Raw genomic sequence first — 57,671 nt, forward strand, 5'->3', positions numbered from 1 at the left:
CAGGCTGCACACGTTCTTGCCAAGATCAATTCCAAGTACAAAAATCGACATCGGTCCGTTCCTCTCTACCTCAAATACAGAGCAATCCTATCGGATCGCTCCGGAGAGGGGCGGGCCATCCCATAATTACAACAAAAACATGCAACTTGCTTCGTCCGGCATTAATGCGCCGATCCCGCCGGCCAGCTGGCGGTCGGGCTTTTCCTTTGACATTCCCCTGCAATTCAACGGCTCGACCGCAATTTACCTGGCGCCGGCCGGCCAGACGACAAAGGTTGCAATCACTTCCGACTGGCCCCACCCGGGCTTTACCGGAGCCTTTCTGCCGGAGACTCGAGACATAACCGACGGCGGCTTTACCGCCGAATGGGTCATTCCGTATCTGGCGCGCGGCCTGCCGAAGTTTCTGGAGACCACCATCCTGCCCCTGCAATCGACAATGATGGGCGTGAAGTTCGTGGAGCCGGTCGATTTCTACCAGACCATCTCAAGGTCGTTGAAATATGCCATCGGTTTCTTCAGCCTGACCTTCATGGCGGTGTTCATGCTGGAAATGGGCTCAAGCTGGCAGTTCCACTGGATCCAGTACGGTCTGGTCGGTCTGGCGCTGGTCGTCTTCTATGTGATGCTGCTCGCCCTGGCAGAGCATATCGGATACACGCGGGCCTATCTGGCCGCCGCCTGTGCCGCGACCGCCCTGAACGCCGCCTATGTCGGATCGTCGCTGAAAAGCTGGATGGCCGGTGCCGTCATGCTGACGGTTCTGGCCAGCATCTACGCGGTTCTCTACGCGCTGATGCGCGAGCAGGACTACGCCCTGCTCATCGGATCGATCATCGCCTTTGTCGCCCTGGCGATCACCATGTTCGCGACCCAGAGGATCGATTGGTCGGGGCAACGGCAAAAGGCCGCGGACCCTCGTTCTGCAGCCGCCTGACCGCTTTCATCGCATCATGAAAGATTGCGCGCGGGCGATTGCAGCTCGCGCGCAAACCGGATTTGATCTTGCGGATTCCTACAAAGTGTTCTTTATTTGTTCCTGGTATTTTTTAGCAAGGAACTGGACCCATGGGCATTCTCGATCACGTTGGTTTCGCGGTTTCCGATTTTGAAAAATCGAAGGCTTTCTACGGACAGGCGCTGGCGCCGCTCGGCATCAAGGTCCTCATGGAGGTCACGCCCGAAATGACCGGCAGCGGAGCTCATTGCGGCTTTGGCATCGACAAGCCTGAATTCTGGATCGGCACCGGCAAGGCGCTCACCGGCGGCCTGCACGTGGCCTTTACCGCACCGAGCCGGGCGGTTGTCGATGCATTTTACGAAGCGGCATTGGCCGCCGGCGGCCGGGACAACGGCGCGCCCGGACTGCGCCCGCACTATCATGAACATTATTACGGGGCCTTCGTGCTCGATCCGGACGGCCACAACATCGAGGCGGTCTGCCATCGCCCGGAATGAGGGGCCCGGAATAAGGGGCCGGAACAGGAGGAAACCAGCATGCACAAGAGCAGACTGGCAGTGGCGGTCATCGACTGTCAGGGGGGCGATCTCGGCGAGCACGCAACCTTCTGGGCAAGCGCTCTCGGGCGGGTCGCGGAAGACCGGCCCAAGGATCCGAAATATCGCGACTTGATCGGTCCGGACAGCGAGATGCGCCTGCTGGTGCAATCCGTCGACCACGGCCCGCGGGTTCACCTGGATATTGAAACGGACGATATCTCCGCCGAGGTCGCACGTCTGACAAGACTTGGCGCCAGGGAAGTCGGCAAATGCAAGACCTGGGTCGTGATGGAGGCCCCGAGCGGGCACCGCTTCTGTGTCGTGGGGCCGCAGCGACCGGACTTTGAGAAAAACGCCAACGTCTGGGAGGACTGAGGCCGGTTCTTCTTTCCGAGACGTTCACACGCCATCAAACCAACGCGATCAGACGCCGCAAGAGGGTGACGGTGACGTTCGATTGTCTTAGGTCTGGGGCCATAATATCCCGGGAGGTCCCAGACCATGCGTGCCCTTGTTCTTGCCGCCGTTGTCGCCGTCACCAGTGCAACAGCCGTTCTGCCTGTCAAAGCCGAGACCGCGGTTGTCGCGGGCGGCTGTTTCTGGTGCGTGGAATCCGATCTGGAAAGCCTGCCGGCCGTACGCGAGGTCGTGTCGGGCTATGCGGGCGGAACGACGCTAAACCCGACCTACCGGAATTATGACGACGGCGGCCATCGCGAGGTGGCCAAGGTCGATTTCGACGAGAGCAGGCTGAGTTATCGCGATCTGATCGGCATCTTCCTGCGCACCATCGACGTCACCGATGCCGGCGGCCAGTTCTGCGACCGCGGCCACGCCTATTCCACGGCGATCTATCCGCTGGACGACGAGCAGGCGAAGGAAGCGAAGGCCGCCATCGCCGATGCGGAGAAGGATCTCGGCAAAAAGATCGTCACGCCGGTGGAAAAGCCTGCCGTCTTCTGGCCGGCGGAGGACTATCACCAGGACTATTACAAGAGCAGTGTCCGCACGCTCACCCGCTTCGGCTACGTCAAACGGTCCGATGCCTACAAGGGCTACCGCAAGGGCTGCGGCCGCGATGCGCGGGTGAAGGCGGTCTGGGGCGCGGAAGCCTTCAAGGGACTGCCGGTCGCCACCCACTAACAGAGCATTGGGCTCAATATCGCGCGTTTGATGACGGCGGTGCCATGCTGCCGTAGTGCATAACAAGTCGTGATGTGGATTGGATCACCCGCACTTCGCAGTGTGATGACGCCTCATATGGGGAAAGGTCCTGCCATTTACCCGGTGTCATTGCCCGGCGAATATGTAAAGACCGGGCAATCCAATGGCCTTAACCTTAGGCGCTAAACCCCCGCCTCGAAGGCTTCCACCAGATCGATGAAGGCCTCGCCGTAGCGGTCCAGTTTCGTCTGGCCGACACCGGAAACGGCAAGCAGCGCGTCAGCGGAAACCGGCCGGGCCTTGGCGATGCCTGCAAGGGTCGCATCCGGGAAAACCACATAGGGCGGCACTTCGGCGTCCCGCGCGATCTGGGTGCGCAGCCGGCGCAGGCGTTCAAACAGCAGCCGGTCTTCCGCATCGAGGTCGTCGGCAAGGGATGCGGAGTGTTTGTCGCGGGTCTTCTTCAGGCTCGCCGTTCCCCGGTCCTTGCGCAGGAGAACGTCCCGCTCGCCGCGGAAAACGCCACGGGCGTCCTCGGTCAGGATCAGGGCGCCGAAATTGGCGTGGTCGACGTCGAGCAACCCGCCGGCGACGAGCTGGCGGGCCACCGACTGCCAGGTCTTGGCCGAATGTTCCTGGCCGATGCCATAGACCGACAGGCGGTCGTGGCCGAAGCGGGTGACCTTTTCCGTTTCCTTGCCGAGCAGCACGTCGATCACGTGCCCGGCGCCGAACCGCTGGCCGGTGCGGTAGACCGTGGACATGAATTTCTGCGCGGCTTCCAGCCCGTCCCAGGTCTCCACCGGCGACAGGCAGGTGTCGCAATTGCCGCAAGGCTCCGGATAGGTCTCGCCGAAATGGGCGAGCAGCGCCTGTCGCCGGCAGCCGGCGGTCTCGCAAATGCCAAGCAGCGCGTTCAGCTTGGCGTTTTCCGCCCGCTTGATTTCGTCCGGCGCATCGCCTTCGGCAATCATCCGCCGCCGCTGGACCACATCGGCCATGCCGTAGGCCATGAAGGCTTCCGACGGCGCGCCGTCACGGCCCGCTCGGCCGGTTTCCTGGTAATAGGCCTCGACCGAGGACGGCAGGTCGAGATGAGCGACGAAGCGCACGTCCGGCTTGTCGATCCCCATACCAAAAGCAACAGTGGCGACAAGGCACAGGCCTTCTTCCAGCAGAAAGGCGTCCTGGTTGGCGGCGCGGATATCGGGTGCAAGACCGGCGTGATAGGGCAGTGCGCGGATGTCCTTGGAGGTCAGCCACTCTGCGATGTCTTCCACCTTGGCGCGCGACAGGCAGTAGACGATACCGCTTTCGCCCTTGTGGCGGGTCAGGAAATCCAGAAGCTGCTGGCGCTGGTTGGTGCGCTCGACGATTTCATAGCGGATGTTCGGCCGGTCGAAGCTGGTGGAAAAGACATCCGCGTCCTCCAGCTTGAGGCGCTTGAGAATGTCTTCCTGGGTGTGCGGATCGGCGGTCGCCGTCAGCGCCACGCGCGGCACGCCCGGATACCGGTCCGCCAGAGAGGACAGGGTCAGATATTCGGGGCGGAAATCGTGGCCCCACTGGCTGACGCAATGGGCCTCGTCGATGGCGAACAATGCAATCTGCAGCGTGTCCAGAAACCGGCGGAAGCTCTCCGTCGCAAGCCGTTCCGGGGTGACATAGAGCAGGTCGAGGTCACCCGAAAGCGCGCGGGCGCGAACGGCATCCTGTTCGTCCGGGCTGAGAGCGGAATTGAGCGCGGCTGCACGGACACCGGCGGCAAGGAGCGCGCCCACCTGATCCTTCATCAGGGCGATCAGCGGAGAGATGACGATGCCGATGCCGGGCCGGCACAGCGCCGGGATCTGGTAGCACAGCGATTTGCCCGCCCCTGTGGGAAACAGGACCACCGCATCGCGCCCGGCAACGAGCGCGTCGACGACTTCCCGCTGGCGGCCGCGAAAGGCGTCATAGCCGAAGACCCGGCGCAGAACGTCCGCGGGTTCGGAACCGGGTTCGGATAGCGCAGTAATTTCCGGAGCTTCGGTGCGAAGCGGCTGAATGGAGGACAAGCCGATGATTCCTTAGATCTTGCCGAACCATCTCTTATTCGCCGGTTTTGGGCAATCAGGGGCTGTGGATGACTTTCAGAAAATGAAAGGTCTTGCTCAAAATTCCGCGTCCGGTTCGCTCGCAAGCGTCTCGGCGCAGTGGACGCGCAAGCGTTCGGTCAGTTCGGCGAGGTCGCCTTCCAGCGCCTCGGGGCTGATCGGCTTGCCGAAATGGACCCGGAATTCCGCATCCTTCTTGTTGAGGAGCTCGTTGAAGACGGTCATGTCGCGCAGTTCCGTCGACACCCGGGCCAGGAAGTAGAACAGGCCCGAATTCCGCCCGCCCATATGGACGGGAATGATCGGCGCCTTGTTCTTGCGCGCCAGCGCCAGCGCCGAACTCATCCACGGCCGTTCGGTAAGCTTGCCTTCGTGCCAGTAGGCGAGTCGACCCGAGGGAAACAGCACCACCACCCGCTGGCTGGAAAAGGCGTTGGCGGCGATCCGAAGCGTTTCCTTGGTCTTCTCGCGGGTCTTGAAGCCGTCGCGCCATTCGACCGGCACGATCATCTCCGCAAGCCGCGGATTGATGCGGATCGCGTCCCGGTTGGCGAAGATGGCAAGATCCGTGCGCTGCGGCTTGATGGCGTCATAGAGCGCAATCCCGTCGGCGATGCCGGTGGGATGGTTCGAGACCAGCACCACGGGACCGCTGGCCGGCACCCGCTCAAGGCCGACCGTCGTCATCTTCAAGGTGAGAAGATCGCTCAGGTGATCGAAGACCGACTTGGCCTCCATCGGTCCAATGGTATCGGCCATGTCGACTGCCGACCGGTAGCGCAGGATCTTGTGGGCGATCGGCCGGATCAGGGGCCACCAAGGGCTGGCCATGACCTGCTCGCCGCGTTCGGCAATCAGCGTGTCGACAATATGCATCTCGCCTTGCAGCCGCTGACTATGGCCGGTCGGCAATGCCGCAGTCGTCTGGTCGGATGTCGGCACGAAGTTACCCTGGGTCTTTCGTTGGTTGTTGTTCAAGCATGGTTACCGAATGCAGCGGCCCGGCGCAAATGCCAGTTGTCGCGAGCCGTTGCGGACAATCGGCCGTATCGGCGAAATCAGCTCCAAACCGGTGACGTGAAAATTCCCACGACGGACAGGAACCCGACGGCCCAGGAAAGCGATCGCTGGGTCGCCCGGTCGGTCCAGTAACAGAAGGTGTAGATAAGCCTCATGGCGACGAACAGGACCGCCAGCCGGTCGATCCAGGAGGGATCGCCGCCCTGGCCGAGTCCGACGATCACGGCGATGGCAAAAAACGGAAAGGCCTCGAACCCGTTCGCCTGGGCCGCATACGCCCGGGACCGGAATCCGTCGCGCCAGTAGTCCGGGTCGCGGGGATTGGCATTGTCGTAGTCCTTGCTGAGCTTGGCCGGAAATGCCGCGGCGATCGGCAGGATCGCGGCGATCAGAATGCACCAGACGGAAACGGGCACGGAACAGGTCCTCTTGCTTGTCCGATGGGGGAACCATCGGTTCTTGTCAGTCGATAATAGTCGGGTTGAAAGGTCGGCGGGACAAGGCCGCGGTGTCATTAACAGGATAACAGACCGAACAATCGGCGCGTCATTTGAGTGAAATCAACGAAGGTTGCGCAAATCGTGATTGGTATAGGCGCCATTGCCTCAGCCTGCCGGCAGGATTTCCGGCAGGCAACGCGCTCCAGGGGAAAAGACATGTCCGTATCCGATTGGCAATCCTTCATTTCACAGACCGACAAGCGCATGGCAGAGCTGCGCGGCGGCATTCCGGGCGTCACCAAGGGCTTTCACGAGGTCGCCCGCGCTGCGATCGCGCCCGGTGTGCTGGATTCAAAGACCAAGGAACTGATCGCGCTTGCCATCGGCATTACGGCGCGTTGCGACGGCTGCCTGGCCTATCATGCCAAGGCAGCCGCGAAATACGGCGCGACCCGGGAAGAGGTCATGGAGACGATCGGTGTCGCCGTATACATGGGCGGCGGGCCGTCCATGATCTACGGCGCCGAGGCGCTTGCCGCCTTCGATGCCTTTGGACCGAAGGCGGAAGCCTGAGGGGAATTCGGGTCGATCAGGGACGCGGCACGTGGGCGCCGGTCGACGGATCGGTGCCCAGGTAGCCGTTGCCGCCCTGTTTCCAGGCGTTGAAGCCGCCGGCCATGTGGGCGATCTTGGAAAACCCCGCGGCCAGGCATTTTTCCGCCATTCGCCGCGACCGCATGCCGGATCCGCAGTAAAGCACGATCGGCCGGTCTTCAGGCGAGCCCGGCAGGCGGGCCGGGTCGAATGCCGACATGGGCGCCAGAAGAGCGCCGCCCACATGCTCGAAGTCATATTCGGACGGGGTGCGCACGTCGATCAGCACGATCGCGTTCCGGTCGTACATTTCCTTGACTTCCGCAACTGAAAGCGTCTGCAGCGTGCCGCCGTTGATAATTTCCGTTTCCGCCATGAGTGCGGTCCTTTCCTGATTGGGAGGGCAGAGAATGGATGCCGGTTTCTTATATCCGAAATATTGAAGATAGAGGAACGCCCCTTCGCGTTGAAATGCGAATTGATCGGGCCGCGTCCTCATAAATGAGTTTCCGACCCGGATTGTCACATTGTTTTCCAAACGCGGGCGTAGAGGAGGTGCCGCGCGCTGGGGCGATTCGCATAACGGTAATTCGGAGGTTCGCCGTGTCCAAAACAACCGTGCTGTTCGTCTGTCCTGACAACGCCTTCCTTAGCCCGCTTGCAGAGGCCTATATGAACGCAAGGGGAGAGGGCATCGTCAGGGCCTTTTCGGCCGGCCTCGTGCCGGCTCCGGAACTGCATGCGGCGGCCCGGCGATTGTTGTCCGCCCACGGCCTGCAGGCGGACGGTTTGACCCCGAAAAGCCTGGATGTGTTCCTTCAGCCGCTTGCGCCTGCTCTGGATCGAATCATTTATCTGGCCGATCTGCCGAAAGGCGACCTGAGCGCCATCCGGGGCGATGCGCCGGCGATCGATGTCTGGAGGATCGCCGATGCACTGCCGCGTCCGGAATCCTTCGAAACTTGCGCCGCCATGTTCGACTGCATATGCGATGCGATCGACGATGTTCTGGATCCGCCGGTGCATCCCGAAGCGGTCTATAGAGTTCTCGCCGGTTAGGACTGTTGTCCGGAAGCGGCCGACGCCAGCCTGCGCGGCTGGAACAGCGTCCTCGCCACGTTGTTGCGGATCCAGTCTTTCATGCGGGCTTTCGGGGCCTTGATCAGGCCGATCATGTCGCCGGACTGATAGGTCAGTCTGGCGGCGAATTTGCGCGCCAGCGCCTGCATGGTGTGATTGGCCGCAAGGCAGCTGATGTAGATATGCTCGATCTGGAGATCGCGCGCCTCGTTCAGGAGGGCGTCCATCAACCGCGTGCCGACGCCATTCCGGCGCCAGCCCTTTTCCACGCAAAAAGCGGCTTCGGCCATGTGCGGCTCCGGCAGGGTGCGCAATTCCGCGGTTCCGCGCAGGACACCGTCCTCGAAATAGCCGAAAATGACCGGGCTTTGCGCGAAACTGGTTTCCGCATAGGACACCAGGAACGAATCGTCGACCGTCATGGCGAATCGGTTGCGCCGGCTTTCCGGGTCCAGGCGCAAAAGAAGATCGCGAAAGGCGGATTTTTCATCGCCGCGGAGGGGGCGGAACGTCCCGGAAAGCCCGGAAACCCCAGAAAACGGCTCGTTACAGCTCTTTTGCCGTTTGGTCCGGAACCAGGTTCGGGCAGGCTGCAGCATGGAAGGCTCCTGTCAAAAACAAACCTCCCAAGGCGTCCTCCCAGACGTCGACAGTCATATAAAGGCCGCATCCTGCCTTTTTCAATAGCGCAATTCTTAGACTTGAGTCGGGTTTTGGCGTTTTCACCATTGTGGGCTAAGACTTGGTAAACGATGTTCGCGGCGGAACGGGACGGATTGATATGATGCGGAATACGACGATTGTTGTCGGGCTGTGTATTTTGGCCGGCATAACCGGGTGCCAGAGATTGTCCGGAGGCAGTCGCTATGCAGCGCCGCTGCCGGCGACCCCGACGACACCGGTCGGGCAGGGTGATTTGCAGCCGCTCGACGGATCCGTGCCGGGCAGCCCTTACGACAATGCAGGAAACGGGACCGATGTCGCTGCCAACACTCTTGCAGAGCCGACGGGGGCTTTGGAGGTAAGCCGCAGCGACATGCTCGGCGGCTGGAAGCTGAGTTCCGGTACAGACAATTGCATGGCGTTCATGACCCTGACCACCTGGTCCGGCGGTTACCGCGCCAACACGCGCGGATGCACCAGTCCGCTCCTGAGCGGAATTTCCGCCTGGGATCTGAGCGGCAAGCAGGTGGTGCTGAAAGACGCGAGCGGGCAAACCGTTGCGCAGCTCTATGCGACGTCTGCACAGCAGTTCAACGGCCAGACCGCAAACGGCGCCCCGGCGTCTCTTTATCGATAACAACCTGAGGTAATTTTTACTGGACGACACGCGTTTAGGCTGTAAACTTGGTTCATCTAGGGAGACAGCTGAAACATGTCGAAATACGATCCGTTGCGTGAACACCTGGCGCGCCTTGAGGATGTGGTCTGGGCTGCCAAACTCGACGATGTCGAAAACATACTTGGATCTAATTTGCCCAAAAGCGCGCGCGAACACCGCACCTGGTGGGCGAATTCGGGCGGAAGTCTCGTGCATCAGAATGCGTGGCTCGATGCGGGCTGGCGGGTCGAGAGAACCGATCTGAACCGAGACGTGGTCGTTTTCCGCCGCTTGCGGATCGGCGGAACCGCGCTTGCCGGCAGCAACGGCACAGCGCGTCCGCGGGTGCGGGAAAAAGGCAGCGATGCGGAACGGCGGTTGGCCAAGGCCATGCCGGCCCTGCGCCAGCCCGTGACGGTGACGCTTCGCGCGGAGTGGACCACACTCGGCGATCTGCACAAGGTGCCCTGTTCGGCGACGAATATTCCGCAAGGCCCGGGCATCGTCCGGGCGGTGAGCCTCAGGGAAGGCGAGCCAAGCTCTCTGATCTTTCCGGCCGTTTCCGTCCAGACCTGCTACAGCCGTCTGCGAAAGGCGATGAAGGAGGACGGCCCTGAAAAGGACAGCAGCCTGCTGGTGTCGCTGGGGCTGAACCGGACGACCCCGGTCGAATGCGATGCGGTCAAGCTGGGCAATGCCTGGCTGTTGACCGATGGCCGCGGCCGCAAGGCGAATTTCGAGGACCAGACCGAACGCAACCTGGTCGCCCAGTTGCTTTACCTTCAGGAACTCCAGGCCGGACGGGCCGCGCAGCTTCTTGCCGAATAGGGCATTGTCGAAAGGTCCGGTCCGGCTACGCCTTTTGGCTAAGCGTTCCAGGCGTATGAAAACTATTTTCAGTCAATCAACCGATTAGGTCTGCGCCCGGCCTTGCATCCGGGCTCAATAGACCGTATTCGCCATGCGACAATTTGTACCCGCCGACCCGGCCGCCGGGACTGCGGATGTGGCATTCTCGCATGGAGCGCCAGTTTTGAAAGTCGAATTGCCGGTCAACCGAGCGCTGGAAGCGCGGTACAACGCGCTGGTCGCCGCTGGCGAAATCACCCGGGACGGGGCGCAGATTGAAGCGGTCCGCAAGCTCGATCTTCTCAACAGCCGCCTGGCAGAGGTGCGGCTCGCCTCCAAGAAAAGTTCGCTCGGCTGGCTCTTCGGCCGCAACAAGGATCTTTGGAAGGATGTGACCGGCCTCTACATGTGGGGCGGTGTCGGGCGCGGCAAGACGATGCTGATGGACCTCTTTTTCGAGGTGACCGTCATCCGCCGCAAGCGCCGGGCGCATTTCCACGAATTCATGGCCGATGTGCACGACCGCATCTATGCCCACCGCCAGGCGCTCAAGCGCGGAGAGGTCAAGGGCGACGATCCGATCGGTCCGGTTGCCGACCAGATTGCCGTCGAGACCCGGCTCTTGTGCTTCGACGAATTCTCCGTCACCGACATCGCCGATGCGATGATCCTCGGCCGCCTGTTCGCCCGGCTGTTCGAACTCGGCGTCGTCGTCGTGGCGACGTCCAACGTGGACCCGAAGGACCTCTACAAGGACGGGCTCAACCGCCAGCTGTTCCTGCCCTTCATAGATCTTCTGACCCGCCATGTGGAAGTCGCCAAGCTGGACAGCCCGACCGACTACCGTCTGGACAAGCTGGCTGGAGCGCCGGTCTATGTGACGCCGCTCGGACCCGAGGCGGACGAAAAGATCGGGGATCTTTGGCACAAGCTTACCAACGGCGTGACGCCCCATCGGGAAGAACTGGAAAACAAGGGGCGGAAGATTCCGGTTGGCCGGGTTGCATCCGGTGTCGCACGGTTTACGTTCGAGGAGCTGTGCAGCCGTCCGCTCGGCGCTTCGGACTATCTTCGGATAGCCCATGCCTACCGGACGGTCTTTATTGAGAATATCCCGGTCATGGACAAGCCGCGCCGCAACGAGGCGAAGCGGTTCATCAACCTGATCGACACGTTCTACGACAGCGGGGTGAAGGTCATCATCTCGGCAGAGGCGGAACCGACCGGGCTCTACGTGGCGCCGGACGGAACGGAAGCCTTCGAATTCGACCGGACCGTTTCCCGGTTGATCGAGATGCGGTCGGAAGCCTACCTGACGGGAGAAAATCATCACGGACAATCCTGAGTATACATTACGTATACGTCAATGATCTTGACGGGAGTCCGAACGGTAAATTTGAGTTTCAGGCGCAATAGTCTTTAGATTAGCTTGCGCAGGGAAGCCAAAGGGAGTAGTGCCATCCCCGGTCATCAGCGGATGGCATAAGGTTCCATCTTACGTAAAGGGAAACTTTCGGATATGGCGCGGAACAAGATTGCTTTGATCGGCTCAGGTCAAATCGGCGGTACGCTCGCTCATCTTGCTGGCTTGAAGGAACTTGGAGACATTGTTCTCTTCGACATCGCGGAAGGTGTTCCGCAGGGCAAGGCGCTGGACCTGGCTGAATCCTCTCCGGTCGACGGCTTCGATGCCAAGCTGGCCGGCGCGAACGACTACGAAGCCATCGAAGGCTCCGACGTTGTCATCGTCACGGCCGGTGTTCCCCGCAAGCCGGGTATGAGCCGCGACGATCTTCTCGAAATCAACCTGAAGGTCATGGAGCAGGTCGGCGCCGGCATCGCGAAATACGCGCCCGACGCATTCGTCATCTGCATCACCAACCCGCTCGATGCGATGGTCTGGGCCCTGCAGAAGTTCTCCGGCCTGCCGGCGAACAAGGTGGTCGGCATGGCCGGCGTGCTCGACAGCGCCCGCTTCCGTTACTTCCTCGCCGAGGAGTTCAACGTCTCCGTGGAAGACGTGACGGCCTTCGTGCTCGGCGGCCACGGCGACACCATGGTGCCGCTGACGCGCTACTCCACCGTTGCAGGTATCCCGCTTCCGGATCTGGTCAAGATGGGCTGGTGCACCGCGGACCGCCTGGAGGAAATCGTCCAGCGCACCCGTGACGGCGGCGCAGAGATCGTCGGCCTCCTGAAGACCGGCTCCGCTTTCTACGCCCCGGCGTCCTCCGCCATTTCCATGGCCGAGAGCTATCTCAAGGACAAGAAGCGCGTCGTGCCCTGTGCGGCGGCTCTGAGCGGCCAGTACGGCCTCAAGGACACCTATGTCGGTGTGCCGGTGGTTATCGGCGCCGACGGCGTCGAGCGCGTCATCGAAATCGACATGAACGCAGACGAAAAGGCGATGTTCGACAAGTCCGTCGCCTCTGTCGCGGGTCTCGTCGAGGCCTGCAAGAAGATCCAGCCGGCGCTCGCCTGAGCCGCCAGACGGAACCCGACGATCGCCGCCTGAAAAACGGCGGCGGTCCTCCGCAACCGGAGGAAACGCATGAATATCCATGAATACCAGGCCAAGGCGGTGCTGAAGGAATACGGCGCGCCTGTCGCTGAAGGCGTCGCCATCTTCTCCGCCGACGAGGCGGAAGCTGCTGCGAAGAAACTGCCCGGACCGCTCTGGGTCGTGAAGTCCCAGATCCACGCCGGCGGACGCGGCAAGGGCAAGTTCAAGGAACTGGGCCCGGACGCAAAGGGCGGTGTCCGCCTGGCGTTCACGCTCGATGAAGTCGTCGCCAACGCGAAGGAAATGCTCGGCCACACCCTGGTGACCAAGCAGACCGGCCCGGCCGGCAAGGTCGTCAACCGCCTCTATATCGAGGACGGCGCCGACATCGAACGCGAGCTTTACCTCTCCATCCTGGTCGACCGCACCGTCGGCCGTCCGGCTTTCGTGGTCTCCACCGAAGGCGGCATGGACATCGAGGCCGTGGCCGAGGAAACTCCGGACAAGATCGTCACCCTGCCGATCGATCCCGACACCGGCGTGACGGCAGACGATGCCGGCAAGCTCTGCGATGCGCTCGAGCTATCAGGTGCGGCGCGCGAAGACGGCATGAAGCTGTTTCCGATCCTCTACACGGCCTTCATGGAAAAGGACATGAGCCTGCTTGAGGTCAACCCGCTGATCGTCATGAAGGACGGCCGCCTGCGCGTTCTCGACGCCAAGGTCTCCTTCGACGGCAACGCCCTGTTCCGCCATCCGGAAATCATGGAACTGCGCGACGTCACCGAGGAAGACGACAAGGAAATCGAGGCGTCCAAGTACGACCTCGCCTACGTCGCTCTCGACGGCGACATCGGCTGCATGGTCAACGGCGCGGGCCTGGCCATGGCGACCATGGACATCATCAAGCTCTACGGCGCAGAGCCGGCGAACTTCCTCGATGTCGGCGGCGGTGCCTCCAAGGAGAAGGTGACGGCCGCGTTCAAGATCATCACCTCCGATCCGAACGTGAAGGGCATCCTGGTCAACATCTTCGGCGGCATCATGCGCTGCGACGTGATCGCGGAAGGCGTGGTCGCAGCCGTTAAGGAAGTCGGCCTGCAGGTTCCCCTCGTTGTCCGCCTGGAAGGCACCAACGTGGAACTCGGCAAGAAGATCATCAACGAAAGCGGTCTCAACGTGATCGCCGCCGACGATCTCGACGACGCCGCCCAGAAGATTGTGAAAGCCGTCAAGGGGGGCGCGTAAATGTCCATTCTCGTCGATAAAGACACGAAAATCATCGTTCAGGGCCTGACCGGCAAGACCGGTACGTTCCACACGGAACAGGCGCTGCAGTACTACGGCACCAAGATGGTCGCCGGCGTGCATCCGAAGAAGGGCGGCGAAACCTGGACCTCCGGTGTCGACGCCTCCGCCACCCTGCCGATCTTTGCTTCCGTCGGCGAAGCCAAGGAAGCGACCGGCGCGGACGCCTCCGTGATCTATGTTCCGCCGGCAGGCGCCGGTGCTGCGATCATCGAAGCAATCGACGCGGAAGTCCCCTTCATCGTCTGCATCACCGAGGGCATCCCGGTTGCCGACATGGTCAAGGTCAAGGCGAAGCTGGAGAAATCCAGGTCGCGCCTGCTCGGCCCGAACTGCCCGGGCATCCTGACCCCTGAAGAATGCAAGATCGGCATCATGCCGGGCTCCATCTTCAAGAAGGGCTCCGTCGGTGTCGTCTCCCGTTCCGGCACGCTGACCTACGAGGCCGTGTTCCAGACCACCAACGCCGGCCTCGGCCAGACCACGGCAGTCGGTATCGGCGGCGACCCGGTCAAGGGCACCGAGTTCATCGACGTCCTGGAAATGTTCCTGGCCGACGACGAAACCCAGTCGATCATCATGATCGGTGAAATCGGCGGCTCCGCCGAAGAAGACGCCGCCCAGTTCCTGATCGACGAGGCCAGGAAGGGCCGCAAGAAGCCGATGGCCGGCTTCATCGCGGGCCGGACCGCTCCTCCGGGCCGAACCATGGGCCATGCAGGCGCCGTGATCTCCGGCGGCAAGGGTGGCGCGGAAGACAAGATCGCGGCCATGGAAGCCGCCGGCATCAAGGTCTCGCCGTCCCCGGCGAAGCTTGGTGAGACGCTTCTTGAAGTCCTGAAGGGCTGACCAATATTTATGCCCCACACGGAACGGAAATTGTTTACGTTTCGTAAGGCATAGTGACAGGATTGGAACGAGGCGCGAAAGTGCCTCGATCCGCATTCGAGGGGACCGGCAATTGCGCCGGTCTGAAAAGGAAACCAGTTCGGGCCGTCTGGTCCGACCGTCAGTAAAAGGGCGGAGCATACCTCCGCTGGATGGACATGGCACGGCAGGAAGCGAACAAAGTCTTCGCACTGACGTCGTTGCTTTACGGCGCCAACGCAGCCTATATCGAAGATCTCTACGCGCAATATAAGGAAAATCCGAACTCGGTCGAACCCGAGTGGCAGGATTTCTTTGCCAGTTTCCAGGACGCCAAGGAAGATGTGCTCAAGGAAGCACAGGGCGCTCCGTGGAAGCGCAAGGACTGGCCGATTGCGGCGAACGGCGATCTTGTCAACGCCTTTGACGGCAACTGGGCGCCGATTGAAAAAGAGCTCGGCGACAAGCTGAAGAAGAAGGCCGAAGCCAAGGGCGCGCCGGTCTCCGAGGCCGAAGTCCATCAGGCGACGCGCGATTCCGTCCGCGCGCTGATGATGATCCGCGCCTACCGCATGCGCGGCCATCTGCATGCGAACCTCGACCCGCTCGGCCTTGCCGCGCTGAAGGATCACGAGGAGCTGCACCCGGCCTCCTACGGCTTTACCGAAGCCGACTGGGACCGCAGGATCTTCATCGATCATGTCCTGGGTCTGGAATACGCCACGATCCGCGAGATGCTCGACATCCTCAAGCGGACCTATTGTTCCACCCTCGGGGTGGAGTTCATGCATATCTCCGATCCGGCGGCGAAGTCCTGGCTCCAGGAGCGCATCGAGGGTCCGGACAAGCAGGTCGCCTTTACCAAGGAAGGCAAGAAGGCGATCCTGAACAAGCTGATCGAATCCGAGGGCTTCGAGAAGTTTCTGGACGTCAAGTACACCGGCACCAAGCGTTTCGGCCTCGATGGCGGCGAAGCCCTGATCCCGGCCCTGGAACAGATCATCAAGCGCGGCGGCCAGCTGGGCCTGAAGGAAATCGTTCTCGGCATGGCCCACCGCGGCCGTCTGAACGTTCTCTCCCAGGTGATGGGTAAGCCGCACCGCGCCATCTTCCACGAGTTCAAGGGCGGTTCCTACGCGCCGGACGAAGTGGAAGGCTCCGGTGACGTGAAGTATCACCTGGGCGCCTCCTCCGACCGGACCTTCGACGAAAACAACGTCCACCTGTCTCTGACGGCCAACCCTTCGCACCTGGAAATCGTCAACCCGGTCGTGCTCGGCAAGTCCCGCGCCAAGCAGGACCAGCTTTCCGCGGTCGACGGCCATTGGGTCGAGACCACGGAAGTCGACCGCTCCAAGGTGCTGCCGCTGCTTCTGCACGGCGATGCGGCCTTTGCCGGCCAGGGCGTCGTGGCGGAATGTTTCGGCCTGTCGGCCCTGCGCGGCCACCGCACCGGCGGTTCGATCCACGTGATCATCAACAACCAGATCGGCTTCACCACGAACCCGCGTTTCTCGCGCTCGTCGCCCTATCCCTCCGATATGGCCAAGGTGATCGAGGCGCCGATCTTCCACGTCAACGGCGACGACCCGGAAGCGGTGACCTTCGCCGCCAAGATCGCCATCGAATTCCGTCAGATCTTCGGCCGTCCGGTCGTGATCGACATGATCTGCTACCGCCGCTTCGGCCACAATGAGGGCGACGAGCCGGCATTCACCCAGCCGATCATGTACCGCAAGATCCGCAAGCATCCGACGACGCTGCAGATCTATTCCGAGCGCCTGGTCAAGGAAGGCGTCGTCTCGGCGGAAGAAGTCGAGGAGATGAAGGCGAACTGGCGCAAGCATCTCGATGACGAGTTCGATTCCGGACAAGCCTTCAAGCCGAACAAGGCCGACTGGCTCGACGGCAAATGGTCGGGTCTGAAGCGCGCCGAAGGCGAGGACGACCCGCGGCGCGGCGCGACCGGCATTCCGATCGAGGAACTGAAGGACATCGGCCGCAAGCTGTCCCATGTCCCCGACGGCTTCAACATTCACCGGACCATCGCGCGCTTCATGAAAAACCGCGAGCGCATGATCGAGACCGGCGAAGGGATCGATTGGGCAACCGCGGAAGCGCTTGCCTTCGGCGGTCTGCTGCGCGAAGGCCACGCGGTGCGCCTGTCCGGCCAGGACTGCGAACGCGGCACCTTCTCCCAGCGTCACTCCGTGCTCTACGACCAGGAGGACGAAGGCCGCTATATTCCGCTGAACAACCTCGGCAAGGGGGCGGCCCGTTACGAGGTCATCAACTCGATGCTCTCCGAAGAAGCGGTGCTTGGCTTCGAATACGGCTATTCGCTGGCCGAACCGAACGCGCTGACCCTGTGGGAAGCCCAGTTCGGCGACTTCGCCAACGGCGCGCAGGTGGTCTTCGACCAGTTCCTGTCGTCGGGCGAGCGCAAGTGGCTGCGCATGTCCGGCCTGGTCTGCCTGCTGCCGCACGGCTACGAAGGCCAGGGGCCGGAGCATTCCTCCGCCCGTCTGGAGCGTTACCTGCAGCTTTGCGCGGAAGACAACATGCAGGTCGCCAACTGCACGACGCCTGCGAACTACTTCCACATCCTGCGCCGGCAGCTGAACCGCGACATCCGCAAGCCGCTGATCCTGATGACGCCCAAGTCGCTGCTCCGGCACAAGCGCTGCGTCTCCAAGATCAATGAACTGGCCGCGGACACCTCGTTCCACCGCCTGCTTTGGGACGATGCGGAAATGGGGACGTCCGAAACCAAGCTGGTGGCCGACGACGAGATCCGCCGCGTCGTCATGTGCTCCGGCAAGGTCTATTACGACCTCTTGGAAGAACGTGAGAAGCGCGGCATCGACGATGTCTATCTGCTGCGCGTCGAACAGCTCTATCCGTTCCCCAAGAAGGCTCTGGCGAAGGAACTCAACCGCTTCAAGAATGCGGACATGGTCTGGTGCCAGGAAGAGCCGAAGAACATGGGCAGCTGGTTCTTCGTCGAACCCTATATCGAATGGGTCCTCAACCAGATCGGCGCGAAGACCAGGCGGCCGCGCTATGCGGGCCGGCAGGCATCGGCGTCGACGGCGACCGGTCTCATGTCGTCCCACCTCGCCCAGTTGCAGGCATTCCTCGACGCGGCGTTTGAATAATCAGGCGGAGGCTGGCAACAGCCTCCTGATCACCGGAACTGGCCAGGCAAACTTAAGAGAAGGCGACCATGGCAACCGAAATTCGCGTGCCCACACTGGGTGAATCCGTATCCGAAGCTACCATCGCCCAGTGGTTCAAGAAGCCGGGCGATGCCATCGCCGCAGACGAACCGCTGGTGGAGCTGGAAACCGACAAGGTGACCGTCGAGGTTCCCGCACCGGCGGCCGGCACACTGGAAAGCATTGTCGTCAACGAAGGCGATACGGTTGAAGTCGGCGCCCTTCTCGGCCAGATCGCCGAAGGCGGCGCAGCCGCGGCAGCGAAACCGGCCAAGGCGGAAGCCAAGGCAGAAAAGCCGGCAGCCGCTTCCAAGGCCGCCGAGCTCGTCGATGTCGTCACGCCGAGCGCAGGCGAATCCGTCACCGAGGCGGAAGTCGGCGAATGGAGCGTGAAGGTCGGCGATAAGGTCAAGGCCGACGACGTGCTGGTGGAACTGGAAACCGACAAGGCTGCCCAGGAAATCCCGGCGCCGGTCGCAGGCACCGTGGTCAAGATCGTTGCCAAGACGGGCGACACCGTCGAGCCCGGCAACCTGTTGTGCCAGATCGATGCCAGCGGCGCCGCCGTTACCGCTGCCCCCTCTGAAACAACTCCGGCTGAAGCTGCACCGGCAGCAGCACCCGCTCCGGCCGCAGGCGGCTCGTCCATGCCGCCGGCACCGTCGGCCTCCAAGATGATGGCTGAGAAAAACCTTTCCGCCGATCAGGTTGCCGGCTCCGGCAAGCGCGGCCAGGTGCTCAAGGGCGACGTCATCGCCGCTGTCCAGTCCGGCATCACCAGCGCGGCAGCGCCCGCACCGTCCACTCCGGCGATCGCCCGCGGTCCCGTGGCAGCCGAAGACGAAGCACGCGAGGAACGCGTGCGCATGACCAAGCTGCGCCAGACCATTGCGCGCCGCCTGAAGGACGCCCAGAACACGGCGGCCATGCTGACCACCTACAACGAGGTCGACATGGGCCCGGTCATGGAACTGCGCAAGCAGTACAAGGACCTGTTCGAGAAGAAGCACGGCGTCAAGCTCGGCTTCATGGGCTTCTTCACCAAGGCGGTCTGCCACGCGCTGCAGGAAATCCCGGCTGTGAATGCCGAGATCGACGGCACGGACATCATCTACAAGAAGTTCTGCCACGTCGGCGTGGCCGTCGGCACCGACAAGGGCCTGGTGGTCCCGGTCGTTCGCGATGCCGACCAGATGTCGATTGCCGAAATCGAAAAGGAAATCGGCAACCTCGGCCGCAAGGCCCGGGACGGCAAACTGGGCATGGCTGATATGACCGGAGGGACCTTCACCATCTCCAATGGCGGGGTGTATGGTTCGCTCATGTCGTCGCCGATCCTGAATGCGCCGCAGTCCGGCATCCTGGGCATGCACAAGATCCAGGACCGTCCGATGGCCGTGAACGGTCAGGTGGTCATCCGGCCGATGATGTATCTGGCGCTGTCCTACGACCACCGTATCGTCGATGGCAAGGAAGCCGTGACCTTCCTGGTCCGCGTCAAGGAAAGCCTGGAAGATCCGCAACGCCTCGTTCTGGATCTCTAATAAAGACCTGAACCCGGGGAGAGCCGGATCATGAGCCTGGAGTTTCTTATCACCGCCCTTGTGGTCGTCCTGGTGCCTGGCACCGGCGTGGTCTACACCGTGGCGGTCGGGCTCGGAAAAGGGCGGCTGGCTAGCGTGGCGGCCGCCATCGGCTGCACCTTCGGCATTCTGCCGTCCATCCTGGCCTCCGTCCTCGGACTGTCCGCCCTGCTGCATGCAAGCGCCCTCGTGTTTCAGGTCCTGAAATACGCGGGCGTTGCCTATCTGCTTTATCTGGCCTGGCAGACCCTGAAGGACCGGGGCCCGATGGACCTGAAGGCGGACGATCGCGCTGAAAAGTCGTCGGTCTCGATCGCCGTGACCGGGGCCCTGATCAACATTCTCAACCCCAAGCTGACGGTCTTCTTCCTGGCGTTCCTGCCGCAGTTCGTGGCCCATGACGCGGCCCATCCGGTTGTCGACATGCTGGCCATGGGCGGCGTGTTCATGGCCATGACCCTTGGCGTCTTCATCGTCTATGGCCAGTTCGCCGGCCTTGTCGGTCAAAGGGTGCTCGGAAGCGAGCGGGTCTTGACCTGGATGCGCCGTTCGATCGCAGCGACCTTCGCCGCCTTCGGTTTGCGGCTGGCCCTGACGAACCAGTGACGGGGAGGACGTCGCGATGAAACTGGATATCCCGGCACACGATCGCGCGGGCCGCACCTTTCGGGCAATATTCCGGGGTGCCGTTCTTGCCGTGACGGCCCTTCTTATTCAGGCTTCCGTCTCCTTCGGTCTTCTGCCGTTTGACGGGCAACGTGCCGAAGCCGCCTTCAAGGCCGTCTATCTGGCGAACCTGGAAGGCACCTATGCCGTGGACGGCCGCAACACGGACGGCTCGCGCTACAGCGGACGCGTGTTCATCACGGTTCAAGGCGACACGGCCCACTTCCGCTGGGAAATCGCCGGCCAGACCTATCGCGGGCAGGGGACGCTCAACGGAACCGTTCTGACCGTCGACTGGGGTGCGCAGGATCCGGTGGTCTATCAGGTCAATCCCGATGGCAGCATGGACGGCGTGTGGGCCGGCGGCAGGGCGTCGGAACGCCTTGTGCGGCTTAAATAGAAGAACCGGGCGGGCAAGACAGTGACACTTTCCGAAAATGTGGTCCTGGTAACCGGCGGCAGCCGGGGCATCGGCGCGGCCGCCTGTCTGCGGGCCGCGGAGCTCGGCCACGCGATCATGGTCAATTACGTGTCGAACAGACAGGCTGCCGAAGAGGTCGTCGCGCAGATCGAACGGTCCGGCGGCAAGGCCCGGGCGATCCAGGGCGACGTTCAGTCGGAAGCCGATGTGCTGGCCATGTTCGCCGCCTGCGATGACTTCGGCCGGCTCGTCGGGCTGGTCAACAACGCCGGCGTGGTGGACCGTCCCCAGCGCGTCGACGAGATGACCCTCGACCGGCTGAACCGCATGTTTGCCATCAATCTGACCGGGTCTTTCCTGTGCGCCCGCGAGGCGGTGAAGCGCATGTCGACCCGCCACGGCGGCAAGGGCGGCGCCATCGTCAATCTCGGATCGGCGGCCTCCAAGCTGGGTGCCGCGAACCAGTATGTGGATTATGCCGCCGCCAAGGGCGCCATCGACACCATGACGGTTGGCCTCGCGCGTGAAGTCGCCACGGAAGGCGTCCGCGTCAACGCGATCCGCCCCGGCATCATCGACACGGAAATCCACGCCTCAGGCGGCCTGCCCGGGCGGGTGGCGGAAATCACATCGTCCCTGCCCATGAAGCGGCCGGGCACGGCGGACGAGGTGGCCAGGGCCATCAAGTGGCTCCTGTCCGATGAAGCCAGTTACACAACCGGCGCGATCCTGGACGTCTCCGGCGGCCGCGCCATACTTCCCTGATTGAACGCAAACAGTTTCAAGAGCAAAGGCAGAGGCAACCGAAATGTCCCAATACGATCTCGTCGTCATCGGAACCGGCCCGGGGGGCTATGTCTGTGCGATCAAGGCAGCCCAGCTCGGTCTCAAGGTGGCCGTTGTCGAAAAGCGCGCCACCCATGGCGGCACATGCCTCAACATCGGCTGTATCCCGTCCAAGGCGCTGCTGCATGCTTCCGAAATGTTCGAGGAGGCCGGCCACGGCTTAGACGTTCTCGGGATCAAGTTGAACAAGCCGAAGCTCGACCTGCCGGTCATGATGAAGCACAAGCAGGACGTGATCGACGCCAACGTCGGTGGGGTCGGCTTCCTGTTCAAGAAGAACAAGATCGACGCCTTTCACGGCATCGGCAAGATCCTGGCCGCCGGCAAGGTCGAGGTGACCGCCGAGGACGGCAAGGTCTCCCAGATTGAGGCGAAGAACATCGTCATCGCCACCGGCTCCGACGTCATGCCGCTGCCGGGTGTGGAGATCGACGAAAAGCAGGTCGTCTCCTCCACCGGCGCGCTGGAGCTGGAAAAGGTTCCGGGCAAGCTGGTCGTTGTTGGCGGCGGGGTGATCGGTCTCGAACTGGGCTCCGTGTGGAACCGTCTCGGCTCCCAGGTCACCGTGGTCGAGTTCATGGACAAGATCCTCGGACCGATGGACGGCGACGTCTCCAAACAGTTCCAGCGCATGCTGAAGAAGCAGGGCATGGAGTTCAAGCTGTCCTCGAAGGTGACCGGCGTTGCCAGGAAGGGCAAGGGCCTGGCGGTGACGGTCGAACCGGCAGCCGGCGGTGACGCGGAAACCATCGACGCCGATATCGTGCTGGTCGCCATCGGCCGCCGGCCCTACACCGAGGGTCTGGGACTGGAAGAAGCCGGTGTCGCGCTCGACGAGCGCGGCCGTGTCAAGACCGACGGTCACTACCGCACCAATGTGGACGGCATCTATGCCATCGGCGATGTGATCGTTGGGCCGATGCTGGCGCACAAGGCCGAAGACGAGGGCGTTGCGCTCGCCGAGATGCTGGCCGGACAGGCAGGCCATGTGAATTACGACGTTATTCCGGGCGTGGTCTACACCCAGCCGGAAGTGGCTTCCGTCGGAAAGACCGAAGAGGAACTGAAGGCTGCCGGCGTCAACTATAAGGCCGGCAAGTTCCCGTTCGCGGCCAACGGCCGGGCGCGCGCCATGAACCACACGGATGGGTTCGTTAAGGTTCTGGCCGATGCGGAAACGGACCGGGTGCTCGGTGCCCATATCGTCGGCTTCGGCGCGGGCGAGATGATCCACGAGGTTGCCGTCCTGATGGAATTCGGCGGCTCGTCGGAAGATCTCGGCCGCACCTGCCACGCGCACCCGACCATGTCGGAAGCCGTCAAGGAAGCGGGCCTCGCCACCTTCTTCAAGCCGATCCACACCTGATCGGAAGACAATGGATTGACGAGAAGGCCGGGCAATCGCCCGGCCTTTTTTTATTCGACGGCGATCGTCAATGCTCTCCGGCGCACTGGCCGTGATCGCCGAAGGCTTTCAGGATGGAGCAGTCGGCGACCTGGTGACTGCCATCGCAACTGGTCGCAATACGGGCAAGTTCGCTTTCAAGCTTTTTCAGATGTGAGATCCGCTGCCGGACGGCTGCAAGCTGTTCATTCGCGATCCGGTTGGCATCGGTGCACAGACGATCGGGATGTTCGCTCAGTTCCAGGAGCTTGCGGATCGCCGCCATGGGCAGTCCCAGGTCCCGGGCATGCTTGATGAAACCGAGCCTGTCGAGATCGGCCTCGCCGTAGCGCCGCTGGTTGCCTTCGCTGCGCACGGGTGCTGCGAGCAGGCCTTCCTTTTCATAGTACCGGATCGTCGGGATCTTGACGCCGGTCTGCCGGGACATGTCGCCGATCGAAAAATCCATATCCGCCTCTTGAAGCTCTAGTCGCTATAGATTGTAGATGGGAAGCAGACAGGGCTTTGACACCGGAAACAAGGAGAATCTTTCATGGGATCCTGCTGCGGACATGATCACTCGGCCACGTTTGACGGCCTTTCGGCCGACTACAAGCGCCGGCTCTGGCTCGTGATCGCGCTCAACGGCGGTATGTTCCTGGTGGAAATGATCGCGGGTCAGGCGGCGGGCTCCAAGGCGCTTCAGGCCGATGCGCTCGATTTCTTCGGCGATGCGGTCACCTACGGCATGTCGCTGGCGGTGATCGGTGCGTCACTGAAAATCCGCTCGACGGCGGCCCTGATCAAGGGCCTGAGCCTGTTGCTGATGGGGCTCTGGGTCGCCGGATCGACGGCCTACCAGGTGCTGGTCTTCGGCATGCCCGAAGCGAGTGTCATGGGCGCGGTCGGCTTCCTCGCCCTGATCGTCAACCTGTCGAGTGTGCTTCTGCTGGTCCGCTACAAGGATGGCGACGCGAATGTCCGCTCCGTCTGGCTGTGCTCGCGCAATGATGCCATCGGCAACGTGGCGGTGATGCTGGCAGCCCTCGGCGTCTGGGGCACAGCGACCGCCTGGCCGGATCTTATTGTCGCCGGCCTGATGGCGTCCCTGTTCCTGAATTCCGCGGTCCAGATCCTGGCGCAGTCGCTGCGCGAATTCCGCCACGGTCATCCCAACGCCCTTTGAGCCGTTGGAGAAAGACCCCGCCTATTTGAGCCTTAGATTGTAGGTCTGTTCTTCGCGCGGCAGGGACCGGTCGTAGGGAATATCCACGACCTGGGCGTCCAGGATGTCGCCGAAACGGCGGACCCGGATCACCTTGCCGCTCAAGAAACCGAGAAGGGCCACCTGCAGGCCGCCGCCGTCGCGTGCTTCAGCCCGGGTCCAGCCCCATTTGCAGTCGCGTGGGATGCAGGACGTGAAGGCGCGGATGCGGCTGTCGACCCTACCGTCGTGGCAGCTCGATTCGATCTCGATCCGGGTGATTTCCTTCGGTTTGGCATTCGGATTGACCCAGACGCCGTCCTCGGGAAGCGGGCAGTAGATTTGCGCCCCGGCCGGGCCGGCCAGACCGACAAGAACCGGGATCAGGAACATAAACAGGAAAGCGCATCGGCTTGGCATCGGGCATCTCCGCGCGCCAAGGATGCAGGCCTGGTGTGAACGAATTGTTAAGATATTTTAGCGTCCGCCCCGTGCCGTCTGTGAACTCCGGACAATTCCCCGGATCCGGCACGGTGACATTCGTTCAGACACGCCAAAACCCGGCGCGCAGGCTCGAATGAGCCGCGCGGTCCGGGATTTAAGCAGGTGTCGAAAACGAATTAACGCTTGCGGCCGCCGGCAATGATGCCTTCGCGCTGGGCGAGCTTGCGCGCAGCCTTGCGGGCGCGGCGGACAGCTTCAGCCTTTTCACGGGCGCGTTTTTCGGACGGCTTTTCGAAGGCCCGGCGGGTCTTCATTTCACGGAATACGCCTTCGCGCTGCAGCTTCTTTTTCAGGACGCGGAGGGCTTGATCGACATTGTTATCGCGGACGAGGACTTGCAAGTTGTCTCCTGACTTCTTGTTGGCGACTAGGTCCCGTTTCAGGGCGTTGCGCCGGTTGGCGGAGGGAGGACCCTCCCATGAAGGCCGGGACACTACCACTTTCTCGGCAGAATGCACCCCCTAAGTCCCGGAAAAACACGGATTGCAGGGCGTTTTTTTGCTTTTTATGCAGCTTCAGCTGCGCGGATGGGCCCGGTCGTAGGCTTCCAGCAGCCGGGCGCTGTCGATTTCTGTGTAGATCTGCGTACTCGACAGGCTGGCGTGGCCGAGCAGTTCCTGGATCGTACGCAGGTCGCCGCCGCCGGCCAGAAGATGGGTCGCGAAGGAATGACGTAGCGCATGGGGCGTCGCACTCTTCGGCAGGCCGAGCGCGCCGCGCAGCTTTTCCATGGCGAGCTGCACCAGGCGCGGATTGAGCGGCCCGCCGCGCGCGCCGACGAACAGCGGTCCGTCCTTCGAAATCCCGTAAGGACAGAGATCCAGATAGGCGTCGATCGCTTCCGTGACGACGGGCAGGATCGGCACCAGCCGTTCCTTGCCGCCCTTGCCCTTGATCTTCAGTGTCTTCGTGCCCTTTCGCGGCGCGGTGCCGCCGGTGAGTGACAGGGCCTCCGACAGGCGCAACCCGCAGCCGTAAAGAAGCGTCAGCACCGCGGCGTTGCGCGCCTCGATCCAGGGTTCGCTTTCCATGGCGAGATCGCCCCCGGTGATATCCCTTGCATCGCGCGCCGAGACCGGTTTGGGCAGGGACCGGGGCTGCTTCGGCGGCCGGACCGCACCGGCGGCCGCCGCATTGACCTCGCCGCGCCGCTCCAGGAAACGCAGGAAGGACCGGATGCCGGCAAGCCCGCGTGCCAGCGACCGGCTTTGGGTTCCCCCTTGGCGCCTGCGGGCCAGGAAGGCCCGGAAATCGGCCGGTTTCAACGCCTTGATATCCTTCAGCGCCGGTGCGCCGCCCAGGTGATCGGTGAGGAACCGTAAAAACTGCCTGAGATCGCGCTCATAGGCGATCAGCGTCTTGTCGGACAGCCGGCGCTCATCGGCAAGATGGTCCAGCCACAGACCGACCCTCTGATTGAGGTCGGGGCGGGCGGTGACGAGCAGGGTGTCGGTATCTGCGGAGGTCGGAGACATAGGCCGAGGATAAGACCATGAACCCAATCGTTCGGTTAACGGCGTAATCTGTTCGACAAAACCCTCCCCTCTCGATAGTCACCCCGGCCAAGCGAAAGCGCGAGCCGGGGCCGGGGAGGCAAAAGCCTGACGAATAGGGCGGTTGGAACTTACAAAGCCCTCGGCTCGCCGGTCCCGGGTCTCACTGGCGTTCGCCCGGGATGACCAAATTGAAGTTTGGAATAAAAAAGCCCGGCCGGAACCGGGCTTTCAAATCCGAGGGCCTGTAGGCCTTAAAGAATACTCTGACCGGTCTTGGCCCAGTCCGCAAGAAAGGCTTCAAGTCCCTTGTCGGTCAGCGGATGCTTGACCAGGCCTTTCAGCGTTGCCGGCGGCACCGTCGCGACGTCGGCGCCGATGATGGCGCAGTCCCGGACGTGGTTCGCGGTGCGGATCGAGGCGGCGAGGATCTGGGTGTCGAAGTCGTAATTGTCGTAAATGACCCGGATCTCGCGAATCAGCTCCAGCCCGTCGAGGTGGATGTCGTCGAGGCGGCCGATGAACGGCGAGATGTAGGTCGCGCCGGCCTTGGCGGCCAAAAGCGCCTGGTTGGCGGAAAAGCACAGGGTGACATTGGTCTTGTGGCCGTCGCCGGTCAGCGTCTTGCAGGCCTTCAGACCGTCGAGCGTCAGCGGCAGCTTGATCACCACGTTGTTGGCGATCTTCACAAGTTCCCTGGCTTCCTTGATCATCGTGTCGTAGTCGGTTGCGGCAACCTCCGCCGACACGTCGCCGTCGGTGATGGAACAGATCTCGGCGATCACTTCCTTGAATTGCCGGCCGCTCTTGGCAACGAGCGAGGGATTGGTGGTGACGCCGTCGAGCAGGCCGGTTGCGGCAAGCTCCTTGATTTCAGCGGTGTCAGCCGTATCGACGAAAAATTTCATGGGGTTCTGCTCCCGTTGGGCGCGCCGGCGAAGCGGCAAATTTGGACGGGCCAGGCAAATGGCCCGTTGAATGTTTCTCTGCTCGCGGTTTCTTTACCGTAGGATGCGGTTAAGAAGAACCCCGCGATTCGAGATTGGGTGCGATTTTTGCGGTACGTACCTCAAAAATCGCAAAAAGAGCCTCAGGAAGCAGGACGAAGGAAGCCGGTGCTGTTTGATGACGACCCGTTGCAGCGTGAGACCATCGCCAGTGTGATGGTGCCGGTCGCCGTACCCGGTCCCTATACCTATAAGGTGCCGCCGGGCGTCAGCGTCGTGCCGGGAACCATCGTCCGCGTTCCGTTGGGCCCCCGGGAGGTGCTCGGCGCCGTCTGGGACAATGAGCCGGATCCGGCGATCAATCCGAAGAAGCTGAAGTCCATCTCTCATGTCTATGAAGGTGCCCGGCCGCTGGACAAGGATCTGCGCCGGTTCATCGACTGGGTGGCGAACTGGACCCTTGCGGCGCCCGGCATGGTCCTGCGCATGGTGCTCAGGTCCGAAGAAGCTCTGGAGGAGGAGCCGCCCGTTGCCGGCGTTCGCAAGATCGAAGGGGCCGCACCGGAACGGATGACGCCTGCCCGCAGCCGGGTGCTGGAAACCATGGAGGACGGCTTCGCCTGGACCAAGAGCGGTCTTGCCCATGCCGCCGGGGTGTCTCCTTCCGTGATCGACGGATTGCTGCACCAGGAGGTCCTGGAGGTCGTCTCGCTTCCGGCCGCGCCGCCGCCGCCGAAACCGCAGGTGGATTTCTGCAAGCCCGACCTGACGCCGGCCCAGAGGGAAGCCGCCGACGGGCTGATCGAAAGCTTCGACAAGGGCGCGGCCGTCTCCCTGATCGACGGGGTGACCGGTTCCGGCAAGACCGAAGTCTATTTCGAGGCCGTGGCCGAGGCGCTCAGGCGCGACCGGCAGGTGCTTGTGCTTTTGCCGGAAATCGCGCTCACCGAGCAGTTCCTGCGCCGGTTCGAGCAGCGCTTCGGCGTCTACCCGGCCGAATGGCATTCAGAGGTCAGCCCGAAAAACCGGGCCCGCACCTGGCGCGGTGTCGCTTCCGGCGATGTCCGGGTCGTGATCGGTGCCCGCTCCGCCCTGTTCCTGCCCTATCTCGAACTCGGCCTGATCGTGGTCGACGAGGAACACGATTCCGCCTTCAAGCAGGACGACCGCGTGCCCTATTCGGCCCGCGACATGGCGGTCGTGCGCGGCCACATCTCCCGCTTCCCCGTGGTGCTGGCCTCGGCAACGCCGTCGATCGAAAGCCGGGTCAACGCCGACATGGGCCGCTACCGGCGCTTCGTCCTGCCAGAACGGGCCTCCGGCGCTGCCCTGCCGGAGCTGAAGGCGATCGACATGCGCCATCAGGGGCCGGAGCGGGGGCGCTGGATCGCGCCGGAACTGCTTGTCGCTATGAAGGAGGCCTTTGCCGACGGCGCCCAGACGCTTTTGTTCCTGAACCGGCGCGGTTACGCCCCTCTGACACTTTGTCGCACCTGCGGCCACAGGTTCCAGTGTCCCCATTGCAGCGCCTGGCTGGTCGAGCACCGCTTTCAGGGGCGTCTGGTCTGCCACCACTGCGGCCATAATGAAAAGGTGCCCGAAAGCTGTCCTTCCTGCGGCAGCGTGGATTCGCTCATCGCCTGTGGACCGGGTGTGGAAAGGGTCGCCGAAGAGGTCGCGGACCGTTTTCCTGAGGCCCGCACCCTCATTCTGTCTTCCGATCTGCCCGGCGGGCCGGACCGGTTGCGCCGGGAGATGAAGATCGTCGAGGAAGGCGGCGCCGATATCGTGATCGGAACCCAGCTCGTCGCCAAGGGACACAATTTTCCGAAAATGCGCCTGGTCGGTGTGATCGATGCGGATCTCGGCCTGGCCCACGGCGACCCGCGGGCGGCGGAAAAAACCTTTCAGCTCCTGGCCCAGGTGACCGGCCGTGCCGGCCGCGTAACCGGAGGCGGCAAGGGCTTTCTGCAGACCTATTCGCCGGACCACCCGGTCATCAAGGCCCTGCTGTCCTCCGACAGGGACGCCTTTTACGAGGCGGAAATCGCGGCCAGGCAGGCGGCCGGACTGCCGCCTTTCGGCCGCCTCGCGGCGATTGTCGTCTCCGGTCCGGACAAACGCTTCGCCGAGGATTTCGCCCGCGCCTTTGTCCGCGCCGCTCCGAGGGAGCCGGCGATCACGCTGCTGGGCCCGGCGGAAGCGGCCCTTGCCATGGTGCGCGGACGTTACCGCTACAGGCTCCTGGCGATGGCGCCCCGGCAGCTGGATCTGCAGGCTTACCTGCGCGCCTGGCTGGAGCAGGCGCCCCGGCCGGTGAAGGGATTGAGGGTGCAGGTGGACATCGATCCGCAGCACTTTTTATGAGACGAAACGAAAAAAGAGCCAGAAATCGCCGGACACCGCCATTTGGCGAAGTTGCACACTTAGAAACCCTGTGCTAAGTGAGGCGCGGCTTTGGGGGAACGGTTTAACCGTCATACCTTCTGACCCTGAAATCATTAATTATTTCAATGCCTTACGAGTGGGAAGCTGCTTAGTGGGGCTTGAAAGACGTCAGAGAGCTCGGACCTGGTGACTGACAACGTATCTCTCGTATCCGGCGTGGCTAAGCGATATGCGTCCGCCCTCCTCGATCTAGCCGAGGAAAGTGGCGCGACTGCCGACGTGGAACGGGATCTTGGCAAATTTGAGGGCTACCTCAATGAAAGCGAAGATCTCATCCGTCTCGTAAAGAGCCCGTCGTTCAGCGCTGAGGAGCAGATTTCTGCTCTGAGTGCGCTTCTGGACAAGGCCGGTATCACCGGCCTTGCGGCAAATTTTGTGAAGCTGGCGGCCCAAAACCGGCGCCTCTTCGTCCTTCCTGACATGATCAAGGCGTTCCGCGCACTGCTTGCCGAAAAGCGGGGTGAGGAAACGGCAGAGGTAACCTCTGCCGCACCGCTCTCGGACGATCATGTCAAAGCCCTGACGGAAGCTCTGGCTTCTTCTCTGGGCAAGTCCGTAAACATCGCAGCGAAGGTTGATCCTGCTCTGATCGGTGGCCTTGTGGTCAAGGTCGGATCCCGCATGATCGACACGTCTCTGCGTACCAAGCTCAATTCAATCAAGTTCGCGATGAAAGAGGTCGGCTGATGGATATTCGGGCCGCGGAAATCTCCGCTATCCTCAAGGACCAGATCAAGAGTTTCGGCCAGGAAGCCGAAGTTTCTGAAGTCGGTCAGGTGCTGTCCGTCGGTGACGGTATTGCTCGTGTTTACGGTCTGGACAAGGTCCAGGCCGGTGAAATGGTCGAATTCCCGGGCGGTATCCGGGGCATGGCGCTGAACCTCGAAACCGACAACGTCGGCGTCGTGATCTTCGGTTCCGACCGTGACATCAAGGAAGGCGATACGGTCAAGCGGACCGGCGCCATCGTGGAAGTTCCGGTCGGCAAGGGCCTGCTCGGCCGCGTTGTCGATCCGCTCGGCAACCCGCTGGACGGCAAGGGCCCGATCGAAGCCACCGAACGTCGCCGTGTGGACGTGAAGGCACCGGGCATCCTGCCGCGTAAGTCGGTGCATGAGCCGATGTCCACGGGCCTCAAGGCGATCGACGCCCTGATTCCGGTCGGCCGCGGCCAGCGCGAGCTGGTGATCGGCGACCGTCAGACCGGCAAGACCGCGATCATCCTCGACACCTTCCTGAACCAGAAGCCGCTGCACGCAAGCGACCACGAAGACGTCAAGCTGTACTGCATCTACGTGGCCGTCGGTCAGAAGCGCTCCACGGTCGCACAGTTCGTGAAGACCCTGGAAGACGCTGGCGCTCTGGAGTACTCCATCGTCGTTGCCGCAACCGCTTCGGACGCCGCTCCGCTGCAGTTCCTGGCGCCGTTCGCCGGCTGTGCGATGGGTGAATTCTTCCGCGACAATTCGATGCACGCCGTGATCGGCTACGACGATCTGACCAAGCAGGCCGTGGCCTACCGTCAGATGTCCCTGCTGCTCCGCCGTCCGCCGGGACGTGAAGCTTTCCCGGGCGACGTCTTCTACCTGCACTCCCGTCTGCTGGAGCGCGCTGCAAAGCTGAACGAAGACAACGGCCGTGGCTCGCTGACCGCTCTGCCGGTCATCGAAACCCAGGGCAACGACGTGTCCGCGTTCATTCCGACCAACGTGATCTCGATCACCGACGGTCAGATCTTCCTGGAAACGGACCTGTTCTACCAGGGTATCCGTCCGGCCGTGAACGTCGGTCTGTCGGTGTCCCGCGTGGGCTCGTCCGCTCAGATCAAGGCGATGAAGCAGGTTGCCGGTCCGATTAAGGGTGAACTCGCCCAGTATCGTGAAATGGCCGCTTTCGCCCAGTTCGGTTCGGACCTCGACGCCACCACCCAGCGCCTGCTGAACCGTGGTGCCCGCCTGACGGAACTCCTGAAGCAGCCGCAGTTCTCGCCGCTGAAGACCCAGGAACAGGTCGCGGTCATTTACGCCGGCGTGAACGGCTATCTGGATCCGCTGCCGGTGAACAAGGTTCGCGAATTCGAAGAGGCCTTGCTGCTGCACCTGCGCGGCGAACATGCCGATCTTCTGGACGCGATCTGGGAGAAAAAGGCACTCGATGACGAATTGACGGGCAAGCTCAAGGCCGTGCTCGACAACTTCGCCAAGAACTTCGCCTGAGAACGCAGTCGGGATAAGGAGCAGGGGCGGCCATGCCGAGCCTGAAGGACTTACGAAACCGCATCGCTTCCGTGAAGGCGACGCAGAAGATCACCAAGGCCATGCAGATGGTGGCCGCGGCGAAGCTGCGTCGTGCTCAGGAAGCTGCGGAGGCCGCCCGGCCCTATGCGGAACGCATGGAGCAGGTGCTGGCCAATCTCGCGGCGGCATTCGAAGGCCGTGACGACGCACCGAAGCTGATGGCCGGCACCGGCAACGACCAGGTTCATCTCCTGGTGCTTGCCACGGCCGAACGCGGCCTGTGCGGTGGTTTCAACACCAATATCGCCAAGCTGGCACGTGAAAAGGCGCGCAGCCTGATCGCCCAGGGCAAGACGGTGAAAATCATCTGCGTAGGCAAGAAGGGTTATGATGCGATCAAGCGGGACCTCGGTTCCCACGTCATCAAGACCGTCGACCTGCGCAATGTGAAAAATGTCGGGTTTGCCAACGCACACGAGATCGGCACGGATATCCTGTCGATGTATGCCGCGGGCGAATTCGATGTCTGCACGTTGTTCTATTCGAAGTTCAGGTCGGTGATCGCTCAGGAGCCGACGGCCCAGCAGCTCATTCCGGCCCATTTCGAAGCCGCGGAAGGGGCGTCCGATCAGGGCGGTGCCGCAGCGGTCTACGAATACGAGCCGGACGAAACGGAGATCCTCGAGGACCTCCTGCCGCGCAACATCTCCGTCCAGATTTTCCGGGGTCTCCTGGAAAATGCTGCAAGTGAACAGGGCGCGCGTATGTCCGCGATGGACAACGCGACCCGAAACGCGGGCGAAATGATCGAAAAACTGACGATCAGCTACAACCGCCAGCGCCAGGCGCAGATCACGACGGAACTGATTGAAATTATCTCGGGCGCTGAAGCGCTCTAACGGGATCGAGACGAGGATTAGGGATATGGCTGACAAACAGGTCGGACGGATCACCCAGGTCATCGGCGCCGTTGTCGACGTCAAGTTCGATGACCACCTGCCGTTGATCCTGAACGCTCTTGAAGTTGACAACCAGGGCGTTCGCCTGGTGCTGGAAGTTGCCCAGCACCTTGGCGAAAACACGGTTCGTACCATCGCGATGGACTCCACCGAGGGTCTGGTTCGCGGTCAGGAAGTGGTCGACACCGGCAGCGCGATCGAAGTGCCGGTCGGCGACGGTACGCTGGGCCGCATCATGAACGTGATCGGCGAACCGGTGGACGAAGCCGGCGCCATTCCGCATGAGGCCAAGCGCGCCATCCACCAGGATGCTCCGGAGTTCATCGAACAGTCCACCGAAGCTGAAATCCTGGTCACCGGCATCAAGGTCGTGGACCTGCTGGCTCCTTACGCCAAGGGCGGCAAGATCGGCCTGTTCGGCGGCGCCGGCGTGGGCAAGACGGTTCTGATCATGGAACTCATCAACAACGTCGCAAAGGCGCACGGCGGTTACTCCGTGTTCGCAGGCGTTGGCGAGCGGACCCGTGAAGGCAACGACCTTTACTGGGAAATGATCGAATCCGGCGTGAACAAGGAAGGCGGCGGCGAAGGCTCCAAGGCAGCCCTCGTTTACGGCCAGATGAACGAGCCTCCCGGAGCCCGTGCCCGTGTTGCTCTGACCGGTCTGACCGTTGCAGAACACTTCCGCGACCAGGGCCAGGACGTGCTGTTCTTCGTGGACAACATCTTCCGCTTTACCCAGGCCGGTTCCGAAGTGTCCGCTCTGCTCGGCCGTATTCCTTCGGCCGTGGGGTATCAGCCGACTCTGGCGACCGACATGGGCGCCATGCAGGAACGCATTACCACCACCACCAAGGGCTCGATCACGTCCGTTCAGGCCGTGTACGTCCCGGCCGATGACTTGACCGACCCGGCACCGGCATCGACCTTTGCCCACCTGGACGCAACGACGGTTCTGAACCGCTCGATCGCGGAAAAGGGCATCTACCCGGCCGTGGATCCGCTGGACTCCACCTCGCGTATGCTCGACGCCCGCATCATCGGCGAAGAACACTACGAAACCGCCCGTGCGGTTCAGGTGACCCTGCAGCGTTACAAGGCGCTCCAGGACATCATCGCCATCCTGGGCATGGACGAACTGTCTGAAGAGGACAAGCTCACCGTTGCCCGCGCCCGTAAGATCGAGCGCTTCCTGTCCCAGCCGTTCTTCGTGGCCGAGGTCTTCACCGGTTCTCCGGGCAAGCTCGTCGCTCTCGAAGACACGATCAAGGGCTTCAAGGGTCTCGTCAACGGCGAATACGACCACCTTCCGGAAGCGGCCTTCTACATGGTCGGCTCCATCGACGAAGCGGTCGAGAAGGCTCAGAAACTGGCTGCGGAAGCTGCCTGATAAGACAGTGATCGGGCGCGTGCCTTTCGGAAGCGCCCGTTCCGGAATTCGGACCGGCGGCCTTGCCGCCGTCCGCACCAGACTGACAAGGGACATGCCAAATGGCTGAGTTATTCCAGTTCGAGTTGGTCTCGCCGGAGCGTCAGCTCCTGTCCGAACAGGTTCTCGAAGTGATCGTGCCCGGTACCGAAGGTGAATTCGGCGTTCTGAAGGACCACAGCCCCTTCATGTCCACCATTCAGGCCGGTATTCTCAGGGTGCGCCGCGAGCAGGGCGCAGCGGCGGACGAATATTTCGTTCGCGGCGGCTTTGCCGATGTGGCAACCGGCGGTCTGACCGTTCTGGCGGAACAGGCGGTGCCGGTGGCCGACCTGAAGGTCGAGCACCTGGACGAGCAGATCAAGAACGCTGAAGAAGACGTCGCCGACGCCAAGGACACCGAGACCCTTCGCAAGGCCCAGGACACCCTGGCCCGGCTGATCGACATCAGGGAATCCATGAAAAAGATCTGAACCCTGCGCATCGTGCGTGAGGATAGGCTTTTGAAACGCGGCCCATCGGGCCGCGTTTTTGTATGTCCGGCTGATAGAATCGAGCCCATAAAAAAACCCGGCCGTTCGGCCGGGTTCAAAATCGTCAGATCGGAAACGTCGATCAGGCGGCGATGCGCTTGAACGACGTGCTGATGCCGTTGCTCGAACGGTTGCGGCGGCGCTCTTCCGGCGGGATGTAAACCAGGGCGCGGTGTTCGTCGCAGTAGGACACACCGGCTTCAACCCGGTTGTTGCACGGGAACGTGTAGTTGCCGGCATCGCCTTCTGCCCATTTGCAGCAACCGGGACGCGGGAGGCTCAATGAAGTCATGTTCTTTTCCTTTTTCTTCTCTTCTACGCGCGGCAAAAAAGCGCTCGAGCATCCTCTCTTCGAGGATCCGAACAGCCATTGCGATTATCGGAGTTATAGTCGCGTTCGCCGCGCGTAAATCCGCCCAATGGACGGTGAGCGCCGAACGCAAGAGTTAGATAGTGTAGCCGTCACAAAATTGCAATAGTTGCTCCGCATGGGCGCTCTGCGACTGATGCATAGCTTCGGCTATAGCTAAGCACATCTGTAGAAAGAGTGTTACCAGTCAGTTATTTATTGCAGATTGCGACCTGTCGTCTCAGCTGTCCAGCAATTTTCCGCCGGCCCGGGCCAATGCCTCGGGCGTATCCAGATCGAGACGGGCCGCCGAGCCGATCTCGTATTCCAGGACGAATTCCGGATTTTCCGCAATCAGGTGCCTCGCGCCGATATCGCCGTGCAGGGCCTTGAGGGCCTCGAAGAAGCGTTTGTCCCAAAGTACCGGATTGCCACGCTTGCCGTCCGCCGTCGCGGTCACGATCAGGGCGTCGGGACTGTCGGAGTACCTTTCGATCATGCCCTTCAGGGTGTCTGACGTGATCCCCGGCATGTCGGCAAGCAGAATGATGACCGCGTCCAGGGAAGGATCCAGCGCCTCCATGCCTGTGAGTATAGAGCCGGCCATTCCGTCGGCGAAATCCGGATTGTGGACGATATCGATGCCGAGTTCCGAAACCTCGGCGCCGATCTTCTCCGCCATGTGGCCGGTCACCAGAACGGTCTGCCCGAGATCCGCGCCCTGAGCGGCCTCCGCGGCGTGCCTGACCAGGCTCTTGCCGCCGATTTCGGCGAGCAGCTTGTTGGGGCCGCCCATGCGGCTCGACTTCCCGGCCGCCAGAATAATGGCGCCGATCTTCGGCTTGTCCGGCACTGTCTTGACCTCGCGCGGTTGCGGTCTTGTTCCGATCTCCATAAGCAGCCCGCCGACGCCCATTCCGGTAATGTCATGGGCGCTGACGTCCAGACCGGCGAGTTTCCGCTCAAGCACCCAGTCGAAACCGTTTTCCTTCGGGCTGCGGGCGCAGCCAGGCGCGCCGATCACCGGCAGGCCCTTGTAGGTGCCGATCATGAGCAGGTTGCCGGGGTCGACCGGCATGCCGAACTGCTCCACCGTTCCGCCCGCGCGTTCGATCGCCGCCGGCAGGATGTCCTTGCGGTCGACGACGGCGGAAGCGCCGAAGAGGATCAGGAAATCCGCCCCCTGGTCGGCAAGCCGCGCCATCGCTTCTGCAACAGCCTCTTCGCGGTGATCGACACGTTCCTCGGCGAGGATCGTGCTGCCGCTGGCGCCAAGCCGGGCTTCCAGCACGCGGCGGGTCTTGTCCATCGTGCTCGGCTTCAGGTGAGGAAGCCGGGTCGCGACCAGTCCGATCCTGTGGGCCTTGAAGGGCGCGACCTTGAGCGCCTTTGATATCCGCTTCTCAGCCTCTTCGACCAGGCGTCCCGAAACGGCGAAGGGAATGATCTTGGCGGTCGCGACCATGCGACCGGCCTGGACCCTGGCGTATTCGGGCAGGGTCGCGATGGTGATTGCCGGGTCGATCCGGTTCATCGCATCGATCGCTTGCCGGTCGATGACGAGAACGCCGGCCTGGTCCGCATAGAGATTGACCCGGCCCGTGAACGGTGCGTCACCGGTAAGCCCGCCGCCGTTGGCGGCTTGCGCGATCCGGTCGGCCGCCACATCCTCGCTGAGGTCGTCCGCCGCCAGGCAGGCCACGGTGACGCTCGCGATCCCTGCCTGCGCAAGCGCCCTGACATCGTCCGCGCTCAGCACGCGGCCTTTCTTGAACGTGCCATTGCCGGTCCTGGTGGAATGGGCGAGCACGCACCCTTCGGCTTCAAGGACGGGCCGCGGACCGAATTCCATCAGGCGGTCTCCGGCTCCTTGCGCAGGGCGGCAATGACCTTGCCGAGCACCGCGACCGCAATTTCCGCAGGCGAGGCCGCCCCGATGTCGAGTCCGATCGGTGCATCGATCCGGTCGATGTCTGCCTGCGGGATCCCGGCTTCCAGAAACCGCTCCACCCGTTTGGCGTGGGTCTTCCGGCTGCCGAGGGCGCCGACGTAGAAACAGCCTGCCTTCAACGCTTCCTGCAGCGGCAGGTCGTCGATCTTCGGGTCATGGGTCACCGCGGCAACGGCGGTGAAGGCATCAAGCGGTGCGTCCTTCAGGACGTCCTCGGGCCACTCGGCGATCAGCGTTTCCTTAGGGAAGCGCTCCTCTGTGGCGAAGGCGGTGCGCGGATCGATGATGGTCACGTCAAAACCGGCGATCTCCGCCATCGGCGCCAGGGCCTGGGAAATATGGACCGCGCCGATTATGACCAGCCGGGGCGGCGGTACGGATACCGTCAGGAACATGTTTCCGGCGTCCGTTTCGATCATGCCTGATTTGCCGGACCGGAAACGACGCACCAGTTCGTCGTGCAACGGATCGGCTGAGAAGTCGGATCTTTTCAGAACCAGGCGCTGCTCGCCGCTTGCCATGTCGGTGACGAGGATCGTCGCTCCTCGTGCGGCACGTTCTTCGTTGAGCGCGGAAAGAAGGGAAAGGTCCATGGGTCAGCCACGCTCCATTGCCAGTTTGAAGCCGAGTGCCACCAGGATCGACCCGGAGATCCAGCGGCTGACGTCCTGCCACCTGGAGGACTTGCGAAGCTGCTTTTGAACCTGGGAGGCAAACAGCACGGTGAAGACATCGGCCGACGAAAAGGACAGGTTCACGATCGTTCCGAGGATCAGGAACTGCGCCCACACCGGAAGGCCGGCATTGACATCGACGAACTGCGGCAGGAAGGCGATGAAGAACACTGCGGCCTTGGGATTGAGGATCTCCACGATCACGCTGTCGAAAAAGGCGCGCCGGCGGCTGCGCGCAGGCAACTGCGGCGTCGGCCCGGCCGTGGTGCGTGTCCGGATCATCTGGATGCCGAGCCAGACGAGATAGGCGCCGCCCGCGAGTTTCAGGCCGGCATAGAGGGTGGGCACGACCGCGAAGACGGCCGACAGTCCCAGGGTCGCGGCAATCACGTGGACATAGCAGCCGATATGGATGCCGAACGCGGCCCAGAAGCCGGCGGCACGGCCGCGCGACAATGTCTGTGCGGCGGTATAAAGCAGCGCCGGACCGGGAAAATAGGCGAAAAGAAGGGTCGCGGCGGCGAAGGCCATCAGGGTTTCAAAGGCGGGCATTGCGTGTATCCGGGTTGTCGCCTGATGCTTCAGGAAATCGGTTCGACATAGACGCTGATGCGTCCGCCGCAGGACAGTCCGACGCGCCATGCGGTTTCATCGGCGACGCCGAATTCCAGGGTCGTCGGCTTGCCGGTCTCGATCACGTCGATGGCTTCGGAGACCACGGCGCCCTCGACGCAGCCGCCGGAAACAGATCCCTCGAAATTGCCGTCCTCATCGATCACCAGGTGGGAACCGGTCGGCCTTGGCGCGGACCCCCAGGTCTCGACCACGGTCGCAAGGGCGACCTGCCGTCCGGACCGGCGCCATTCCTCGGCGGTGGCGAGCACATCGGTTGCTGAAGACTGGATGTCATGGGTCATGCGAACGTTCTCCCTTGCGGGAAATATAGACCTATTGAATTGAGATGAAAGCGGGTGTCGCGAAAATTGCGTAATGAAAAAGCGGCGCACCGTTTCCGGTGCGCCGCTTCTTGTCCGGGGTGTCCGGTCGTTTTATTCGGCGGCCGAGCGCAGCACCGGGGCGGCGTCGCGCACGTCGCCGTCCACATGCGGCTCGAAGGTCGCGAAGTTGTCGATGAACATCTGCACCAGCTTGGCGGCCTGGCGATCGAAGGCGTGCTTGTCGTCCCAGGTTTCCCGCGGGTTCAGGATCTTCGAATCGACGCCCGGTACTTCTTCGGGCACCGCGAAGCCGAAATACGGATCGGTGCGGAAGGTTGCGTCCTTCAGCGAGCCGTCGAGCGCGCCGGCGAGCAGCGTGCGGGTTGCCTTGATCGGCATGCGGCTGCCGACGCCGTAGGCGCCACCGGTCCAGCCGGTGTTGACCAGCCAGCAGTCGACGTTGTGCTCGGCGATCAGATCGCGCAGCAGGTTGCCGTACTGGGACGGATGCAGCGGCAGGAACGGGGCGCCGAAGCAGGTGGAGAAGGTGGCCTGCGGCTCCGTCACGCCACGCTCGGTGCCGGCGACCTTTGCGGTGTAGCCGGAAATGAACGTGTACATGGCCTGGGCCGGGGTCAGCTTGGCGATCGGCGGCATCACGCCGAAGGCATCCGCCGTCAGCATGATGATCGTCTTCGGCATCGGCGCCGTGCCGGTCAGGCTGGCGTTGGAGATGAAGTGGATCGGATAGGCCGCGCGGGTGTTTTCCGTCTTCGTGTCGTCGTCGAAATCCGGAATGCGGTTTTCGTCCAGAACGACGTTTTCCAGAACGGTGCCGAAGCGCTGGGTCGTGGAATAGATTTCCGGCTCGGCTTCCTTGGAAAGCTTGATCGTCTTCGCGTAGCAGCCGCCCTCGAAGTTGAAGACGCCGGTCTTGCCCCAGCCGTGTTCGTCGTCGCCGATCAGGGTCCGGTTCGGATCGGCGGACAGGGTGGTCTTGCCGGTGCCCGACAGGCCGAAGAAGATGGCGGTGTCGCCTTCGGAACCCACATTGGCGGAACAGTGCATCGGCATGACGCCCTGCAGCGGCAGCAGGTAGTTCAGGAAAGTGAACACCGACTTCTTCATTTCACCGGCATAGGACGAGCCGCCGATCAGCACGATCTTGCGGGTCAGGTCGCAGGCAATGACGGTTTCGGTGCGGCAGCCATGACGGTCCGGATCGGCCTTGAAGCTCGGCAGGTCGATGATGGTCATTTCCGGAATGAAGCTGGCGAGCTCGGAGATTTCCGGACGCAGCAGCAGGTTGCGGATGAACAGCGAGTGCCAGGCGTATTCAGTATAGACGCGAACCGGAAGCCGGTAGGCCTTCTCTGCGCCGCCGTAAAGATCCTGGGCGAAGAGCTCCTTGCCCTTCACGTGTTCGCGGAAATCGGCAAAGAGCGTTTCGAAATGGTCCAGCGACATGCGCTGGTTGTTGTCCCACCACACGGTGTCCGCGGTGTTGTCGTCGACGACAACGAACTTGTCCTTCGGAGACCGGCCGGTATGGATGCCGGTATCGGCGACCAGGGGGCCGTTCGCTGCAATCTGAGCTTCGCCGCGAGAGATCGAATGCTCGTAAAGTGCAGGCTCGCTCTGGTTCCAATAAATTGCCTTCAGACCGTCCAGTCCGAAAGTCTCGACGCCGTGAGAGCCATTCCTGACACCTACTTCCTGCATATCCCGCTGTCCTTGTGAATCTGGCGTGTGAATTTGGCGTTTCCTGCCTTAGGGGCGGCAAGTAATAATTTCTTAAGCCACGCCTTTGAGCGGTGGCGAAACTAGTTGATACGCAGGCATCCAACAAGACTGCGAGGCAATTGAATCGTCGGTTTAATCGATTAAATACAATCAACCTGCATGAGATGATTAATTTGTATTCCGAATAAAATCATTTCAGGAGTGCTGTTCACCTATCGGAGCGAGAATAGCCATTCATTTGGAACAGCATACGTAAATAGACGGATATTGGAGCCGCCGCTGCCGATTACTGCTCCGAGCAGGGCTCAAAGTGCCCGGAACTGTACGATTGCCATATTTTATGCGCATTTAGCAGGCCAAAGGCTAAATACCAGTTGAGGAGGCCGTTGTGCGGCCCGCCACTTGAAGGACACGGATCCAGATTATGCCGACGATTGCACTGGTCGATGACGACCGCAACATTCTGACTTCGGTTTCCATCGCCCTGGAGGCGGAAGGGTACCGGGTGCAGAGCTACACGGATGGGACATCGGCCCTGGAAGGGTTGCAGAGCGATGCGCCGGACCTTGCGATTTTCGATATCAAGATGCCGCGTATGGACGGCATGGAACTGCTGCGCCGCCTGCGCCAGACCACCGATCTGCCGGTCATCTTCCTGACCTCGAAGGATGACGAGATCGACGAGCTGTTCGGCCTGAAGATGGGCGCGGACGATTTCATCCGCAAACCGTTCTCGCAACGCCTGCTGGTCGAGCGGGTCCGGGCGGTCCTGCGCCGGGTCCAGCCGCGCGACGCCTCCGCGCCGCGCGATGCGGCCGACAAGCTCCTGGAGCGCGGTCAGCTCGTCATGGATCCGGAGCGTCATACCTGTACCTGGAACAACAAGCCGGTTACTCTGACGGTGACCGAATTCCTGATCCTGTCGGCGCTCGCGCAGCGTCCGGGCGTGGTGAAAAGCCGCAATGCCCTGATGGATGCGGCCTACGACGATCAGGTTTATGTTGACGACCGGACGATCGACAGTCACATCAAGCGCCTTCGCAAGAAGTTCAAGGTCGTTGACGACGATTTCGATATGATCGAAACGCTTTACGGCGTCGGTTACAGGTTCAAGGAGGTCTGAAGACCCCGTCCATGGCGGTAGAGAGCGAGAAGGCGGAAGTGACGGCCGCGCCGGAAGGCGCGCCTGAGCGGTCCCAGTTGCGCTGGCTTGGCAACAGAAGGATCCGGCGCCGGCTGCTCAACCGGTTCGGCCGGATTTTCGGCACCTATGTGCTGTCCTCCCTGACCCGCCGGATCGTTGCGATCAATCTCGTCGGCCTGGTCGCGCTCGTCATCGGCATTCTCTACCTCAACCAGTTCCGGGCCGGTCTGATCGACGCCCGGGTGCAGAGTCTTCTGACCCAGGGTGAGATCATTGCCGGCGCGATTGCCGCCTCGGCCACCGTCGATACCGGCGCCATCACCGTCGATCCGGAACGGTTGCTCCAGCTCCAGGCGGGCGAGAGCATCGCGCCGAGCAGCGACGATCTCGACACGCTCGATTTCCCGGTCAATCCGGAGCGGGTCGGACCGGTGCTCCGGCGCCTGATTTCTCCGACCAAGACCCGCGCCCGGATCTATGATCCCGACGGGATCCTGATCCTGGATTCGCGCCATCTTTATTCCAGCGCCCAGATCCTCCGCTTCGACCTTCCCCCGCCCAATGCGGAAGAGGACGGTCTCTGGGACAAGATCTGGCAATCGGTCAAACTCTGGCTGAGGCGGGGCGACCTGCCGCTCTATCAGGAAGTCGGCGGCGGCGACGGCCGCGCCTATCCGGAAGTGGAGGCGGCCCTTGCAGGGTCTCCGGCCAGCGTCGTCCGGGTATCCCCGCGCGGCGAACTGATCGTCTCCGTGGCGGTGCCGATCCAGAGGTTCCGTGCCGTGCTCGGCACGCTCCTTCTGTCGACCCAGGGCGGAGACATCGATGCCATCGTGCGCGCCGAACGCATTGCCATCATGCGTGTCTTCCTGGTCGCGGCAACGGTGACCACGCTTCTGTCGATCCTGCTTGCCGGCACCATTGCCGGACCTGTCCGGCGCCTGGCGGCGGCGGCCGAGCGGGTCCGCATGGGGTCGACCTCCCGACAGGAAATTCCCGAATTCGCCGAGCGCCAGGACGAGATCGGCCATCTGGCGCGGGCCTTCCGGGAAATGACCCACGCGCTCTACAACAAGATCGACGCGATCGAGCAGTTCGCGGCGGATGTGGCCCATGAATTGAAGAACCCGCTGACGTCGCTGCGCAGCGCCGTGGAGACGCTGCCGCTGGCGAAATCGGATCAGTCCAAGGCGCGGCTGCTGGAAATCATCCAGCACGACGTGCGCCGCCTCGACCGGTTGATCACGGATATTTCCGATGCCTCGCGCCTCGATGCGGAGCTGGCGCGCGCCGATGCGGAAGTAGTCGATCTGGCCGACCTGCTGCGCGCCATTGCCAACGCCGCGAACCAGCGCGCTGGTGGCGAGATGGCCGAAATCCTGGTGACCGTTGCCGATGCCCAAGGTGCGACGCCTTATCAGGTCATGGGTCACGATATCCGTCTGGGACAGGTGATCAGCAACCTTCTGGACAACGCCCGCTCGTTCTCGCCGGAAAACGGAACGGTGCGCATTGGCCTGAGCCGCTCGGCCTCCACGATCCAGATCACCATCGACGACGACGGCCCCGGCATTCGCGCGGAAAACACCGACCGTATTTTCGAGCGCTTCTATACCGACCGCCCCGACGGCGAAGGCTTCGGCAACAATTCCGGCCTGGGGCTGTCCATCTCGCGCCAGATCATCGAGGCTTACGGCGGAACGATCAGCGCGGCCAACCGGACGGAAGACGATCCCAAGACGGGCAAAAGCAGGGTTGCCGGCGCGCGCTTTACCATTTCGCTGCCCGCCAAGGCCGCGAAATGAGCGGGGCCGACGGGCTCCCCCCGACCGTTCATGCCGCCTGCGTCATCGTCGGAACGCGCGGCATTCTGCTGCGCGGCAAATCGGGCACCGGCAAGTCCAGCCTGTGCGATCTGCTGGTCGAGGCAGCAGGAAACAAGGGGCATTTTGCAGCTCATGTCTCCGACGACCGCACCTGTCTTCGCCGGGAAAACGGAAAGGTCGTCGCGTCGCCCGCCCCGACGATCGCCGGAAAACTGGAAGTGCGCGGCCTCGGGATCGTTGAGCTGACGAACGAGCCGGAGGCGGTGCTTCACCTTGTCGCCGATATCGTCCCTTCCGGGGAACTGGAAAGATATCCCGAGGAAGACGCGCGATCGGTCGAGCTTGAAGGCGTTGATCTCCCCTTTGTCGGGCTCGAGGAAGGCCGGCCGATGGAAAATCTGCGCCGTTTGCGCTGGAGGATGCGCGGGCTTTTCCCCAAAAGCCCCGACTACATCTGAGACGGAGGGCTTTTTTACTTGCAACGGGCGGATCTCTTGTCGAGAGTGCCCCCAGACGTGAAAAGGGCCTTGTGTCCGTATTCGCCTCATCAAGCTGGATCAGGGAACGCATGATCGGTCTCGTATTGGTAACCCACGGGCGTCTTGCCGAAGAATTCAAGGCGGCACTGGAACATGTGGTCGGACCCCAGGAGCAGGTCGAGACGATCTCCATCGGTCCGGACGACGACATGGAGCAGCGGCGCCAGGATATCCTGAAGGCCGTCGAATCCGCCAATTCCGGTCAGGGTGTCGTCCTGTTGACGGACATGTTCGGGGGCACGCCGTCCAACCTGGCGATTTCCGTCATGGACGGAAAATCGGTGGAGGTCGTGGCCGGCGTCAACCTGCCCATGCTGATCAAGCTCGCAAGCGTTCGCGGAGACCGCGGCCTTGCGGACGCCGTGGATGAGGCGCGCCAGGCCGGACAGAAATACATTTCCGTCGCAAGCCAGGTGCTGTCGGGCCAGAGCTGACGGAAGTAACGGCCCGTGACCGCCCAACTCCTCGAAAAAGAACTGACCATCGTCAACCAGCGCGGCCTGCATGCCCGCGCATCGGCCAAGCTCGTGAAGCTGGTCGAGGGGTTTGATGCAGCGGTCAATGTCTCCAGGGACGGACAGACCGTCGACGGCACGTCGATCATGGGTCTGATGATGCTGGCCGCCAGCCCCGGCTGCTGCATCCGGGTGTCCGTCTCCGGCGCACAGGCCGAAGAGGCCATGGCGGCGATCGCCGCCCTTGTCGAGGACGGTTTCGGCGAGGCGGACTAGGGTCCGTCCGGCCATATTCGATGACCGGCCCGCGATGACTTTGCGGTAAGACCGTTGCCTTTCGGTGCGGAAGCCGCCAAACCTTCTCTCAGGATTTACATCAGGAGATTTTATGTCGGACGCTCCGCAGGATCGGCGCCTTTTGGCAGCCAGGACAGCCTTGTCGCACATTCACGATGCATTGGAGATGGAGTTCGGCTTCGAACTCTGGGACGGGTCCACCATTCCCGCCGATGCCCCGGCGGACGGATTGCGGATCGCGCTGTCCGAAGCCGCGCTGCCCCGTTTGCTGCGCCGGCCCGGTCCGAAGACGCTGATCGATCTCTACACCGAAGGTCATATCGATCCGCGCGGCGGCAGCATTTTCGATCTGGCCGACAAGCGCCCGCGCGTGCGCAGCCGCGAATTTCGCAAGCGGCTCGACAAGAAGCTGATCCTGAAGAGTGCCCTGCCGCTGCTGTTCGGGCCGGGAAAAGGCGCAGCGTCTCCGGTTGTCTCCGGTCTGGATGCCGGCCGGGAAGCGGACCGCAGCTCCGGCAGCGCGAAGAGCGATATCGCCTTTCACTACGACGTCTCGAACGCGTTCTACCGCCTGTTTCTCGATCCGGAGATGGTCTACACCTGCGGCTACTTCGCCGACTGGTCGAACGATCTGGCGACGGCCCAGGCCGACAAGCTCGACATGATCTGCCGCAAGCTTCGTCTGAAGCCGGGCGACCGGATGCTCGATATCGGCTGCGGCTGGGGCGCCCTGATCTGCCATGCCGCCGAACACTACGGCGTAACCGCCCTGGGCGTGACCCTGGCCGAAGAGCAGCTGGAGCTGGCGAGGCAGCGGATCGCGGAGCGCGGACTTGAGGGCAGGGTTTCCGTCGAACTGAAGGACTACCGCGATCTGACCGGCCAGTTCGACAAGATCTCCTCCATCGGCATGTTCGAACATGTCGGCATCGACAACCACGACGCCTATTACCGGGAGGTCCACAGGCTGCTGCGGCCTCGCGGTATCTACCTGCATCACGCCATTACCCGGAAGGGCAAGAAGGACCTCAAGGCGTTTCGCCGCAAGCGGGCCGAATACAAGGCAATGGTGCGTTACATTTTCCCCGGCGGCGAAGTCGATCACATCGGCTGGACGCTGACCAACCTCGAGCATCACGGCTTCGAGGTGCATGACGTGGAAGGCTGGCGGGAACATTATGCACGCACGACCCGCCTGTGGGCGGAGAACCTGGCCCGGGAGAAGGAGGCTGCGATTGCCGAAGTCGGCGAACCGAAATACCGGCTGTGGCTGCTTTATCTGACGGGCGTGTCCTTAAGCTTCCAGCGCGGCACGCTCTCCATTTTCCAGACGGTTGCCTCGAAAAGGGACAAGGGCCCCTCCGGTCTGCCGCCGAGCCGGGCGGACCTTTATTCATGAGTTGGTAAAGGATATAAAGAAATCTTTATATCCGCATTGCTAGTCGGCGATCTGCACGCTATAACACCGCCTGCATACATCGGGAGGCATGCTGCCTCCATGAGGCGGCTTGCTGTTCGGCAACCCGTATCCCCATCATCAGGCCCGGCCGGTTGCCGGTCCGGGCAAACTTCAGGACGTTTTTATGAACGACTATATCGTTAAGGACATCGGGCTCGCTGACTGGGGCCGGACCGAGATCGAGATTGCAGAAACCGAAATGCCGGGCCTGATGGCCTGCCGCGAGGAATTCGGTGCTTCCAAGCCGCTGAAGGGTGCGCGCATTGCAGGGTCCCTGCACATGACGATCCAGACGGCTGTCCTCATCGAGACCCTGGTTGCCCTGGGCGCCGAAGTCCGCTGGGCATCGTGCAATATCTTCTCCACCCAGGATCAGGCCGCGGCCGCCATCGCCAAGGCCGGCGTTCCGGTCTTCGCTATCAAGGGCGAGACGCTGGAAGAATACTGGGACTACGCCGACAAGATCTTCGATTTCGACGGCGGCGCCAACATGATCCTCGACGACGGCGGTGACGCGACCCTCTACATCCTGCTCGGCGCCCGCGTCGAAGCCGGCGAGACGAGCCTCATCGAAAACCCGACGTCGGAAGAAGAGGAATGCCTCTTCGCGCAGATCAAGAAGCGCATGGCCGCGAATCCGGGCTGGTTCACCAAGCAGCGTGACCTGATCCAGGGCGTTTCGGAAGAAACGACCACGGGCGTCATGCGTCTTTATGAAATGCAGAAGAAGGGCCAGCTGCCGTTCCCGGCGATCAACGTCAACGACAGCGTCACCAAGTCCAAGTTCGACAACCGCTACGGCTGCCGTGAATCGCTCGTCGACGGCATCCGCCGCGGCACCGACGTCATGATGTCCGGCAAGGTTGCCGTCGTCTGCGGTTACGGCGACGTCGGCAAGGGTTCCGCTCAGTCTCTGGCAGGCGCCGGTGCACGCGTGATCGTGACCGAAATCGATCCGATCTGCGCCCTGCAGGCGTCCATGGACGGTTACGAGGTCAAGACCATCGAACAGGCCCTGCCGGAAGGCGACATCTATGTCACCGCGACCGGCAACAAGGACATCATCACCTTCGACCATATGAAGGGGATGAAGGACATGGCGATCGTCTGCAACATCGGTCACTTCGACAACGAGATCCAGGTCGCTGCCCTGAAGAACACCAAGTGCCGTCCGGTCAAGGACCAGGTCGACATGTACGAGTTCCCGGACGGCAAGCGCATGATCCTGTTGTCCCAGGGCCGTCTGGTAAACCTCGGCAACGCCACCGGCCACCCGAGCTTCGTGATGTCCGCCAGCTTCACCAACCAGGTTCTGGCGCAGATCGAACTCTTTACCCGCGGCGAGCAGTACAAGAACGAAGTCTATGTGCTGCCGAAGCACCTGGACGAGAAGGTCGCCCGTCTGCACCTTGAAAAGCTCGGCGTGACGTTAACCGAGCTGTCGGATTCCCAGGCGGATTACCTGGGGATTAACAAGACCGGTCCGTTCAAGGCGGAACACTACAAGTACTGATACGCATCACCCGCCCCACTACATCTGGTGGGGCGGGTGAAATCCCGCTCAGTGATTTTCGGGCCGGATTTTTAAGATTTTAGCAATTCCGTTAACTTTTCAGAAACTGACTCTTCTTCGCGATTCCCAAAAAGGTTATGGTTTTAGCGAATCAGTAGCCAGGAGGCACACGCTTCTGATTCAGCCCGGATTCACGGGAAAAACGGCGGCTAAGGGGATCATGGAATGCCGGCAGGCAACTATGACGGCGCGCGTGCAAACGCGACGTTGCGGGGAAGGATTCTAACATCGGTAAGGCTGGCGGGTGCGACCGCTGCCGCATCGATGATTTCCGTTCCCTCCGCATGGTCTGCCGAACTCTTCCCCGTTACCTCCATGCCGATTAACCCGGACACGATGGTTCTGTTCGGCGCGGTCGGCGGCATGTGCGCCTTTGCGGTGACCGCCGCGATCGCCCTGGTTCGGCACAAGCAGCAATCCGCAAAATTCGCCAAGGCAATGAAACGGGAGACCAGCGACCTGAGGTTCCAGGTCGACCGGCTGGAGTCCATGCTCAATACCGACGAGCAGCGGGTGGTCGTGTGGACCGGCAACGGCGCGATGCCGCAGGTCTGGGGCGTGCTGCCCGAGGAATCCGGTGTGCCGCGCACCGAATCGCAGCTGCTGTCGTTCGGCAGCTGGCTGACCGCCAAGTGCTCCGCCGATCTGGAAGATTGTCTCGATACCCTGTTCAACACCGGCGAGCCGTTCTCGACCACGCTGAAAACCCGTGTCGGCACCTATGTCGAGGCGGCGGGGCGTACAACCGGCGGCGCCGTCGTGCTGCGTCTGCGCGATCTGACCGGCGAACGCCAGATGCAGGCCGAGCTTGCCGCCCGCAATGCCCGGATCTCCGGCGAACTCTATATGCTTCATGCGCTTTTGAACGCGATGCCGGCTCCGGCCTGGCAGCGCGATGCGGAAGGCAAGCTGATCTGGGCCAATGCCGCCTATGCCCATGCGGTCGATGCGCCGGATGCGGCCTCCGCCCTGCGCGACGGTGCGCCGTTCCTCGACGCAGCCGCACAGGAAGCCATGGCAAGCGAACGCGACGAAGACGGCAGCTTCCATGCCCGCATGCCGATCGTCGCCGCCGGCAAGCGCTGCGTCTTCGAGGTCACCGATGTGTCGGCGAATGTGGGCAGTGCGGGGGTCGCGGTCGATATCAGCGAGCTCGAGCAGGTCCGCAAGGAACTCGCCCGCGCCGAGGAATTCCACGGCCGCACGCTCGACCAGCTTGCGACCGCGGTCGCCATCTTCTCTGCCGACCGCAAGCTGCAGTTCTACAATGCCGCCTTCCGCCAGCTTTGGGATCTGGATCCCGCCTTCCTGGAAAACAGTCCGGAAGACGGCGCGGTGCTCGATGCGCTGCGGGCGGCCAGAAAGCTGCCCGAACAGGCCGATTACCGGGTCTGGCGCAACAAGATGCTGAACAGCTACCAGTCTCTGGAGGCCCAGGAAAGCTGGTGGCATCTGCCCGACGGCCGCACCCTGCGCGTCATCGCGAACCCGCATCCCCAGGGCGGCGTGACCTATATCTACGAAAACGTCACCGAACGCTTGGATCTGGAAAGCCGCTACAACGCCTTGGCAAGGGTTCAGGGCGAAACCCTGGACAACCTGTCGGAAGCCGTCGCCGTGTTTGGTTCCGACGGCCGTCTCCGCTTGTGGAACCCGGCCTTCGCCCGCATCTGGAACCTGTCGGAGGACATGCTGTCCGACATGCCGCATGTGAAGAATGTGGTCGATGCCTGTGCCAAGCGCGAGGATGAGGTCGAAGCCTGGCAGCAGCTCGCCGGCAGCGTGACCGGTCTGGTCGACAACAGGATGCAGGCCGCCAACCGCATGGAGCGGCATGACGGCTCGGTTCTGGACTATGCGACCGTTCCGCTGCCCGACGGCGGCACGCTGGTGACCTTCGTCGATGTCACCGATAGCGTGAATGTCGAGCGCGCCCTGGTGGAAAAGAACGAGGCACTGGAACAGGCCGACCAGCTCAAGAACGCCTTTATCCAGCACGTCTCCTACGAACTGCGCTCTCCGCTGACCAACATCATCGGCTTCGCCCAGCTCTTGACCGATCCCAAGTTCGGCGAGCTTTCCGACAAGCAGGGCGAATACGCCGATTACATCCGCTCGTCCTCCTCCGCCCTGCTGGCGATCATCAACGACATTCTCGACCTGGCGACCCTCGATGCGGGCATCATGGAGCTGGACCTGAGCGAGGTCGACGTCGCCGCAACCGTGGAAGCGGCCGTCGAGGGGCTGAAGGACCGGCTTGCGGAGACGCAGATCACGCTGCACACCCATGTGCCCGACAACATCGGCACAATCCTGGCCGACGAGAAGCGTCTGCGTCAGGTGCTGTTCAACCTGATTTCGAATGCGATCCGTTATTCCGACGAGCAAGGCGTGGTCGACGTCAGCTGCGACCGCAAGGACGAAACCGTCGTCTTTGTGGTTCAGGACCACGGCCACGGCATTCCTGCCGATGTGCTGCAGCAGGTGTTCAACCGTTTCGTCGGTCACGACACCGGGTCCAAGCGCCAGGGCGCGGGCCTTGGCCTCGCCATCGTCAAGAGCTTCGTCGAACTGCACGGCGGCAAGGTGGAAATCGATTCGGAGGAAGGCAAGGGCACCACGGTCACCTGTATCTTCCCCGCCAAGCCGGAACTGACCGGCCGCATCGCTGCCGAATAAGCGGGCGGGATCATGCCCGGCCCGGATCTTCGTGACATTTCAGACCCTTTCCAGGTCCTCGATCTGGAAGACGAGGCGGCGACCGTTTGTCTGGCCGAAGACCTTGCCGCCATTCTGTCTCCCGGCGATCTGATCGCGCTCTCCGGCGATCTCGGCGCCGGCAAATCCACCTTCGCCCGTGCCCTCCTGCGGACGCTTGCCGACGACGAAGACCTGGAGGTGCCGAGCCCGACCTTCACCCTGGTCCAGACCTACGACGTCGGCCGTTTCGCGGTTTCCCATTTCGACCTCTACCGGCTGGAAGAGCCGGAGGAACTGGAGGAACTGGGCCTGGACGAGCTTCTGGAAACCGGCGCGGCGCTGATCGAGTGGCCGGAACAGGGCGGGGACCTTCTGCTCGGAGGCGCCCTCTGGCTGCGCTTTGAGGCCGGAAGAGACGAGGACAGCCGCAGCGTCCAGTTTGCCTCCGACAAGGCCGACTGGCTGGCGCGCCTGGACCGGACGCTTGAAATCCGGCAACTGCTGGCCCAAGCCGGCCTTGGCGCGGGGCACCGGCGTCACCTGACCGGCGACGCCTCCACGCGCAGTTACGAGCGTATTATTTCTCGGGACCGCACCGCCGTCGTCATGAACTGGCCGGCGCCGCAGGGCGACGCCGGGTCCGAAGCGGCCCTTGCCTATAATCGCCTCGTTCACCGCGCTCCCGATGCCCGCGCATTTGCGGCCGTCGGCGAGGAACTCCGCCGCAAGGGGTTCGCGGCCCCGGCCGTCTTCGCGTCGGACCTTGAGGCAGGACTGCTGGTGCTGGAGGATCTGGGATCCGATGGAATTGTCGCGGGCGGTGCGCCGATCGCAGACCGCTACCGGCAGGCTGTTCTGGTCCTGGCGGAGATGCATGCGCTCCGATGGCCGGAGACTGTCCGTCTGCCCGACGGCTCCGATTACCGCGTCCCGGTCTACTCCCGCGAAGCGCTGCAAACGGAAGCCGATCTTTATCTGGACTGGTATGTGAAATATGCCACCGGCATGGCGGCATCCGCGTCTGCGCGCGAAGAATTTCACCGGCTCTGGCAGTCCGCCTTTGACACCATTGCCGGCGCGCAAACCGGCTGGGTGTTGCGCGACTATCATTCGCCCAACCTGATCTGGCGGGAAGACCGGGACGGGGCATCGCGGGTGGGGCTGATCGACTATCAGGACACGGTGATCGGCCCTGTCGCCTATGACGTCGCTTCGCTCCTGCTCGACGCCCGCGTCGACATTCCGCAAGCTCTGGAAAAAGAGCTCTATCAGGCCTATGTGCAGGCAAGGCAATCCGCCGATCCGGAATTCGACGAAGCTGGCTTTTCCGCCGCCTATGCGGTCATGGGTGCCCAGAGGATCACCAAGATCCTGGGGATATTCATCCGTCTTGCGGAACGGGACGGCAAACCGGCGTATCTGGATCATTTGCCAAGGATGCAATCTTACCTTGACCGGGTTCTGATGCATCCTGTTCTGTCGGATCTGAAGCTCTGGTATGACGGGAACCGCGACTAGGATCGCAGGTGCGCCCGGAAGCCGAAACTGGAACGGGAAATGAACAAGAAGACGTTTCGTCCTTCGAAAGCGATGATCCTGGCCGCCGGCCGGGGCAAACGGATGCGCCCGATCACCGCCACCACACCGAAGCCGCTGATCGAGGTCAACGGCAAGGCCCTGATCGACCACGGGTTCGACCGGCTTGCCGCAGCCGGCGTGTCCTCCTGCGTCGTCAACGTCCACTACCTTGCCGACCTGGTAGAGGTTCACGTCCGCCGCCGCAAGGACATGGAAATCCTGGTTTCCGACGAGCGCAAGGAACTGCTCGAAACCGGCGGCGGCATCAAGAAGGCGCTTCCGCTTCTGGGGGACCAGCCGTTCTTCCAGCTCAACGCCGATACGGCCTACTGGATCGAGGGCGTGAAGCCCAACCTGGAACACCTGATCGATGCCTGGGACGACACCCGCATGGATGCGCTGCTGCTGGTGGCCGAAACGGTGAAGTCGGTGGGGTATTCCGGCCGCGGCGATTTCGAACTGGCCAAGGACGGGTCCCTGATCCGCCGCCCGGAACGCAGCGTGACACCCTTTGCCTATGCGGGTGCCGCGATCCTGCATCCCCGCCTCTTCGAAGGCGCGCCGGATGGCGCCTTCTCGATGAATGTCCTGTTCGACAAGGCGATCGAAGAAGGCCGGCTCTTCGGGGTGGAGATGGAAGGGATCTGGCTGCATATCGGCACGCCGGACGCAATCCGGGCCGCCGAATACGCCGTGCGCGACAGCGCCGCCTGATCGATGCCGGGCCAGGGAACACCTCCGCGCATTTTCACCATCCCGCCTTCGGTTCCCTTTCTGAGGCGTCTGGTCGAAACCCTGGCCGACGGCACCCTGGTGCCGGGCTTTCGCCCGCTCGACGACCCGCTCCTGCTGTCGGCGGCAACGCTCTACCTGCCGACCCGACGCGCCGCGCGCCTGCTGCCCGACCTGTTCCAGGAGGTGTTCGGCGGGCGTCCCGTCCTGCTGCCGACGATCCGCCCGCTTGGCGATGTCGACGAGGACGCCCAGGCCCTGTCGGCGGAAGCCGATGGCGAACCCCTGCCGCCGGCCATGCCCGTGCTGGAACGCCATCTGGCGATGACGCGGCTGGTCATGGCCTGGAAAGGGGCCCTGCGCCGCGAAGCCCTCAACCTGCGTTCCGATGAGCCGCTCGGCGTGCCGGCCTCTGCCGCCGATGCCGCCTGGCTTGCCGGGGATCTCCTGACGCTGATGGACGAGATCGAGGTCGAGGAGGCCGACTGGTCCGATCTCGCCGGCCTGGTGCCGGACGACTACGCCCGCTACTGGCAGATCACCCTGGATTTCCTGAAGATCGTTCAGGAGGCATGGCCGGCGCATCTGGCCGAACAGGGCCGGATGGACCCGAAGGCGCGCCGGTCCGCTCTGATCCGCCGTGAAGCCGAACGCCTTGCCGCCGAGCCTCCGAAGGGACCGGTGATCGTTGCCGGAACCACCGGCTCGGTGCCGGCAACCGCGGCCCTTCTGAAAACCGTCGCCGGACTGGAAAACGGCGTCATCGTCCTGCCCGGCCTTGATATGCACATGGACGATGCGTCCTGGACCGCACTCGGCAGCCGGCCGGCAGGCATGGATTCAGCCAAGGCGGTGTCGGTCCCCGGCCATCCGCAATTCAGCCTGAAACTGCTTCTGGAAACACTCGGCCTCACACGTCGCGATGTCCATGTTCTCGGCGCTCTTCCCGAACAGAGCCTCATCGATCGCGAGGTGATTGTCTCCGAAGCCCTGCGCCCGGCCGAAACCTCCGAGAACTGGATGGCGTTTCTGGAGGGGTTTCCCGAAGCCCAAAGACGGCAGGCGCTGTCGGGGGTCGGGGTGATCACAGCCCGCAACGAGGCCGATGAGGCCCTGAGCGTTTCCGTCGCTTTGCGCGAGGCGCTGGAAAGAGGCGAAACGGCAGCCCTTGTGTCGCCCGACCGGATGCTGACCCGACGGGTCGCGAGCGAACTGGCCCGCTGGCAGATCCAGGTGGACGACAGTGCCGGCCGTCCGCTCGACCAGACCCCGCCCGCGATCCTCGCCAGCCTTGCCGCAAAACTTGCCTTCAACGGCTGCGAGCCGGTTGATCTCCTCTCCCTGCTGAAGCACCCGCTTGCCCGCCTCGGCCTTTCGATCAAGGACATGCGCGCCGCCGCCCGGGCACTTGAACGCGGCGTCCTGCGCGGGCCGCGGGCACGGCCGGGAACGCAAGGTCTGAAGGATGCCGTTGCCGCCAGCCGGGAGACGGCCGATGGGGCAAACCACACGCCGCGCTGGAAGAAGATCCACGACGCGGACTGGGAGGCCATCGGCGACCTGGTGGACCGCCTCGCCGAGGCTCTGGCGCCACTTGAGGATCTTGCCGACAGCGCGGAGCCGCTGAACGTTGCAGATCTGGCGCGTGCCCATGCGGAGGTGCTGAGCCGGATCGCCCGCGATGAGGCAGGCTCCGATGCGGAGCTTTATTCAGGCGAAACCGGTGAGGCGTTGGCGCTGATGTTTACAGGCCTTCTGGAAGCGCAGAACAGCGGTCTGGAACTGAAGCCTTCCGAATGGCCGTCGGTGTTTCCCGCACTCATGTCGGGAACAGCCGTTCGCCGCCGCTTGCCCGGCGATCCGCGCATCCAGATCCTGGGTCCGATGGAAGCCCGCCTGCAGGCGCCCGATCTGGTGATCCTCGGCGGCCTCAACGAGGGCATCTGGCCGCAGCGCACCCGCAACGATCCGTGGCTCAACCGGCCGATGAAGCGCGACCTCGGCCTCGATCCGCCCGAGCGCCGGATCGGCGCCTCCGCCCATGATTTCGTCCAGGGGCTCGGCGCCAGACGGGTGCTTTTGTCCCGCTCCGCCCGCGCCGACGGCGCGCCGACCGTCGCCTCCCGCTGGCTGCAGCGGCTCCTGACCCTGGCCGGGCCTGACATCAGGCAGGAGATGGAAGCGCGCGGGACGATATACACCGACCTTGCAGGCCTGCTCGACCGTCCGGACGGCCCCGTGCGCTCCGCCCGCCGGCCGGAACCGATGCCGCCGCTGGCGGCGCGTCCGAAAGGCCTGTCCGTTACCGAAATCGAGCGCCTTGTCCGCGATCCTTATGCCATCTTCGCCCGGCATGTGCTGGAGCTGCAGCCGGTCGATCCGATCGGCGGCGAACCGGATGCGGCCGACAAGGGCACCATCATCCACGACGCACTGGCGCGGTTCCTGGGCGAATGGACCGGGCCTTATGACGACAGCGCGGTCCGCCGTCTGATCGAAATCGGCGAGGAACTGTTTGCCTCGCTCGAAGCCTTCCCGGCGATCCGGGCGCTGTGGTGGCCACGGTTTGTGCGCATCGCCGGCGGCTTTGTCGCCTTCGAGGCGCAGCGTGCGCCTTCTGTCGAGACACGGTTTCTGGAAGTGTCCGGCGGCGCCGAGCTCGCCCTGCCGGGGATCGAGTTCCGCCTGCGCGGCCGCGCCGACCGGATCGACCTGATGACCGACGGCACCATTGCCGTCCTCGACTACAAGACCGGCCAGGTGCCCTCGATCAAGCAGGTGGAAAGCCTGCTGTCGCCGCAGATGCCGCTGGAGGCGGCCATGATCAAACGGCTCGGCTTCAGGGACGTGCCCGGCGACCGGCCCGTCTCCGAACTCCTCTACCTGCAGCTCAAGGGCGGCGCCGACCCGGTGGCCGCTCTCCGCCGCGATCCCAAGGAAAAGGATCTTGCCGATCTCATTGAGGAAGCCTGGACGCGGTTGGAACAGCTGATTGCGCACTACGGCAAGGAGACCACCGGCTATCTGTCCCGGGCCCGGGTCCTGCGCGAACGTCAGACGGACGGGCCTTACGATCATCTGGCCCGTGTCCAGGAATGGTCGGTCGGATCGGAGGAGGGCGAATGAGCGGCTTCCAGATCCCCGAGCTGACCCGCAAGCGTCAGGATCTCGCCTCCGAGCCGCGCGCGTCCGCCTGGGTGAGCGCCAATGCCGGTTCCGGCAAGACCTTCGTGCTGTCCCGCCGGGTGGTGCGCCTGCTCCTCGACGGCACCGACCCCTCGCGCCTGTTGTGCCTGACCTTCACCAAGGCCGCGGCGGCCGAAATGGCGACCCGTGTCTTCAGGATCCTGGGCGACTGGGTGACGATGGACAACGCGGCGCTGGCAAGCGAGCTGGAAGCGGTCGAAGGCCGCAAGCCCAATGCGGAGCGTATCGCGCTGGCAAGGCGTCTCTTCGCCCGCGCGCTGGAAACCCCCGGCGGCCTGAAGATCCAGACCATTCACGGTTTCTGCGAGGCGCTGCTGCACCAGTTCCCGCTGGAGGCCAATGTCGCCGGGCACTTTACGGTCCTGGATGACCGGCAGGGCGCGGAACTGATGGCGGAGGCGCGCGCGTCCGTCTTCCATATTGCCGAAACCAGGCCCGACAGCCCCTTCGGCCGGGCACTGGCTGCCGTCATCGACCTGATGAGCGACGCCGGGGTGGAAAAGGCGCTCGACGAACTGATCCAGAACCGGGACGCCTTCCGCCGCTGGACGGTCGATGAAGGCGATCTGGAAACCGCACTTACCCATCTGGCTGCTGACCTCGGCGTCCGCCCGGAGATGAACCTACGCGACCTGGACCGGCGGTTCCGCGACGAGGCGATACTCGATGAACTGGCGTCCCGCCGTGCCGCGGAGATCCTGGGCAACGGCAGCAAGACGGACAAGGACCGTGCCGATCAGCTCATCCAGGCCTGGAAACTTTCCGAACCCGAGGCCTTCAAGGACTACTGGCTGCCGATCTTCTTGACCGGAAAGCTGGAACCGCGGAAGTCACTGGCGACAAAGAAGATCGTCGAAAGCGCACCGGATGTTGTTGAGCAACTGGAAGCCGAACAGGCACGCCTCATGGAGCTTCTCCAGGAGCGTCGGCTTGCCGTCACCTTCGAGGGCACGGCAGCCCTGCTCAGGCTCGCCGATGCGGTGATCGGTCACTACGAAAAGGCCAAGACCGCGCGCGGCTTCCTCGACTTCGAGGATCTGGTGGTGCGCACCGCCAAGATGCTCAAGGAAGCCGAAGCGGCCCAATGGGTGCAGTACAAGCTCGATCAGGGCCTCGACCACATTCTGGTCGACGAGGCACAGGATACCAGCCCGCGCCAGTGGGAGGTCGTTCGCTCGCTGGCGGAGGAGTTCTTTACCGGCGAGGGCGCACGCGGACAGGTGCGCACCATCTTTGCCGTCGGGGACGAAAAGCAGTCGATCTATTCGTTCCAGGGCGCGGTGCCGGCCTATTTCGACGAAATGCGCCGGGAATTCTCAAAACGGTCGGCCGCTGCGGACAGGCTGTTTCATTCCGTCGACCTGCAGCTTTCCTTCCGTTCCACACCCGACGTGCTCGGTGCCGTCGATCGGGTGTTCAAGGATGTGGAGGCCCATCGCGGCCTGTCGCAGGAGGTCAAGGCACCGATCCATGAGGCGATACGCAAGGATCCGGGTATCGTCGAGCTCTGGCCGCTGGAGGCGGAGGAGGAGATCGCGGAACCGGAAGACTGGGTTGTCCCGATCGACCGGGTCGGCTCAGGCAGCCCGATGCTCAAGGTCGCGCGCCGGATCGCGGCGACGATCAGGGGCTGGATGCGCGACGGCACCGCCGATCCCGGCGACGTGATGATCCTGGTGCGTAAGCGCGGGCCTTTCGTGGAGGCGCTCAATAGGGAACTGAAGGAGCTCGGCATTCCGGCCGCCGGCAGCGACCGTCTGATCCTGACCGACCACATCGCGGTCAAGGATCTGGCCGCCCTCGGCCGGTTCCTGCTTCTACCCGAAGACGACCTGTCGCTTGCCGCCGTCCTGAAAAGCCCGCTCCTGGGTCTGAATGACGACGATCTTCTG

General features: G+C 62.8%; 53 protein-coding genes (1 of these 53 running past the window's edge). 37 read left to right on the plus strand and 16 right to left on the minus strand.

Going from position 1 to position 57,671, the window contains the following annotated elements:
• Window positions 1-139: 139 nt before the first annotated feature.
• The 4 genes from creD to msrA all read left to right on the plus strand — a co-directional run bounded on the left by creD (window position 140) and on the right by msrA (window position 2,643).
• Window positions 140-937, plus strand: a complete 798-nt coding sequence (creD, locus tag HK439_RS15550; RefSeq protein ID WP_209011854.1) for a cell envelope integrity protein CreD — start codon at window positions 140-142, stop codon at window positions 935-937.
• Between the two features lie 137 nt (window positions 938-1,074).
• A complete protein-coding gene (locus HK439_RS15555; RefSeq protein WP_328804182.1) occupies window positions 1,075-1,458 on the plus strand; it encodes a VOC family protein in 384 nt (127 codons plus the stop codon).
• A gap of 39 nt (window positions 1,459-1,497) precedes the next feature.
• Window positions 1,498-1,875: a VOC family protein gene (locus tag HK439_RS15560; RefSeq protein WP_190292452.1), complete on the plus strand. Its 378-nt coding sequence runs from the start codon at window positions 1,498-1,500 to the stop codon at window positions 1,873-1,875.
• A 126-nt stretch (window positions 1,876-2,001) separates the two neighbouring features.
• Complete coding sequence (msrA, locus tag HK439_RS15565; protein ID WP_190292453.1) at window positions 2,002-2,643, plus strand: peptide-methionine (S)-S-oxide reductase MsrA; 642 nt, start codon at window positions 2,002-2,004, stop codon at window positions 2,641-2,643.
• 203 nt (window positions 2,644-2,846) lie between these two features.
• Here msrA and recQ read toward each other — a convergent pair whose 3' ends face one another.
• From recQ to HK439_RS15580, 3 genes are all read right to left on the minus strand, one after another.
• Window positions 2,847-4,712 (minus strand): DNA helicase RecQ, encoded by a 1,866-nt coding sequence (recQ, locus tag HK439_RS15570; RefSeq protein WP_419247592.1) that lies wholly within the window; start codon window positions 4,710-4,712, stop codon window positions 2,847-2,849.
• Window positions 4,713-4,817: 105 nt separating this feature from the next.
• Complete coding sequence (locus HK439_RS15575; RefSeq protein ID WP_209011856.1) at window positions 4,818-5,702, minus strand: 1-acyl-sn-glycerol-3-phosphate acyltransferase; 885 nt, start codon at window positions 5,700-5,702, stop codon at window positions 4,818-4,820.
• 116 nt (window positions 5,703-5,818) lie between these two features.
• Complete coding sequence (locus HK439_RS15580; protein WP_190292454.1) at window positions 5,819-6,196, minus strand: MAPEG family protein; 378 nt, start codon at window positions 6,194-6,196, stop codon at window positions 5,819-5,821.
• A 240-nt stretch (window positions 6,197-6,436) separates the two neighbouring features.
• Here HK439_RS15580 and HK439_RS15585 point away from each other — a divergent pair, with 240 nt between their 5' ends.
• On the plus strand, window positions 6,437-6,793 hold the full coding sequence (locus HK439_RS15585; RefSeq protein ID WP_190292455.1) for a carboxymuconolactone decarboxylase family protein: 357 nt from the start codon (window positions 6,437-6,439) through the stop codon (window positions 6,791-6,793).
• Between the two features lie 16 nt (window positions 6,794-6,809).
• On the opposite strand, the gene HK439_RS15590 is transcribed toward HK439_RS15585, so the two are convergent.
• Window positions 6,810-7,190 carry a rhodanese-like domain-containing protein gene (locus HK439_RS15590; RefSeq protein ID WP_190292456.1) on the minus strand — a complete coding sequence of 127 codons (381 nt, stop codon included), beginning with the start codon at window positions 7,188-7,190 and terminating at the stop codon, window positions 6,810-6,812.
• Window positions 7,191-7,417: 227 nt separating this feature from the next.
• Between HK439_RS15590 and HK439_RS15595 the strand changes: the two genes are divergently transcribed.
• Window positions 7,418-7,873 carry a low molecular weight phosphatase family protein gene (locus tag HK439_RS15595; RefSeq protein WP_209011859.1) on the plus strand — a complete coding sequence of 152 codons (456 nt, stop codon included), beginning with the start codon at window positions 7,418-7,420 and terminating at the stop codon, window positions 7,871-7,873.
• On the opposite strand, the gene HK439_RS15600 is transcribed toward HK439_RS15595, so the two are convergent.
• On the minus strand, window positions 7,870-8,493 hold the full coding sequence (locus HK439_RS15600) for a GNAT family N-acetyltransferase (RefSeq protein ID WP_190292458.1): 624 nt from the start codon (window positions 8,491-8,493) through the stop codon (window positions 7,870-7,872). The genes HK439_RS15595 and HK439_RS15600 overlap by 4 nt on opposite strands.
• Before the next feature lie 248 nt (window positions 8,494-8,741).
• Between HK439_RS15600 and HK439_RS15605 the strand changes: the two genes are divergently transcribed.
• The 12 genes from HK439_RS15605 to lpdA all read left to right on the plus strand — a co-directional run bounded on the left by HK439_RS15605 (window position 8,742) and on the right by lpdA (window position 22,842).
• A complete protein-coding gene (locus tag HK439_RS15605; RefSeq protein WP_209011860.1) occupies window positions 8,742-9,194 on the plus strand; it encodes a protease inhibitor Inh/omp19 family protein in 453 nt (150 codons plus the stop codon).
• 75 nt (window positions 9,195-9,269) lie between these two features.
• Complete coding sequence (locus tag HK439_RS15610; RefSeq protein WP_190292460.1) at window positions 9,270-10,043, plus strand: DUF7662 domain-containing protein; 774 nt, start codon at window positions 9,270-9,272, stop codon at window positions 10,041-10,043.
• A gap of 205 nt (window positions 10,044-10,248) precedes the next feature.
• Entirely contained in the window at window positions 10,249-11,409 is a 1,161-nt protein-coding gene (gene zapE, locus HK439_RS15615; protein ID WP_235987940.1) for a cell division protein ZapE, read from the plus strand.
• A gap of 174 nt (window positions 11,410-11,583) precedes the next feature.
• Window positions 11,584-12,546: a malate dehydrogenase gene (mdh, locus tag HK439_RS15620; RefSeq protein WP_190292462.1), complete on the plus strand. Its 963-nt coding sequence runs from the start codon at window positions 11,584-11,586 to the stop codon at window positions 12,544-12,546.
• Between the two features lie 69 nt (window positions 12,547-12,615).
• On the plus strand, window positions 12,616-13,815 hold the full coding sequence (sucC, locus tag HK439_RS15625) for an ADP-forming succinate--CoA ligase subunit beta (RefSeq protein ID WP_190292463.1): 1,200 nt from the start codon (window positions 12,616-12,618) through the stop codon (window positions 13,813-13,815).
• Window positions 13,816-14,724, plus strand: a complete 909-nt coding sequence (gene sucD, locus HK439_RS15630) for a succinate--CoA ligase subunit alpha (protein WP_190292464.1) — start codon at window positions 13,816-13,818, stop codon at window positions 14,722-14,724. It abuts the gene before it with no gap.
• 197 nt (window positions 14,725-14,921) lie between these two features.
• A complete protein-coding gene (locus HK439_RS15635; RefSeq protein ID WP_190292573.1) occupies window positions 14,922-17,900 on the plus strand; it encodes a 2-oxoglutarate dehydrogenase E1 component in 2,979 nt (992 codons plus the stop codon).
• 68 nt (window positions 17,901-17,968) lie between these two features.
• On the plus strand, window positions 17,969-19,504 hold the full coding sequence (odhB, locus tag HK439_RS15640; protein ID WP_190292465.1) for a 2-oxoglutarate dehydrogenase complex dihydrolipoyllysine-residue succinyltransferase: 1,536 nt from the start codon (window positions 17,969-17,971) through the stop codon (window positions 19,502-19,504).
• Window positions 19,505-19,534: 30 nt separating this feature from the next.
• Window positions 19,535-20,149: a LysE family translocator gene (locus HK439_RS15645; protein WP_190292466.1), complete on the plus strand. Its 615-nt coding sequence runs from the start codon at window positions 19,535-19,537 to the stop codon at window positions 20,147-20,149.
• A 16-nt stretch (window positions 20,150-20,165) separates the two neighbouring features.
• Window positions 20,166-20,609 (plus strand): hypothetical protein, encoded by a 444-nt coding sequence (locus HK439_RS15650; protein ID WP_190292467.1) that lies wholly within the window; start codon window positions 20,166-20,168, stop codon window positions 20,607-20,609.
• A 21-nt stretch (window positions 20,610-20,630) separates the two neighbouring features.
• On the plus strand, window positions 20,631-21,395 hold the full coding sequence (locus tag HK439_RS15655) for an SDR family oxidoreductase (RefSeq protein ID WP_190292468.1): 765 nt from the start codon (window positions 20,631-20,633) through the stop codon (window positions 21,393-21,395).
• A 43-nt stretch (window positions 21,396-21,438) separates the two neighbouring features.
• Window positions 21,439-22,842: a dihydrolipoyl dehydrogenase gene (gene lpdA / locus HK439_RS15660; protein WP_190292469.1), complete on the plus strand. Its 1,404-nt coding sequence runs from the start codon at window positions 21,439-21,441 to the stop codon at window positions 22,840-22,842.
• Window positions 22,843-22,909: 67 nt separating this feature from the next.
• On the opposite strand, the gene HK439_RS15665 is transcribed toward lpdA, so the two are convergent.
• A complete protein-coding gene (locus HK439_RS15665) occupies window positions 22,910-23,329 on the minus strand; it encodes a MerR family transcriptional regulator (RefSeq protein WP_190292470.1) in 420 nt (139 codons plus the stop codon).
• 84 nt (window positions 23,330-23,413) lie between these two features.
• On the opposite strand from HK439_RS15665, the gene HK439_RS15670 reads away from it, so the two are divergent.
• Window positions 23,414-24,046 carry a cation transporter gene (locus tag HK439_RS15670; RefSeq protein ID WP_190292471.1) on the plus strand — a complete coding sequence of 211 codons (633 nt, stop codon included), beginning with the start codon at window positions 23,414-23,416 and terminating at the stop codon, window positions 24,044-24,046.
• A gap of 21 nt (window positions 24,047-24,067) precedes the next feature.
• On the opposite strand, the gene HK439_RS15675 is transcribed toward HK439_RS15670, so the two are convergent.
• The 4 genes from HK439_RS15675 to fsa form a co-directional block, all read right to left on the minus strand.
• A complete protein-coding gene (locus tag HK439_RS15675; protein WP_209011861.1) occupies window positions 24,068-24,484 on the minus strand; it encodes a hypothetical protein in 417 nt (138 codons plus the stop codon).
• 200 nt (window positions 24,485-24,684) lie between these two features.
• A complete protein-coding gene (gene rpsU, locus HK439_RS15680) occupies window positions 24,685-24,909 on the minus strand; it encodes a 30S ribosomal protein S21 (protein WP_190292472.1) in 225 nt (74 codons plus the stop codon).
• A gap of 174 nt (window positions 24,910-25,083) precedes the next feature.
• Window positions 25,084-26,043, minus strand: a complete 960-nt coding sequence (locus HK439_RS15685; RefSeq protein WP_190292473.1) for a tyrosine recombinase XerC — start codon at window positions 26,041-26,043, stop codon at window positions 25,084-25,086.
• A 272-nt stretch (window positions 26,044-26,315) separates the two neighbouring features.
• Window positions 26,316-26,969, minus strand: coding sequence for a fructose-6-phosphate aldolase (gene fsa / locus HK439_RS15690; protein WP_190292474.1), 654 nt, complete (start codon window positions 26,967-26,969; stop codon window positions 26,316-26,318).
• Window positions 26,970-27,179: 210 nt separating this feature from the next.
• Here fsa and HK439_RS15695 point away from each other — a divergent pair, with 210 nt between their 5' ends.
• The 6 genes from HK439_RS15695 to HK439_RS15720 all read left to right on the plus strand — a co-directional run bounded on the left by HK439_RS15695 (window position 27,180) and on the right by HK439_RS15720 (window position 34,554).
• On the plus strand, window positions 27,180-29,375 hold the full coding sequence (locus HK439_RS15695) for a primosomal protein N' (RefSeq protein WP_268956918.1): 2,196 nt from the start codon (window positions 27,180-27,182) through the stop codon (window positions 29,373-29,375).
• 207 nt (window positions 29,376-29,582) lie between these two features.
• Window positions 29,583-30,143, plus strand: a complete 561-nt coding sequence (locus HK439_RS15700) for a F0F1 ATP synthase subunit delta (RefSeq protein WP_190292476.1) — start codon at window positions 29,583-29,585, stop codon at window positions 30,141-30,143.
• Window positions 30,143-31,672, plus strand: coding sequence for a F0F1 ATP synthase subunit alpha (atpA, locus tag HK439_RS15705; protein WP_190292477.1), 1,530 nt, complete (start codon window positions 30,143-30,145; stop codon window positions 31,670-31,672). Before HK439_RS15700 ends, atpA begins: the two co-directional genes overlap by 1 nt.
• Window positions 31,673-31,704: 32 nt before the next feature.
• A complete protein-coding gene (locus tag HK439_RS15710) occupies window positions 31,705-32,592 on the plus strand; it encodes a F0F1 ATP synthase subunit gamma (protein ID WP_190292478.1) in 888 nt (295 codons plus the stop codon).
• A 25-nt stretch (window positions 32,593-32,617) separates the two neighbouring features.
• The gene (atpD, locus tag HK439_RS15715; protein WP_209011862.1) at window positions 32,618-34,042 is read left to right on the plus strand and encodes a F0F1 ATP synthase subunit beta; all 1,425 of its coding nucleotides are present in this window, start codon (window positions 32,618-32,620) and stop codon (window positions 34,040-34,042) included.
• A gap of 101 nt (window positions 34,043-34,143) precedes the next feature.
• Window positions 34,144-34,554 carry a F0F1 ATP synthase subunit epsilon gene (locus HK439_RS15720; protein ID WP_190292479.1) on the plus strand — a complete coding sequence of 137 codons (411 nt, stop codon included), beginning with the start codon at window positions 34,144-34,146 and terminating at the stop codon, window positions 34,552-34,554.
• A 142-nt stretch (window positions 34,555-34,696) separates the two neighbouring features.
• Here HK439_RS15720 and HK439_RS15725 read toward each other — a convergent pair whose 3' ends face one another.
• From HK439_RS15725 to HK439_RS15750, 6 genes are all read right to left on the minus strand, one after another.
• Window positions 34,697-34,906 carry a hypothetical protein gene (locus tag HK439_RS15725; protein WP_190292480.1) on the minus strand — a complete coding sequence of 70 codons (210 nt, stop codon included), beginning with the start codon at window positions 34,904-34,906 and terminating at the stop codon, window positions 34,697-34,699.
• A gap of 298 nt (window positions 34,907-35,204) precedes the next feature.
• Entirely contained in the window at window positions 35,205-36,815 is a 1,611-nt protein-coding gene (locus HK439_RS15730; RefSeq protein ID WP_190292481.1) for an NTP transferase domain-containing protein, read from the minus strand.
• The gene (locus HK439_RS15735) at window positions 36,815-37,507 is read right to left on the minus strand and encodes an XdhC family protein (RefSeq protein ID WP_190292482.1); all 693 of its coding nucleotides are present in this window, start codon (window positions 37,505-37,507) and stop codon (window positions 36,815-36,817) included. The genes HK439_RS15730 and HK439_RS15735 overlap by 1 nt, the downstream gene beginning before the upstream one ends.
• Window positions 37,508-37,510: 3 nt before the next feature.
• Entirely contained in the window at window positions 37,511-38,140 is a 630-nt protein-coding gene (locus tag HK439_RS15740) for a LysE family translocator (RefSeq protein ID WP_190292483.1), read from the minus strand.
• A gap of 29 nt (window positions 38,141-38,169) precedes the next feature.
• Window positions 38,170-38,505 carry an XdhC family protein gene (locus HK439_RS15745; RefSeq protein WP_190292484.1) on the minus strand — a complete coding sequence of 112 codons (336 nt, stop codon included), beginning with the start codon at window positions 38,503-38,505 and terminating at the stop codon, window positions 38,170-38,172.
• A gap of 132 nt (window positions 38,506-38,637) precedes the next feature.
• Window positions 38,638-40,248 (minus strand): phosphoenolpyruvate carboxykinase, encoded by a 1,611-nt coding sequence (locus HK439_RS15750; RefSeq protein ID WP_190292485.1) that lies wholly within the window; start codon window positions 40,246-40,248, stop codon window positions 38,638-38,640.
• A gap of 445 nt (window positions 40,249-40,693) precedes the next feature.
• Between HK439_RS15750 and HK439_RS15755 the strand changes: the two genes are divergently transcribed.
• From HK439_RS15755 to addA, 12 genes are all read left to right on the plus strand, one after another.
• Window positions 40,694-41,392 carry a response regulator transcription factor gene (locus HK439_RS15755; protein WP_190292486.1) on the plus strand — a complete coding sequence of 233 codons (699 nt, stop codon included), beginning with the start codon at window positions 40,694-40,696 and terminating at the stop codon, window positions 41,390-41,392.
• Between the two features lie 11 nt (window positions 41,393-41,403).
• Window positions 41,404-43,218: a sensor histidine kinase gene (locus tag HK439_RS15760; RefSeq protein ID WP_190292487.1), complete on the plus strand. Its 1,815-nt coding sequence runs from the start codon at window positions 41,404-41,406 to the stop codon at window positions 43,216-43,218.
• Entirely contained in the window at window positions 43,215-43,697 is a 483-nt protein-coding gene (locus HK439_RS15765; RefSeq protein WP_190292488.1) for an HPr kinase/phosphorylase, read from the plus strand. Before HK439_RS15760 ends, HK439_RS15765 begins: the two co-directional genes overlap by 4 nt.
• A 110-nt stretch (window positions 43,698-43,807) precedes the next feature.
• On the plus strand, window positions 43,808-44,212 hold the full coding sequence (locus tag HK439_RS15770; protein WP_190292489.1) for a PTS sugar transporter subunit IIA: 405 nt from the start codon (window positions 43,808-43,810) through the stop codon (window positions 44,210-44,212).
• 15 nt (window positions 44,213-44,227) lie between these two features.
• The gene (locus HK439_RS15775; protein ID WP_190292490.1) at window positions 44,228-44,509 is read left to right on the plus strand and encodes an HPr family phosphocarrier protein; all 282 of its coding nucleotides are present in this window, start codon (window positions 44,228-44,230) and stop codon (window positions 44,507-44,509) included.
• A 112-nt stretch (window positions 44,510-44,621) separates the two neighbouring features.
• The gene (locus tag HK439_RS15780; protein WP_190292491.1) at window positions 44,622-45,929 is read left to right on the plus strand and encodes an SAM-dependent methyltransferase; all 1,308 of its coding nucleotides are present in this window, start codon (window positions 44,622-44,624) and stop codon (window positions 45,927-45,929) included.
• A 184-nt stretch (window positions 45,930-46,113) separates the two neighbouring features.
• Window positions 46,114-47,502: an adenosylhomocysteinase gene (ahcY, locus tag HK439_RS15785; protein WP_190292492.1), complete on the plus strand. Its 1,389-nt coding sequence runs from the start codon at window positions 46,114-46,116 to the stop codon at window positions 47,500-47,502.
• A gap of 324 nt (window positions 47,503-47,826) precedes the next feature.
• Window positions 47,827-50,241, plus strand: coding sequence for a PAS domain-containing sensor histidine kinase (locus tag HK439_RS15790; RefSeq protein WP_190292576.1), 2,415 nt, complete (start codon window positions 47,827-47,829; stop codon window positions 50,239-50,241).
• Between the two features lie 12 nt (window positions 50,242-50,253).
• Window positions 50,254-51,780, plus strand: a complete 1,527-nt coding sequence (tsaE, locus tag HK439_RS15795; RefSeq protein WP_190292493.1) for a tRNA (adenosine(37)-N6)-threonylcarbamoyltransferase complex ATPase subunit type 1 TsaE — start codon at window positions 50,254-50,256, stop codon at window positions 51,778-51,780.
• Window positions 51,781-51,819: 39 nt separating this feature from the next.
• Window positions 51,820-52,554, plus strand: a complete 735-nt coding sequence (locus tag HK439_RS15800) for a nucleotidyltransferase family protein (protein ID WP_190292494.1) — start codon at window positions 51,820-51,822, stop codon at window positions 52,552-52,554.
• Window positions 52,555-52,557: 3 nt separating this feature from the next.
• Window positions 52,558-55,698, plus strand: coding sequence for a double-strand break repair protein AddB (addB, locus tag HK439_RS15805; protein ID WP_190292495.1), 3,141 nt, complete (start codon window positions 52,558-52,560; stop codon window positions 55,696-55,698).
• On the plus strand, window positions 55,695-57,671 hold the 5' portion of the coding sequence (gene addA, locus HK439_RS15810) for a double-strand break repair helicase AddA (RefSeq protein WP_190292496.1). The gene runs 1,536 nt beyond the window's last position; the window shows 1,977 of its 3,513 coding nt (coding positions 1-1,977); the start codon lies at window positions 55,695-55,697; its stop codon lies beyond the right edge, outside the window. The genes addB and addA overlap by 4 nt, the downstream gene beginning before the upstream one ends.

The sequence above is a fragment of the Roseibium aggregatum genome, from assembly GCF_014692675.1.
Lineage (GTDB): Bacteria > Pseudomonadota > Alphaproteobacteria > Rhizobiales > Stappiaceae > Roseibium > Roseibium aggregatum_C.

Coding starts and splice junctions, on each gene's coding strand:
- creD (WP_209011854.1), top strand. CDS start 140: ATGCAACTTGCTTCGTCCGGCATTAATGCGCCGATCCCGCCGGCCAGC.
- HK439_RS15560 (WP_190292452.1), top strand. CDS start 1,498: ATGCACAAGAGCAGACTGGCAGTGGCGGTCATCGACTGTCAGGGGGGC.
- msrA (WP_190292453.1), top strand. CDS start 2,002: ATGCGTGCCCTTGTTCTTGCCGCCGTTGTCGCCGTCACCAGTGCAACA.
- HK439_RS15585 (WP_190292455.1), top strand. CDS start 6,437: ATGTCCGTATCCGATTGGCAATCCTTCATTTCACAGACCGACAAGCGC.
- HK439_RS15590 (WP_190292456.1), bottom strand. CDS start 7,190: ATGGCGGAAACGGAAATTATCAACGGCGGCACGCTGCAGACGCTTTCA.
- HK439_RS15600 (WP_190292458.1), bottom strand. CDS start 8,493: ATGCTGCAGCCTGCCCGAACCTGGTTCCGGACCAAACGGCAAAAGAGC.
- HK439_RS15610 (WP_190292460.1), top strand. CDS start 9,270: ATGTCGAAATACGATCCGTTGCGTGAACACCTGGCGCGCCTTGAGGAT.
- mdh (WP_190292462.1), top strand. CDS start 11,584: ATGGCGCGGAACAAGATTGCTTTGATCGGCTCAGGTCAAATCGGCGGT.
- sucC (WP_190292463.1), top strand. CDS start 12,616: ATGAATATCCATGAATACCAGGCCAAGGCGGTGCTGAAGGAATACGGC.
- sucD (WP_190292464.1), top strand. CDS start 13,816: ATGTCCATTCTCGTCGATAAAGACACGAAAATCATCGTTCAGGGCCTG.
- HK439_RS15635 (WP_190292573.1), top strand. CDS start 14,922: ATGGCACGGCAGGAAGCGAACAAAGTCTTCGCACTGACGTCGTTGCTT.
- odhB (WP_190292465.1), top strand. CDS start 17,969: ATGGCAACCGAAATTCGCGTGCCCACACTGGGTGAATCCGTATCCGAA.
- HK439_RS15645 (WP_190292466.1), top strand. CDS start 19,535: ATGAGCCTGGAGTTTCTTATCACCGCCCTTGTGGTCGTCCTGGTGCCT.
- HK439_RS15650 (WP_190292467.1), top strand. CDS start 20,166: ATGAAACTGGATATCCCGGCACACGATCGCGCGGGCCGCACCTTTCGG.
- lpdA (WP_190292469.1), top strand. CDS start 21,439: ATGTCCCAATACGATCTCGTCGTCATCGGAACCGGCCCGGGGGGCTAT.
- HK439_RS15665 (WP_190292470.1), bottom strand. CDS start 23,329: ATGGATTTTTCGATCGGCGACATGTCCCGGCAGACCGGCGTCAAGATC.
- HK439_RS15670 (WP_190292471.1), top strand. CDS start 23,414: ATGGGATCCTGCTGCGGACATGATCACTCGGCCACGTTTGACGGCCTT.
- HK439_RS15675 (WP_209011861.1), bottom strand. CDS start 24,484: ATGCCAAGCCGATGCGCTTTCCTGTTTATGTTCCTGATCCCGGTTCTT.
- HK439_RS15685 (WP_190292473.1), bottom strand. CDS start 26,043: ATGTCTCCGACCTCCGCAGATACCGACACCCTGCTCGTCACCGCCCGC.
- fsa (WP_190292474.1), bottom strand. CDS start 26,969: ATGAAATTTTTCGTCGATACGGCTGACACCGCTGAAATCAAGGAGCTT.
- atpA (WP_190292477.1), top strand. CDS start 30,143: ATGGATATTCGGGCCGCGGAAATCTCCGCTATCCTCAAGGACCAGATC.
- HK439_RS15710 (WP_190292478.1), top strand. CDS start 31,705: ATGCCGAGCCTGAAGGACTTACGAAACCGCATCGCTTCCGTGAAGGCG.
- atpD (WP_209011862.1), top strand. CDS start 32,618: ATGGCTGACAAACAGGTCGGACGGATCACCCAGGTCATCGGCGCCGTT.
- HK439_RS15720 (WP_190292479.1), top strand. CDS start 34,144: ATGGCTGAGTTATTCCAGTTCGAGTTGGTCTCGCCGGAGCGTCAGCTC.
- HK439_RS15725 (WP_190292480.1), bottom strand. CDS start 34,906: ATGACTTCATTGAGCCTCCCGCGTCCCGGTTGCTGCAAATGGGCAGAA.
- HK439_RS15730 (WP_190292481.1), bottom strand. CDS start 36,815: ATGGAATTCGGTCCGCGGCCCGTCCTTGAAGCCGAAGGGTGCGTGCTC.
- HK439_RS15735 (WP_190292482.1), bottom strand. CDS start 37,507: ATGGACCTTTCCCTTCTTTCCGCGCTCAACGAAGAACGTGCCGCACGA.
- HK439_RS15740 (WP_190292483.1), bottom strand. CDS start 38,140: ATGCCCGCCTTTGAAACCCTGATGGCCTTCGCCGCCGCGACCCTTCTT.
- HK439_RS15745 (WP_190292484.1), bottom strand. CDS start 38,505: ATGACCCATGACATCCAGTCTTCAGCAACCGATGTGCTCGCCACCGCC.
- HK439_RS15750 (WP_190292485.1), bottom strand. CDS start 40,248: ATGCAGGAAGTAGGTGTCAGGAATGGCTCTCACGGCGTCGAGACTTTC.
- HK439_RS15755 (WP_190292486.1), top strand. CDS start 40,694: ATGCCGACGATTGCACTGGTCGATGACGACCGCAACATTCTGACTTCG.
- HK439_RS15760 (WP_190292487.1), top strand. CDS start 41,404: ATGGCGGTAGAGAGCGAGAAGGCGGAAGTGACGGCCGCGCCGGAAGGC.
- HK439_RS15765 (WP_190292488.1), top strand. CDS start 43,215: ATGAGCGGGGCCGACGGGCTCCCCCCGACCGTTCATGCCGCCTGCGTC.
- HK439_RS15770 (WP_190292489.1), top strand. CDS start 43,808: ATGATCGGTCTCGTATTGGTAACCCACGGGCGTCTTGCCGAAGAATTC.
- HK439_RS15780 (WP_190292491.1), top strand. CDS start 44,622: ATGTCGGACGCTCCGCAGGATCGGCGCCTTTTGGCAGCCAGGACAGCC.
- ahcY (WP_190292492.1), top strand. CDS start 46,114: ATGAACGACTATATCGTTAAGGACATCGGGCTCGCTGACTGGGGCCGG.
- HK439_RS15790 (WP_190292576.1), top strand. CDS start 47,827: ATGATTTCCGTTCCCTCCGCATGGTCTGCCGAACTCTTCCCCGTTACC.
- tsaE (WP_190292493.1), top strand. CDS start 50,254: ATGCCCGGCCCGGATCTTCGTGACATTTCAGACCCTTTCCAGGTCCTC.
- HK439_RS15800 (WP_190292494.1), top strand. CDS start 51,820: ATGAACAAGAAGACGTTTCGTCCTTCGAAAGCGATGATCCTGGCCGCC.
- addB (WP_190292495.1), top strand. CDS start 52,558: ATGCCGGGCCAGGGAACACCTCCGCGCATTTTCACCATCCCGCCTTCG.